Genomic DNA, 55,464 nt, shown 5'->3' with positions numbered 1-55,464 from the left:
GCCATTGATCAGGCGCTCCACGTACAACTCGCTGCTGTAGCTGTACAGCCCCTTGCCCACGATCAGCTTGTCGCCGCCATACCGCGTGAGCTTCAGCGCCTGGTTTGCAGCCACCACGGTCTGCACCGCCGACTGACCTTCGGCCAATCCCTCCACCTGTGCCATAACCCGGTACGTTCCCGCAACACTGGGCCGCTCGATGTAGCCCCACCCCGTGTCCCTGCGGTCCTTGCCGATCGCAAGCTGCGTGACCAGCACCCCTCCATCGGCTTCGGTGTAGATTCCACCGACCACTCCTGAAGGAGTCTGTTCCACCAGGCTTACCTGTACCGTCATCGGCTTGATCGCGTTCTGGTTGTCAGACCAGTACGCGCCAGGCACGCTCAGCACCACATAGAAGTTGTCCCGCAGGCTGGAGGTCGAACGCTGCCCGTCCAGGCTGACGACCCGCACTTGCGGCACGATGACTTGCACCGGCAAAGGCGTGGCCGCTGTGGCCCCCTCAGCCGTCGCCTCGATCTGCGTGGAACCCAAATCCAGGCCGCTCACACTGATGTATGCGTAGCTCTGCCCTGCAGGAATCGTCACCGTCGCAGGCGTCTCGCATATCTGCGCTGCCACGCAACGCAGATTCACCGTCACCGCATCGGCCCCGTTGCTGACCACGCCATTGATCAGGCGCTCCACGTACAACTCGCTGCTGTAGCTGTACAGCCCCTTGCCCACGATCAGCTTGTCGCCGCCATACCTCGTCAGCCTCAGTGCAAATTTCGCTCTCACATTCACCTTCAACGCCTTGGCAATCAGCCCCGCAGACGTTATGTCCAGCGCTGTCTCTCCCACGGCCAGCGCTTTCACGGTGATCGGCGTCGTCCCATAGATCTGCCCCTGCGGAATGAAAACCTCGGCGGGCGTCACGCTGGCCACCGCAGGATCTCTGCTGGCCACCGACACCGTGACACCTCCCTGCGGCGCCGCCTTGCTCAACTGCACACGCAAGACCCTGCTCAGCTCCTCATTCATCACCAGATCGGCGGAGGGATCGGTGTTGAGGCTGATGGCGTCCACGCGCAACGCGGCCTGCGCCGGCTGATAGCCGGCAGCTGTGGCTGTGATGCGGGTCGTGCCCAGGGTCTGGCCTGCCACCGTGAAGGCTGCCTTGCTCTGCCCTGCGGGAATCCGCACGGATGCCGGGACCTGGGCCAGCCCTGCCTGCTCCAGCACGAGGCTGACGGCCAGCCCTGCCGAGGGAGCGGGCTCCGTGGTTTCCAGTGTCACGGCAGCCTGCGCGCCCGGCGCCACGATGACGCTGGCCGGCAGCACCAGTGCCTTGCCACGCACGGAGACCGTGGCCAGGGCGCTGGCGTGACCTTCGGCCTGGGCCGTCAGCCAACTGCTGCCATCGGCAAGTCCCATGACTTCGAAGCTGGCGCCTTGTTGACCGGCCGGAACCAGCACGGACGATGGGACAGAGAGCACGTTGGCGTCGGAGTTGCCCAACTGCACGTTCACACCACCGACGGGTGCCGGCGCGGGCAACGACACGGTCATGGGATACGGCCGGTTGACACCGACCGTGGGGCTGCCGGGGACAAGGCCCAGCGAGGGCAGGTTGACGACTTCGATCTGCGTTTCGGCCAAGCCCAGCGTGGCGTGGCTTGCGGTGATGCGGGTGGCGCCCAGGGTGCTGGCCTGTACCTCCAGGTCCGCGCTGGTCTGCCCCGGGGCCACGGTGACCCGCGCAACGGCAGAGGCCACCGAAGGCACGCTGCTGGTGATGTCCACCACCACGCCCTGGGCAGGTGCAGGCGCGTTGAGGGAGACACGCAGCATGGCCACCACGCCCGGACTGAGCCGGAGCTTGGCTGGTTCGATGGACAAGGGCGCCTGACCTATCTGGATGAGGCCCTGTTGCACCAGGTAGGGAATGCCGACCATGCCCCAGATGACCTGAGAGCGAATGGTGCCCGAAGGGACTGCAATGGCATTCAGCGAGTTGCCCTTTGCCGAGTTTCCCTTGCCGGCCGGCGAGGACGCAAGATCAACGCCGATGGCCGGGCCGCTGTGGTGATTGAAGGCCGTGTTGTTGATGGAAGGGGCAGCGCTCTCGATGACCACGCCGCTGCCGTATTCGATGGTGACGTGGTCCAGCAGCGTCTGGGCGCTGCGCGTGCCGGCCGTCATGCGCCATTGCCGCCAATCCCCAGGCACAGGGGTTGTGGCGGCCGAGGTGATGAGGATGGGCTTGTCAGGTGTGCCAACAGCTTGCAGCGCTCCCTTTTTGAGCACGAAACTGGCGCCAGGAGCCATGCGCAGGGTCACACCCGGCTCGATGGTGAGCGTTGCATCGCCATCGAGCACCACGTCGCCCTGCATCAGGTAAGGCGACTGGCTGGCACGCAATATCGTTGGGCTGGAGATGGTGCCGCTCAACGTGGTCTGGGCCCAGGCGGGAGAGACCAGCAGCAATGCCAGCGCAAGACAGGCAGCCAGCCATGCCTTCCCCACGTCTGCCATGCGGGCCAGCGCAGTCACGGCCAGGACCTGCCAACGCACAGGATTCGCCCTTCTGCACACACCCACAGACCCATCCGTTCGCACGCTGTACTGCATCACCACTTCTCCCCCAATACTTGACTCGTTCAATCGTTGTGCTCGCTCAAAACCGCCCGCATGCCGCCTGAAGCCGGTGGCCTGCCGTTGTTCCGATGGCCTGCATGCTCGCCACCTGTGACTGATAGGCCTGCCACCCGCCCAGCAGCCAGTACACGGGCACTGCGTCAGGCCGCTCACCCAAAGAGGCCCGTTGCGCGGTCAATCGGGCACGCAGCTCAGACTCCGTCGAAGCGTCGGCTATGACCACCAAAGCCCGGGATGCGGGGCCTCCTGGCTGGTCGCTTCGTGCCTTGCCGCCGGCCATGGCGTTCAGTTGGATGGCCAGATCGTGCGAGGCGACCAGCCGATGCGTTTGTTGTTCGTCAACGGGTGACTGCACAGCCGGCGCCGCATCCAGGGCCTTGCTGAGGGAAAGCACCGTCCATTCAATGCCTTGTCCCAGGCTGGCGATCCAGTCGCTGGCGGACAGGTCCTGCAGCCTGGCCGATGCCGTGGAATGCAGGGCCACCGCCGCGCCGCCCAGCAAAGCCTTCACACGGCCAAAGCCCTGGCTGCGCAATTGCCGGCATGCCGCGTCAAGGTCCGCATGGTCCAGCCCGGTGCCCAGCAGGATGACTTCCTCCTGCATCAGAAAGCGCTTGCCTTGCAGCTGCGGCAAATCCATCTGCAGGGCCTGCGCGATGGGGGTAGCGCGCCTGTGCTGCGCCGGCCGAACGTCAACGAGCATGGCCGCCTGTGCGCCAGGGGAAACAAGGCGCTGCCGCCACTCGGCCGGACTCATCCAGCAGGAAGGGGTCAACGCCAGAGGCGGCACCTGACGGGGCCACGTCACAGGGGACTCGGCGGCCCTTGCGTCCCGTACGGCATGCGCGTCTGCCCGACAGGACTGCGGCTCGGTATCGGCCTGCGCCCGCAATGGTGCAGCCACCAGGACGGCTGCGCACACCGCCACTGCATGCGCCAGGCCAGCACCACAAAAACGACGCAGCCTCATGCATCCATCCCCGCGCCTGCACGTGCGGCGCGTCGGCGCCTGTGCTGCAGGCAGGCGCCCAAGGCCATGAGGGCGGACAACAGGGCCAGGCCCGCCGCCTCCAGGCCAGGCACCGCCGTCAACTGATCCTCAGGCAGCGGCCCGGACTGTATGACGGGGCCGCCCGGGTCCTTGATGACTCCATTGGCCTGCAGGTCGTCGTCGCCCAACTGGCCATCGGTGATGGTGTAGCTGATGCGGTTGCCGTTGATCGACAGGTTCCTGGGCGCGTACCAGATGCTGCGGCCCCGCGAATGGGGCACAGGCCCGTACTTCAGGTAGCTGCTGATGCCGAACAGGTTGGGCCACTCGGTGGTGACGGTGACCGTGCTTCCGACGTCGCAGCCGGTGAGTTCGTAGTCGAACACGCCATGCGGGAAGAGCAGCACGTTGAACAGCGGCAGCCAGCCCTCGGGCTTGCGCACGACCGTCTTGTCCGGGTTGAAGCGGCAGCTGGCGCCTCCGCCCGTCACCGAGGCTTTCAGCGTGCCGGAGCCGCTGGGTGTGGGCAGGGCCACATCCTTGCCGCCCACAGGCGCGGCCTGGTTTTGCAGGGATACGCGCAAGGCTTCACCCACACCGGCTGCCGTCACGCGCATCTCGAATGCGCCCGCCAGTCCATTGGCACGAAGCCCGGGCGAAGCGGCAACGCCGGCCGCATCGGTGACGGCCTGCGCTGCGAGCGTGCCACCATCAAACACGGCGCTCGCTCCGCTATCCGGCAGCGCAAAGACCACGGCGTGGCCGGCCACGGCGGCGCCCTGCGCATCGGTGACCTTGACACGTACAGGTGCCGCATAGGCCGTCCCCACGGTGGCCGTCTGCCCATCCCCTGTCAACTTGACAATGCGCAGCACGGGCGCCGTGCCATCCAGGTTGCCCAGCGTGAAGCGCACGCCGCCGGGCAAGGCCTCGACGCCGGCGGATACGGTGAAGCTGCCCGCAGCGCCAGTGGCTGTCATGACCGGGCTGCGTGCCAAGCCCTGTGCGTCGGTGAGCACGCGCGCCTGGCGGCTGCCGCCGGCAAAGCGTGCGGAGGCCCCGCTGGCGGGAGCGTCGAATGTGACTTCCTGCCCCGCCACCGGGTTGCCGTCAGCCGTCTGCAAGCGCACCTGCAGCGGCAGCGCAAACGGCTGCTCCAGCCTGGCGGACTGCAGGTCGCCGGACACGATGGAAAGCGTCCAATCCCGCGCGGCCTCCTCCTGCCACTGGGCGGCGACCAGGCCTATCCACTGCGCCAGCGATTGCAGAGCCACATTCCGGGTACCGTGGGATGGCAGCGTCCTCAACAGGGGCTGGGCCTGCACCAGGGCCGAGAGGGCCTGGGCCGGCTTTTGCTGCTCCATGGCGACCCGAGCCTGGCCCAGCAATGCCTCGACGGCCTGTCGCTGGTCTGCCGTGGCCTGCGCCAGCGCAGCCACTGCAGCCCGGGTGTTAGCGGCGGCTTGAGGTTCTGCGATGACGGTGACCGGCTGCGACCAGCTGTCCACCAGCGACTTGTCGCCGGCCTTGCGCAACTGCGTCTCGACCGTGGTGGCCAGCGAGGTGCCGGGCAGGTCCAGCCAGGCCTGAACCTGCAATTCGGCCTGGGAGGCGGGCTCCAGGGTCCACCTGACCCGATCACCGTCGACCACGGCCTGCGGCGAGGAGGAGCGCAGCTTCATGCCACTAGCCAGGATCATGGCCTGCTCCAGCGCAATGGCTTGCGTGCTGCGGTTGGCAATGCTGGTTCTGACGCGCACGGCAGATTGCGCCAGCATGGGCTCGGACACAGGCGGAACCAGGGCAGTGAAGCGCGTCTTGGTCCAGTCTTTCCACGAAGCCGCAACCGCGCCTTGCGCCAGGGCATCGAAGCCGATCACCAGCACCTGGCCCTTGCCATGGGCCACGCCCAACGCAGCGGTCTGCCCTGTGCCATAGCGGGCCAGTTCCGAGCCTGCACCCTCGTTATGCAACGCCCACGCCTGACCTTGCAGGGCCAGCGCCGCATCGCCCAAGCCTGCATCGCCCAGGTGCACAGAGACGCCCGCAGGCAGCGGCTGGCCTGAACGGCTGCCGCCCCAGACGTCGGCCAGGGTGTCCGGCAACGCGCCTGGTGCGCCATCGATGACCAGCGAGGCACCTCGGTAGACGGCGGCCCGCACTTCCTCCATCTGGGAAGCGGCCAGGTCGTCCACCGATCCATGGAGCCAGAGCGCGCTGAAGTCGCCGGCACGCAAGGCCTTGCGGAGCTCACCTGGCGTGACCGCCAACTGCACCGAGCCATCGGCCTGCGCCAGCAGATCCTGCAAGGCCTGGCGCTTGCCGTCCGTGCAAGCGGTATCGGCGCCGCATGCGGCATAGGCCAGCACACGCAGGCCCTGGTCCAGGGTCTGCGAAGCGGCCACGGAGGCCTCCTGCTCGCGCCTGAGCAGGGTACTGGCCGCGTTGTTGCCGGTGACGGGGTCGCGGGTGGCCGCGCCGATGCGCGCGGCCAGCAGGAATTCCCTGGCCGTGGAGCCTGCTGCAGGACGCACCTGCAGCACCAGGGTGGGGGCGGAGTCCTTGGCCATGTCGCCCAGGGTCCAGCGGCCCTGCGAATAGCTGCCCACCGATGCCGACTGGCTGGCGATCTCCAGCCCCTGGGGCAGGTCCACATGGACGACGGTGGCCGCTGCCATGGCCGGCCCGGCATTGCGTGCCGTGATGGTGACCGTGGAGCCACCGTCGCGCGCCATGGTGGCCGGTGCCGCCGTCACGCTGATGTCAGTGTCCGCTTCCGGTTCGGGATCTGGCCCGGTCGCCTTGGCGGAGCGCTTTGCAAACAGATAGCCCGCAGCCGCCGTACCGGTGGCCAGATCAATGCCCGATATGCGTCCCGGTGCGGACTGGCCGCCCGCCGTGCCCGCAAGCGCAGCGCCATCAACCAGCCCCTCGCTGACGGCAGCCGACAGCGCATAGCTGCCCTGCAGCAGTCCATCGAATCGGAATTGGCCCTGGGCATCGGTGTGGGCAGTGGCCAGCACCGACTCCCCGGTGCCTGCCCGCGTACCGGTGAGCTTGATTTCGAGCACGGGGATGGCGGGCTCGCCTGCATCGCGCAATCCGTTGGCATTGCGGTCCTCGAAGGCCGCGCCGGCAATGCTGGCCTGTGCCTCGCCAGCGACCAGGCCGATGGTGTAGCGGCCCGTGGTGTTCACGTCGAACAGGTTCAGGTAATAGCTCCAGCTCAGGTCCTCGTTGCGCTGCCTGGACAGCCAGACGTTTTCGCCAGGAACGACATAGCCGTCGGAGCGGACCACCTGCCGGGGAAGACGGGTGCCCCTGGAGGGATCGGGCACGCGCGCATAGGCCATGCCATTGGCCACGGGATTGAACTGCAGGCTGGCGGTGGCACCGGAGGGCACGAATTGCGCGGATCGGCTTTGATCGCTGACCTCGGTATCCACGCCATCGGATTCATAGACGCGGTAGACATCTCCATCCAGGGCCAGAAAATCGCGGACCTTGTCGCGTCCTGGAAGATCGACACGCACATCCTGGACCAATTGATGGGTATTGACGGTCTTGATCAGGGACGTCAGGGCACCGCCCAGCGAATCCGCATGGGTAAATCCGGCCGTGAATTCGACAAATTTGCCGGCCAGGCTGGACACCATGTTCCAACGCCCATGCAGGGACGATCCCGGCGTGATGTCGCCAAAGTCGAGCAGCAGGCTTTTGCCTGCTGGCGCATCGTTGACATAGCCGCTCAGAATCTGGAAATTGACAAGCAGCCCTTGCCGGTTTTCGACAATGCGGGGCTGGGCGGTATCGATCTTGGTCTTGTACGAAGTGCCGCCACCACTATTCTTGATGCGCACGCCCAGCGTGAAGGGGTCGGAAGGCTCGACCTCGGGTGTGAAGGCATCGTCACCCGGAACATCACGGGGCAGGAAGTAGTCAAGCACCAGTTCAGGCTGGGGCCGCACGACGATGGACTCTGGTGCCACCTCCACGGTGTCGGTCTTGCCATCCAGCGTGTAGGTGACCTTGGCGCCTATGTAGTAGACCGCACCCTGGGGATCGCGGCCGCCCGTGCCGGCTGCGGGAATGATCAGCCATCGGACATTGGCGACGGCCTTGGGAGCAATGGTGCCGCCCTGCAGGGAAGTGATGCCCTCGACCCCATCCGTGCGGTAGAAAAAGCGGGCTCCGGAGGCTGCGGGATCCGTGGTGGCGATCACCGTCTGGTTGTTCGCATCCAGGAACTGCAGCGTGATGCTGACGTTCTCCAGCTTTTGGTCCGCCAAGCCATTGGTGATCACCATCCTGGCGTCAAATGCCTGGCGCTCCAGCGAGAGTTTTTGCTCTATGACAATCTTGACTTCGGCACATACCGCATCGGCGGCCTGTGCAAAGGCAATGCCGATGGTTCCTGCAATGGCAAACACCGTGCCAATCAATAGCACCAGCCATCTGGCCGCAATCCTCCCCGAGTCTTTCCACTCCATAGCCCCTCCGTCCCCGCTCTATTCATTGGGCCGCGATTGTATTGAAATTCCTCATCCGTATCAAATCGTGACTTGGAAAAATAATTAGCAAGCCAATTTAAATAAGACTTGTCCCATTTCAAATGGCGCAACAAAAAAATTGACATGCCCTTCAGCGCTTCAGGAAAAGGCAAAAATCGGCACATCCCGATATAGCAATGTCGGTTGTCCGGTGATTCATCGATCACCCCAGCGCCCCAGCGAACGCGCCCACCACCGCCCTGTGTACGACATGCCTCACAATGAGGCCTTGTACTCCCGCACAGAACACCACACTTCATGAAACGCACCTGGCTGCTGTTTTCGCAGGCGGTCACCATCCTGGTGGCTGCCTACTTTGTCGTCGCCACCCTGCAGCCGGACTGGCTGCGCCGTGGAGCCGTGCGCAGCAATGCCGGCATCGCGTTGCTGGAGGCGCCGGCCACGCCCGTCGGAGAAGTCAGCCCCGGCAGCTTTGCACCTGCGGCCAAGAAGGCAGCGCCGGCCGTGGTGAGCATCAACACCAGCAAGGCGGTACGGCATCCGCGCAGCAACGATCCGTGGTTCCAGTTCTTCTTTGGCGACCAGGGCACGCAGGAGCAGGCAGGCCTGGGCAGCGGCGTGATCATCAGCACCGACGGCTACATCCTGACCAACAACCACGTGGTCGAGGGTGCGGACGACATCGAGGTCACGCTGACCGACAGCCGCCAGGCCAAGGCCCAGGTGATCGGCACCGATCCCGAGACCGACCTGGCCGTGCTCAAGATCGCCCTGGACAAGCTGCCCGTCATCGTTCTGGGCAATTCCGACCAGATCGACGTGGGCGACCGCGTGCTGGCCATCGGCAACCCCTTCGGCGTGGGCCAGACGGTGACCAGCGGCATCGTCAGTGCACTGGGCCGCAGTCAGCTGGGCATCAATACCTTCGAGAACTTCATCCAGACCGACGCCGCCATCAACCCCGGCAACTCGGGCGGCGCGCTGGTGGACGCCAGCGGCAATCTGCTGGGCATCAATACCGCCATTTATTCACGCTCGGGCGGCAGCATGGGCATCGGCTTTGCGATTCCCGTGTCCACGGCCAAGCTGGTGCTGGACGGCATCGTCAAGGACGGCCGCGTGGTGCGCGGCTGGATCGGCGTGGAACCCAATGAACTGTCGCCAGAGTTGGCAGAGACCTTTGGCGTGAAGGCCGACTCCGGCGTGATCATCACCGGCGTGCTGCAGGCAGGCCCCGCTGCCCAGGCCGGCATGCGCCCGGGCGATGTGATCGTGCAGGTGGGCGACAAGCCCATCCGCAATGTGTCCGAGCTGCTGACCGCCGTGGCCGCGCTCAAGCCCGGCGAGGCCGCGAAATTCGATGTGCGCCGGGGCGAAGGCCCCGTGGAGCTGCAGATCACCCCGGGCCTGCGCCCTGCGCAGTCGGCACAACGCATGCAGCGCCGCTGACCCGGCCCCCGCCCCAACGAAAAAAGCGCCTGTTCGCAGGCGCTTTTTCCATTGCAGGGCCGGCGCTGAACTACAGCTTGTGCAGGCGCTGCGCCGCGCGCCAATGCGCGCCGGGCGCCACATGCACGGGCGCATCGATGGCGGCGGCCTCCACGCACAGCATCTGCCGCCACCCTTGTGGCGGCATGTCGGCCAGGCGGGCACACAGCGCAGGACCGGGGTTCCAGACCACGGTCTCGCTCCAGGCAGCATCCTGCGAGATGCGCAAGCCTCCGGCAGGAGCGGCCAGTTCCATGGTCTTCCCGGGCCGGGGGTAGACGCGATCGAGCTCTTCGCCAAAGCGCACGTCGCCTTGCTGCGTGGGGTGGGTGTCTGCCACGGCATCCCAGTAGGGCAGGCCGTCAAGGCCTTGCAGCCGGCATTGCTCCACGTCCGCCACACGCAGGTAGCTGTGCAATGCGGCAGTGAAGGCCAAAGGCGTGTCTCCCCGGTTGTGCACCACCAGCTCCACGTCAAGCCGGCCGGGCAACAGCGTCACCTCCAGCCAGGTCTCGAAGTAGTGCGGCCAGACGGCGCGCGTCTGCGGCGTATCGGCAAGCTTGAGCCGCAGGAACAAGCCATCGCCGGCAAGAACCTCGGCCTGTGCTGCATCGGCCTGCCACGGCAGGGTGCGCGCAAAGCCGTGCTTGACCAGTGGGCCGCGTTGGTTGAATTGGGGAAAGCAGACCGGAATGCCGCCGCGTATGGGTGTGTGGCCGTCATGGGCGGCATGAGGGCTCAGGAACAGTTGCTCCTCGCCACCTGCCTGCCAGGACAGCAGCTGCGCCCCCTGCAAGGCCACCAGGGCGGTATCGCCGCAAGCCAGGCGCAGGCGGATGGCGGGCAGGCCCTGCCATGCATCAGCGCAGGCGCCGGGAGCTTGCGCGGCCGCAGGTAAAGCTGTTACTGCGGGAAAGGAAGATGTAACTTTCATGCTTGAATATAGCCTTTCCCCCGCTCAGCCCTCCTCTGTCATGCAACGCTCCCCCGCTCCCTCTTCTCTTGTCCTGCGACTCGGCATGCTCGCCCTGGCCGCCTCGGTGGCCTCCTGCGGCGGAGGCGGCGGTGGTGACAGCAACGCTGGCGGTGGCAATGGCGGTAATGGGGGTGACGGCGGCACCGGCCAGCCCGGAGTGACCTCGGTCACCGTGCAATGGACGGCCCCGGCCGCCAGGGATGTGGTGACTGCAGGCTCGGCACTGACCCTGCGCGCAGGTGTTCTGGCCGATGGCGTGAATGCCGCCGATGGAACCGTGGTGAGCTTCAACGCAGCCACAGGCGTCAGCACCTCGGCGCTGACCAGCTCCGGCGTGGCAACGGCTTCGCTGACCGGCGCCACGCCGGGCCGCCAGCAGGTACAGGCCAGCGCCACCGTGGCAGGCCGCACGGGCAGCGCTTCCCAGACCTTCTATCTGCGTCCTGCACCTGCACCGCTGCGGGTGCTGGTGCCCACGTATTTCTATCCCACCGGCTCGGGAGCCACGGCCTGGAATGCGCTGACGGCCAGCGCACAGGCGAATCCGACCGTGCAGATGACGGCCATCCTGAATCCGGCCAACGGCATTTTCAGTGGCCCGGACGCGAACATCACGCGCGCCGCCACCGCTTTTGCCAACGCGGGCGGGCAGCTGGTGGGCTATGTGAGCTCCAGCTATGGCACGGGCACGCGATCGCTGGCCAGCATCCAGGCCAATATCGACAACTATTTCACGCACTACGGCGCGGGCCTGGTCAAGGGTTTCTTCATTGACGAGATGGCGGCCACCGCCAACCGGCTGGACTTCTACCGCACCATCTACCAGTACATCAAGGCCAAGAATCCCAACCTGATCGTGATCGGCAACCCGGGCCTCGTGCCCGTGGCCGGTTATGCCGATGTGGCCGATGTGCTGACCACGTTCGAGGGCAAGGGCTCCACCTACGCCACCTACGATCCGCGCACGACGAGTTTTGACTGGCTGTACGGGCTGCCCAACAGCCACCAGGCCTCGCTGGTGCACAACGTGTCGGGCTGCGCGGCCATGCAGACGGCCGTGCAGTCGGCCGCCTCGGCCCGCTATCAGGCGGGATGGATCTATGTGACCCAGCTGGAGTTCGAGCCCAGCACCGGCGTGGGCAACCCCTGGGCCGGGCTGCCGAACTACTGGGATGCCTTTGTGCAGACCGTGCGCGCCGCCAATGCCGGGCAGGCCATGCCCGCCTGCTCGTAAAGAAAGCCTGAATCCCTGGTGCTGAATGCAGCGCAGGCGCCTGTGAAGCACAGGCGCCCGCGAATACAGGGAAGGCGCAGGCCGTTCAGGCCCTGAGCTCGTCGGCGCGGGCCTGCGCCGCGGCGAAGTCAAGGTCGCCCGAGTAGATGGCGCGGCCGCAGATCACGCCTTCGATGCCTTCGTCCTCGACCTTGCACAGCGCTTCGATGTCGGCCATGCCCGCCAGGCCGCCCGAGGCGATGACGGGAATCTTCAGCGATTGCGCGAGATTGACGGTGGCGTCGATGTTGATGCCCGTGAGCATGCCGTCGCGGCCGATGTCGGTGTAGATGATGGACTCCACGCCCCAGTCCTCGAAGCGCTTGGCCACCGAGTGCACGTCCTGGCCCGTGAGCTTGCTCCAGCCGTCGATGGCCACCTTGCCGTCCTTGGCGTCCAGGCCAACGATCACATGGCCGCCGAAGGCGCTGCAGGCGTCCTGCAGAAAGCCCGGGTTCTTCACGGCAGCGGTGCCGATGATCACGTAGCTGATGCCGGCGTCTATGTATTTCTCGATGGTGTCCAGGTCACGGATACCGCCGCCGAGCTGCACCGGAATCCGGCCGTCCACCTCTTTGAGGATGGCCTTGATGGCCACCAGGTTCTTGGGCTGGCCCGCAAACGCGCCATTGAGGTCCACCAGATGCAGGCGGCGTGCGCCGGCGTCGAGCCAGCGGCGGGCGATGATGGCCGGGTCTTCGCCGAACGTGGTCGACTGGTCCATATCACCCTGGATGAGGCGTACGCAGTGGCCGTCCTTGAGGTCGATGGCAGGAATGAGCAGCATGATGGTTTGCGAGCAATGAAGGCCTGGGATGCAGCGGCCGGTGCGGGGAAGGAAAGAGGGTTCAGGGCTTCCAGCCCAGAAAGTTGCGGAACAGGGCCAGGCCCTGGTCCGCGCTCTTTTCGGGGTGAAACTGGGTGGCGAAAATATTATCGCGTGCGATGGCGCAGGCAAAGCGCCCGCCGTAGTCGGCCTCTGCAGCGCAATGCTGGGGCTGCTGCACCACGGCGTAGAAACTGTGCACGAAGTAGTAGAAGCTGTCTTCGGGAATTCCACGCCACAGCGGGTGGGACTGCCCGGCATTGTGCTTGCGGTGCACGCGGTTCCAGCCCATTTGCGGCACCTTGAAGCGGCTGCCGTCGGCCTGGACGCGGCCCGCCAGATCGAACTTGCGCACATTGCCGGGGATCAGGCCCAGGCCAGGCACATCGCCCTCGTCGCTGTGGTCCAGCAACATCTGCATGCCCACGCAGACGCCGAACAGGGGCTTGTTGGCAGCGGCGTGCAGCACGGCGTCCTGCAGGCCGGATTCGCGCAGTTCGCGCATGCAGTCGGGCATGGCGCCCTGGCCCGGCAGCACGACCCGGTTGGCGGCCAGCACCACCTCGGGATCGGCGGTGACCACGACCTGCCAGCCGGAGTCGGCGGCGGCCGTGCGCACGGCCTGGGAAACCGAGCGCAGATTGCCCATGCCGTAATCGACGACGGCGACGGTGTTGTCAGTCAAACTCATAGCGTGTGGCGCGTGTTCGGTCGGATTTTCGGCTGGATTGCCCGGTCAGATCAAGCTCTGACCGGAGTCAATCGCTTCTCTTTACAGAGCGCCCTTGGTCGAGGGGATGACGCCCGCCATGCGCTCGTCATGCTCCAGCGCAAAGCGCAGGGCGCGTGCGAAGGCCTTGAAGATGGTCTCGCACTGGTGGTGGGCGTTGAAGCCCTTGAGATTGTCGATGTGCATGGTCACGCCCGCGTGGTTGACGAAGCCCTGGAAGAATTCGTAGACCAGTTGGGTGTCGAGCTGGCCGATGCTGCCGGCCGTGAATTTCACGTCCATGTGCAGGCCCGGGCGGCCAGAGAAATCGATGACCACGCGGCTCAGGGCCTCGTCCAGCGGCACATAGGCATGGCCGTAGCGGCGGATGCCCTTCTTGTCGCCCACGGCCTTGGCAAAGGCCTGGCCCAGGGTGATGCCGATGTCCTCCACCGTGTGGTGGCCGTCGATGTGCAGGTCGCCCTCGCAGTCGATATCGAGGTCGATCAGGCCATGGCGCGCGATCTGGTCGAGCATGTGGTCCAGAAAGCCGATGCCCGAGCGCAGGCTGGCCTTGCCCGTGCCGTCCAGGTTGATGGCGACCTTGATCCGGGTCTCGGCGGTATTGCGCTGCACTTCGGCGGTGCGTGCGGGAGCTGCATTGCTCATAGGGATTCCTTCAGGGCCGCCAGCATCTGGGCGTTTTCTTCGTGGGTGCCCACGGTCAGTCGCAGGCAGTTGGCCAGCAGCGGGTGCATGGCAGAGACATTCTTCACCAGCACGCCCCGGGCCTTCATCTCGGCCTGGGCGCGCGCGGCATCGCGCACGCGCAGCAAGACCATGTTGGCCTCGGACGGCCAGATCTTTTCCACACCCGGCAGCGTGGCCAGCGCATCGATCAGCGGCTGGCGCTCGGCGCGGATGGCCACGGCCTGCTGCGCATACAGCGCCTCGTGCTCCAGCGCGAAGATGGCCGTCTCGCAGTTGAGCACGCTGATGTTGTAGGGCGGGCGCACCTTGTCGATCTCGCCGACGATGGCGGCCGGGCCGATCAGGTAGCCCAGGCGCGCGCCAGCCAGGCCGAACTTGCTGAGCGTGCGCATCAGCAGCACATGGGCGTTGCGGGCCGGGTCGGCGCGCATGTTCTCTGCCCAGCTGCGGCGGGCGAAGGGCTGGTAGGCCTCGTCCATGACGACCAGGCCGCCGATGGCGCCGACCGCGTCGATCACGGCCTGCACATCGGCCTCGGCCCAGAGCGTGGCCGTGGGATTGTTGGGATAGGCGATATAGGTGATGGCGGGGCGGTGCTCGGCAATGGCGGCGCGCATGGCGGGCACGTCCAGCTCGAAGTCGGCCGTCAGGTTGACGCCCACAAAGTCCAGGCCCTGCAGCCTGGCGCTCATGGGGTACATGACGAAGCCCGGCATGGGCGCCAGCATGGTGGCGCGGCCCTCGGCGTGGGGCTGGGCACAGGCCAGGGCCAGCAGCGTGATGATCTCGTCCGAGCCGTTGCCCAGCAGCACGGCGCTGCCGGCCGGCGCCTGCGCGTAGCGGGCCAGCATGTCCTTGAGCACTTCCTGGCGCTCGCCAGGGTAGCGGTTGATCTCCAGCCGGCCCAGGCGCTCGCCCAGCGCGGCCTGCAATTCAGGGGGCAGGCGGAAGGGGTTCTCCATCGTGTCCATCTTGAGCAGGCCTTGCGAGGGCTGCACATGGTAGGCATGCATGGAGCGGACATCGGCGCGGATGCGCTCCAGGGCCAGGGCCTGAACCTGCGGAATGGAAGCTGTCATGGCATGCACACTTTCACGAGTCAGTGGGAGAAGAAATCCATCAGCGAAGCCGCTCAGGCCTGCTGCTGCGGCGGCGCCTGGTGCAGCGGGTGCACCATGGCGACGCCGCCAAACTGGGTGCCGTGCGGCAGGTGCAGGGTCAGCATCTGCTCACAGCCGCTGTGCTGGGCGCAGGCCACGGCCAGGCAGTCGCCAAAGGCCAGCTGGTGGCGCGATTGCACGGCCCAGGCGGTCTCCAGCGTGGCGGCATCGGTCTTCCAGGGCGTCCAGGTCTGGTAGCGGCGGATGGCGGCGCGCGCATCGCCCTGCGGCAAAGGCTGGGCGGCCGTGGTGACCTGTTCATAGAACTCGCACAGCGACTGGCTGCCGGTGCGCCCGCTGCGCGTGCGCCACAGCAGGTCCAGCCACTGCAGCACGGCGGCATGCAAGGCACCCTGCCCCGTGTCTTCGGCAGCGACCAGCACGGAGGTATCGACAAAGACGGTGTTCATGCCTGCCCCTCGCGGCGCAGCGCGGCACTGCGCTGGGCGGGCTGCGTGGATGACGGCTGGCCGCCGTCCCAGCCGCGTTCGTCGGTGCGCCAGGCCAGGTAGGCGCGCTCGTAGGCATCCTCTCGGCGCTGCATCTCTGCCATGAAGTCGCCCACCATGCGCGAGACGCTGGTGCCGCGGCGCGCGGCCTCGATGCGGGCCCATTCGAGCACGCTGTCTTCGACGGTGATGGTGAGGTTCTTCACAGGGCGCAAGTCTACACGAAATTCGTGCTCCACTGATTTCGTGTCAATTCTTGACACGCTTGCTCTGGCGTTCAGGCAGCAAAAAGCGCCGCCCCTTTCGGTGACGGCGCCTTCTTCCAGCAGGAAGCGAGCGTCTACTTCAAACGCATTTCGGCCGCACGCGCATGGCCTTGCAGGCCTTCGCCATGCGCAAGCACCGAGGCGATGCGGCCCAGGGTCTGGGCGCCCTGCTCGCTGACCTCGATGAGGCTGGATCGCTTCTGGAAGTCATAGACCCCCAGCGGCGAGGAAAAGCGCGCCGTGCCGCTGGTGGGCAGCACATGGTTGGGGCCGGCGCAGTAGTCGCCCAGGCTCTCGCTGGTGTAGGCCCCCAGGAAGATGGCGCCTGCGTGGCGCAGCAGCGGCTCCCACTGGTGGGGATCGTTGCTGGAGACTTCCAGGTGCTCGGGCGCGATGCGGTTGCTGATGGCGCAGGCCTCCTGCATGTCGCGCGTGAGGATGAGGGCACCCCGGTCGCTCAGGCTCTTGGCGATGATGGCGCGCCGCGGCATCTCGGGCAGCAGGCGGTCGATCTCGCGCTGGACGGCGGCGATGTAGTCGGCATCGGGGCACAGCAGGATGCTTTGCGCCAGCTCGTCATGCTCGGCCTGGCTGAACAGGTCCATGGCCACCCAGTCGGGCGGCGTGCTGCCGTCGGCCAGCACCAGGATTTCGCTGGGGCCGGCAATCATGTCGATGCCCACGGTGCCGAACACCCGCTTCTTGGCGCTGGCCACATAGGCGTTGCCGGGGCCGGTGATCTTGTCCACCTTCGGGATGGTGGCCGTGCCGTAAGCCAGGGCCGCCACGGCCTGGGCACCGCCGATGGTGAAGCCGCGCGTGACGCCCGCCACATAGGCGGCAGCCAGCACCAGGGCGTTCTTCTCGCCGCGTGGCGTGGGCACGACCATGATGATTTCCTGCACGCCAGCCACGTGGGCGGGAATGGCATTCATCAGCACGCTGGACGGATAGGCGGCCTTGCCACCGGGCACATAGATGCCCACGCGATCCAGCGGCGTGACCTTCTGGCCCAGCAGGGTGCCATCGGCGTCGCGGTAGCTCCAGCTCTCGCCGCTGGCGCGCTTTTGTGCCTCGTGGTAGGTGCGCACACGCTGGGCGGCTGCCGTCAGCGCATCGCGCTGCTCGTCGCCCAGGCTGTCGAAGGCGGCTTTGAGCTCGGCCTGCGTCAGCTCCAGCGCTGCCATGCCGTCCACCTGCAATCCGTCAAAACGCGCCGTGTACTCCAGCACGGCCGCATCGCCACGCTTTTGCACATCGGCCAGGATGTCGGCCACGCGCTGCTCAATGGCCGCGTCCGTGTCTGCCGACCAATGCAGGCGCTGCGCAAAATCGTGTTCGAAGTTGGCGTCCGCAGTCGACAGGCGGGCAGGGGCAGCTACATATTCCATTGTGGTTTCCTTGGGGTCTAGCAGGCCGTCTCGCAGCCGTGCTTCAGTATCAAGAACAGGCGCGCGCCGTAGTAGCCGTCGCGCAGGGGCCAGTCCTGGTCGCGCAGCAGGGCCTCAGCGCTGGGCCACTTCTGATTGTCCTTGAGCGCTTCAATGGTGAAATCACCATTGTTCTGCCCGACAAAGAAGCGAAACCAGTGCAGGTCCTCGTCCTTGTCCAGCGCCTCGGCCTCGATCAAGGCGCGCAGGCGCTCAGTGATGCCTTCGGGCAGCGGGGCATCGTTGCGAAGATGCCAGGGGCCCGGATAGGCCTGCCATTGTCGGCCATGGGCCTGCCAGGCCTCGGCTGGCACGGCATCCTCATCGCGCGCCGTCCACAGGGCGGAGAGCATCACATGCAGGTCGCTGACAGCGAAGTGGCCGAATGCGTCGTGCATTCCCTGCAGGCCTTCACCCAGGCCCGTGAAATTCTCGATGATCTCGTGCCCGTCCGGCAGGCGGACCACCACGGCCAGGGAACCGACCAGGGGATGACCGAGGTAGGCACCGCGCCAATCAGCCAGCACGCCCGGTGCCTGGCCGCCAGGCAGCAGCCAGCCGTTGTATTCCTCGCAGGGCAGGCCATGCGCGGCGAAACACAGCGCAAGCGCCTCCTTCGCCGGATCGCCGGGCTCAGCCCCTGGGGCCATTTACCGCCTCGGCGAAGGCATCGATGATGTGGCGCAGCGGCTCGCGCTTGAGCTTGAGCGCCGCCTGGTTGACCACCAGGCGCGAGCTGATCTCCATGATGGGCTCGACCTCGACCAGGTCATTGGCCTTGAGCGTGTTGCCGGTGGACACCAGGTCGACGATGGCGTCGGCCATGCCGGTCAGCGGGGCCAGCTCCATGGAGCCGTAGAGCTTGACCATGTCCACGTGCACGCCCTTGGTGGCAAAGAAGTTGCGCGCGATCTCGGGGTACTTGGTGGCGATGCGCAGGCGGGCGCCCTGCTTGACGGCCAGCGCATAGTCGAAGCCGTTGCGCACGGCCACGCTGACGCGGCAGCGCGCGATCTTCAGGTCCAGGGGCTGGTACAGGCCCTGGGCGCCATGCTCGATCAGCGAGTCCAGGCCGGCCACACCGAGATCGGCGCCGCCGTACTGCACATACACCGGCACGTCGGAGGCGCGCACCAGCACCACGCGCACGTCGCTCTTGTTGGTCTCGAAGATCAGCTTGCGCGACTTTTCAATGTCTTCGCTGACCGAGATGCCGGCAGCGGCCAGCAGCGGCACGGTTTCGTCGTAGATACGGCCCTTGGACAGGGCAATCGTGATGGTCATTGGGAAACTCTTTCGATGTCGGCACCCAGGCCGCGCAGCTTGTCTTCCATGCGATCGTAGCCGCGGTCCAGATGATAGATGCGATCGACCAGGGTCTCGCCCTTGGCCACGAGGCCGGCGATGACCAGGCTGGCCGAAGCGCGCAGGTCGGTAGCCATGACGGCCGCGCCCGACAGCGACTGGCTGCCGGTGATGGTGGCAACGCGCCCGTCGGTGGTGATCTGCGCGCCCAGGCGCAGCATTTCATCCACGTGCATGAAGCGGTTCTCGAAGATGGTCTCGGTGACCATGCTGCAGCCTTCGGCCACCAGGTTCAGCGCCATGAACTGCGCCTGCATGTCGGTGGGAAAGCCCGGGTATTCGGTGGTGCGAAAACTCTGGGCCTTGAGCTTGCCGGCCGCGCGCACGCGGATGCCACCGTCCTCGGCGGACACCTCGGCGCCCGCATCCTTGAGCTTGTCGATGACGGCGCCCAGATGGTCGGCGCGGCCATTGCGCAGCAGCGCATTGCCGCCCGTGGCGGCCACGGCGCACAGAAAGGTGCCGGCCTCGATGCGGTCGGCCACCACCTGGTGCTCGCAGCCGCTCAGGCGCTCCACGCCCTGGATGACGATGCGGCCGGTGCCATGGCCTTCGATTCTCGCGCCCATCTTGATGAGCATTTCGGCCAGGTCGCCGATCTCGGGCTCCATGGCGGCGTTTTCCAGCACGGTCTCGCCTTCGGCCAGCACGGCGGCCATCAGGAAGTTCTCGGTGCCCGTGACGGTCACCATGTCGGTGGTGATGCGGGCGCCCTGCAGGCGCTTGAGATGCCCGGGCAGGCACGCGTTCATGTAGCCGTTCTCGACCACGATCTCGGCGCCCATGGCCTGCAGGCCCTTGATGTGCTGGTCCACGGGGCGCGAGCCGATGGCGCAGCCGCCGGGCAGCGACACGCGGGCCTGGCCGAATCGGGCCAGCAGCGGGCCCAGGGCCAGGACCGAGGCGCGCATGGTCTTGACCAGTTCGTAGGGTGCCTCGGGGTTGGACAGAGAACCGGCGTTGATGCGCACGGTGCCGCCGTCATCGTGCTCGGCGCTGACACCCATGTTGCGGATGAGCTTGAGCATGGTGGCCACGTCCTGCAGGCGCGGCACGTTGCGCAGGGTGACGGGCTCGGACGACAGCAGCGCGGCGCACAGCTCGGGCAAGGCGGCATTCTTGGCGCCGGAGACCGTCACCTCGCCATGCAGCGCTCGGCCACCGCGAATCAGGAGTTTGTCCATGGCTGACAGCCTTGAATCTGGAAATCGGGGAAAAGAAGATGCCGCACGGGCCGTGGCGACCGGTGCAGCAGGAGTCTGAAGTGCCTGACCGCCGGCTCAGGCCTGGCCGGCCTGGGCAGCCCACTCGGCGGGCGTATAGGTCTTCATGGACAGGGCATGGACCTCGTCGGTGTGCATGCGCTGGCCCAGCGTGGCGTAGACCAGGCGCTGGCGCTGCAGCAGTCGCTGGCCCTCGAATTGGGCCGAGACGATGGTGGCAAACCAGTGCCGTCCATCACCTTCCAGCGCAATATGTTCGCAAGGCAGGCCGGTGGCGATCAGTTCCTTGAGTTGGTCTGCAGTCATGGGGGAAGCTTTCCTGCCATGCATCGTGGCATGGCCTTGGTTGGCGGCGGCGCCGGGCGCCGGCCGCCTGTTCATGGGTGGATTCAACAATGCGGGCACAGCGCCCGCCGCAGCCTGTGGAAAAACCTCAGCCGCGGATCTTGTAGCCGATGCGCAGCAGGTGCACGGCCAGGGCGCTCACCGCCAGCCAGGCCGAGCCGACGATGGCCAGGCTGACCCAGGGCGACACGTCGCTCTGGCCGAAGAAGCCGTAGCGGAAGCCGTCGATCATGTAGAAAAACGGGTTCAGATGGCTGACTTTTTGCCAAAAAGGTGGCAGCGACTGGATGGAATAGAACACGCCCGACAGGAACGTCATGGGCATGATCAGGAAGTTCTGGAAGGCCGCCATCTGGTCGAACTTGTCCGCCCACAGGCCGGCAATCACGCCCAGCGTGCCCAGCAGCGCCGCGCCCAGCAGGCCGAAGACCAGAATCCACAGCGGCGCCGTGAATTCGGGAATGGCGAAGTACAGCGTGACGATGAAAACGCCCACGCCCACCAGCAGCCCGCGCAGCACCGAAGCGCCCACGTAGGCGCCAAACCACGCCCAGTGCGACAGCGGCGTGAGCAGCACGAAGACCATGGAGCCCATGATCTTGCTCTGCACCAGGCTCGATGAGCTGTTGGCGAAGGCGTTCTGCAGCACGCTCATCATCACCAGGCCGGGGATCAGGAAGGCCGTGTAGCTGATGCGGTCGTAGACCAGCACCCGGCCTTCGAGCACATGGCCGAAGATCAGCAGATAGAGCACGGCCGTGAGCACGGGTGCGGCCACGGTCTGGAAGCTGACCTTCCAGAAACGCAGCACTTCCTTCTTGAGCAGGGTCTGCCAGCCGTTCATGCCGAGGCTCCCTGCGAGGTCTGGCCTTGCTCGTTCATCACGTGGATGAAGACATCCTCCAGATCGGCACGGCGGATTTCCACGTCCTCGGGGACGACGGAGCCCTCGCGCAGCGCGGCGAGCAGGCGCTCGACGTCGCTGGCGTCGTTGGCGGGTATCTGCACGATGCGGCCAGTCACCCGTGCCCGCGCGGCCAGGGCCGGCGGCAAGGCGGTATCGGTCTTGAACTGCAGCACGTTGGAGGAGGCGGACTTGAGCAGATCCGACATGGTCGAGAGCTTGACGATGTTGCCCTGCTTGAGCATGGCCACGCGGCTGCACAGCGCCTCGGCCTCTTCCAGGTAATGGGTGGTGAGCAGCACGGTATGGCCTTCGCGGTTCAGGCGCGCGATGAAATGCCACAGCGTCTGGCGCAGCTCCACGTCCACGCCGGCCGTGGGCTCGTCCAGCACGATGATGGGCGGCTTGTGCACCAGGGCCTGGGCCACCAGCACGCGGCGCTTCATGCCGCCGGACAGCTGGCGCATGTTGGAGTTGGCCTTGTCGGTCAGCCCCAGGCTGTGCAGCAGCTCGTCGATCCAGTCGTCATTGTTCCTGACGCCGAAATAGCCGGACTGAAAGCGCAGCGCCTCGCGCACGTTGAAGAAGGGATCGAAGACCAGCTCCTGCGGCACGATGCCCAGCTTGCGCCGGGCAGCCGAGTAGTCGGCATGCACGTCGCTGCCCTGGACCAGCACGCGGCCGCTGGTGGCGCGCGACAGGCCGGCCAGGATGCTGATCATCGTGGTCTTGCCAGCGCCATTGGGACCGAGCAGGCCGAAGAACTCGCCCTCCTCGATGTCCAGACTCACGTGGTTGAGCGCCTGGAAGGCCCCCTTGGGGGTCTGGTAGGTCTTGGAGATGGATTGGAATGAGACGGCAGACATGCGAGGCGCGATTCTAGGCCCTTGCAGCCAAACCTGCCTTGCAGGGCTCTTTGCAGCGGCGCGCTGCGCCGGCTCAGGAGGGGGAGGATGCGTCTGTCAGCAGCCCGTCGACGCCGTACAGCGCCGCCATGGACTGCAGGCCCTGCGGCAGGCCCACGACCACCAATTGCTTGTCAGCCGCCTTCGCGGTGCGGCGGCAGGCCAGCAGCACGGCCAGGGCGGCCGAGTCGAAGACCTCGACGCCGCTGGCATCGACGCGCACCTGGGCGCCATCGAAGGCCTGCACCTGGGGCCGCAGCTGCACAAGGCAGCTGCGCGCCTGGCGGTAGGTCAGTTCACGGGGGAGCTGCAACATGGCGCGTGCGTCAGCGGCTGTCAGCCCTTGGAGGGCGGCGTGGCCGGCATCTTGCTACGCGTGGCCAGGGTCTCGATCAGGCCGTCGATGCCGCGGGCATTGATTTCCTGGCTGAACTGGTTGCGGTAGGTTTCCACCAGCCACACGCCCAGCACATTCAGGTTGTAGATCTTCCAGCCGTCGCCGGACTTCTCGAGCCGGTAGTCCAACTGCACGGGCTCGCCGCGGCCCAGCACTTCGGTGCGTACCAGCACATCGATGTCGCCGGGCGCAGCACGCACCGGCTTGACATTGATGGTCTGGTTGCTGACCTGGGTCAGCGCGCCCGAATAGGTGCGGATCAGCAGGGCCTTGAACTCGGTCTCCAGCTTCTCGCGCTGTGCAGGCGTGGCCTGGCGCCAGGCCGGGCCCACCGAAGCCGAGGTCATGCGGCGGAAATTCACATAGGGCATGACCTTGTCATTGACCAGCGCATTGACCTTGGAGACATCGCCCTCGCGCAGCGAGGGGTCCTTCTTGATGGTTTCCAGCACGTCGGTGGAGACACGCTTGATCAGCGCATCAGGGGTTTCGTCGGCCGCGTGGACGGGCAGCGCAGCGCCCCAGGTTCCCATGGCCAGCACGGCTGCCGCGGCAGCGCTCCAGGCACGTCGATTGATCATCACTCTTCCTTTCCCAGCAGGGCCTCAATGCCCCGGACCGGGTTGATATTGCACATTTTTCCGGCCGCGCCGTGTCAGGCGCTGACCGTTTTTCATCTCGGGATGTTACGAACTGCTTACTTTGCGCCGTCTTCGGGCGGCAGTTTGCCGGCATCTTCGTCGTAGTCCTCGATGCGGCCGTCATCACCGGACTTGCCACGCCGCAGGTTCAGGTAGACGTCACGCGTCAGGCTGTAGCGGTCAAGGGCGACGGAGTCCAGCGTGTCGGAGGCATTGAGCAGGCGTGCACGCGTATCCACCAGTCGCAGCACATACAGGCTGTTGCGCACGGGGATGTCGTTGATCGCCGTCAGGGGGTTGCCCCAGGCATCCACAGGCAGAGCCGCCGTGTCACGCACCGTGGACGGGCCGAGCAGCGGCAGCACCAGGTACGGCCCCGTGGGCACGCCCCAGCGGCCCAGCGTCTGGCCGAAGTCCTGCTTTTGGCGCTCGATGCCGGCCTCGCTGGCGATGTCGAGCAGTCCGCCCAGACCGAAGACCGTGTTCACCGAGAAGCGCACCATGGAGTTGTAGGCGCCCTCGGCCTGGCCCTGCAGCGCGTTGTTCACGAACGACCAGGCATCGCTCAGGTTGGAGAAGAAGTTGCTCACCCCATCGCGCGCCAGGCGCGGCGTGACATCGCGGTAGGCCGTGGCCACCGGCTTCAGGACGGCGCGGTCCAGCCCGTCATTGAACGAGTACATGCTGCGGTTGAACGGCTCGAACGGATCCTGGGGGTTGCGTGCCTCGCCCGGGGCGGTGGCGCAGCCGGCGAGCAGCGAAGCGGCGGCCAGCGTGCCGAGCATGGCGGCGCGCTGCCAGGAGGCTGCCTGGGCGGCAGGGCGACCCGCGGTCGCCTGTTCATGGTGGTTGGTTGTCATTCTTTGCCTCCTGCACCGGAGCTGCCACCCTGCTCGGCCTTGCCGTAGAGGAACTGTCCGATCAGATTTTCCAGCACAACGGCCGACTGGGTTGCGACGACGCGGTCGCCATCCTTGAGATTGTGGTCATCTGCACCGGCTTCGATGCCGATGTACTGGTCGCCGAGCAGGCCGCTGGTCAGGATCTTCAGGGAGCTGTCCTTGGGAAAGGCGTAGCGGTTTTCCAGGGCCATGGTCACGCTGGCCTGAAAGACCTTGTCGTCGAAGGTGATGGATTCCACGCGACCGACGACAACGCCCGCACTGCGCACGGCTGCCTTGGGCTTGAGTCCGCCGATGTTGTCGAAGCGCGCGGTCAGCGTATAGGTCTTCTGGAAGTTCAGGCTCAGCAGGTTGGCCGACTGCAGCGCCAGGAACACCAGCGCCGCAGCGCCGATCAGCACGAACAGTCCGACCCAGACATCACTCTTGGATTGCTGCATGGTTTGTTTTTCCTTGATTTGCGAGAGGTGGCACCGGTGCCGGGTCAAAGGCTGAACATCGTGGCCGTGAGCAGGAAGTCCAGCCCCAGCACGGCCAGCGAGGCCATCACCACCGTGCGCGTGGTCGCGCGGGACACGCCTTCGGGCGTGGGCTTGGCTGCATAGCCCTGCAGCAGCGCGATGAAGGTCACCGCCACGCCGAACACCAGGCTCTTGAGAACACCGTTGCCCAGGTCATACCACCAGTCCACGCCGTTTTGCATCTGGCCCCAGAAGGCGCCGCCATCGACGCCGATCATGACCACGCCCACCAGCCAGCCGCCGATCACGCCGACGGCACTGAAAACGGCCGCCAGCAGCGGCATGGCGACCAGGCCCGCCACGAAGCGCGGCGCCAGGATGCGGCGCACCGGGTCCACGGCCATCATCTCCATGGCCGACAACTGCTCGCCGGCCTTCATCAGGCCGATCTCGGCCGTCAGCGCCGTGCCGGCACGGCCGGCAAACAGCAGCGCCGTGACGACGGGGCCGAGTTCGCGCACCAGCGACAGCGCCACCAGAAGGCCCAGCGCCTCGGCCGAGCCATAGCGCTGCAGCGTGTAGTAGCCCTGCAGGCCCAGCACGAAACCGACGAACAGGCCGGACACGCCAATGATGGCCAGCGAATAGTTGCCCAGGAAATGGATCTGGTCGCCGATCAGCCGCGGGCGGCCCAGCGCAGGCCCCATGAGGGCGAGCAGGCGGCCGAACAGGCGCGTACCCATGCCCAGCTGCGTCAGCTGTTGGCGTACCGCCGCGCCAATGCGTGCGGGATGCAGCCGGTTCATGCGTGCCTCCTGCCGTTGCTCTTGCCGGAGCTTGCGGGGTTGCCGAAATCTTCCTCGGCGCTCACGCCGGGGTAGTGGAAAGGCACGGGACCGGTGGCCCGTGCGTGGATGAACTGCTGCACCAGCGGGTCGGGATTGGCCCGCACCTCATCTGGCGAGCCCTGGGCGGCGACGCCGCCGTTGCCCAGGATGACCACATGGTCGGCCACGTGGAAGGTTTCCTCCACGTCATGGGACACCAGGATGGAAGTCAGGCCCATGGCGTCGTTGAGTTCGCGGATCAGCTGGGCGGCCGTGCCCAGGGAGATGGGGTCCAGCCCGGCGAAGGGCTCGTCGTACATGATCAGTTCGGGGTCCAGCGCAATGGCCCGCGCCAGCGCCACGCGGCGGGCCATGCCGCCAGAGATCTCGCTGGGCATGAGGTCGCGCGCACCGCGCAGGCCCACGGCATGCAGCTTCATGAGCACGATGTCGCGGACCAGTTCGTCGGGGAGATCGGTGTGCTCGCGCAGCGGGAAGGCCACGTTGTCGAACACGCTCATGTCGGTGAACAGCGCGCCGAACTGGAACAGCATGCCCATGCGCCGGCGCGCGGCGTACAGGCCTGCGGCGTCCATGGTGGTGACGTCCTTGCCATCGAACAATACCTGCCCCTGCTGGGCATGCTGCTGGCCGCCGATCAGGCGAAGCACCGTGGTCTTGCCGCCGCCCGATGCCCCCATCAGGGCCGTGACCTTGCCGCGCGGCACCTGCAGCGACAGGTCGCGCAGGATCACACGTTCGCCATAGCCGAAGGTGACGTTGCGCAACTCCACGAAAGAGGCGGTTGGGATCATGCTGTGGTGCGGTCGATAAATGTTCGCAGGCAAGCCCGCTATTGTGCAGACAGGTGCCGATGCCTGCTCATCACCCCCTGAGATAAACATACATCCGTGTATGTTTCTCAAAAAGTCATGGCAGAAAACGCCATAAAAAAAAGAGCATGCTTCGCTTGCTACACAAGCGTTGCACGCTCTCTGGACCTGGGGAAAGTACGGACTGGACAGATGTTTTTTTACAACATGTTCTGCAGAAATGCCTGGGTCCGGGCGTGCTGCGGCGCTGCAAAAAAGGCTTCCGCCGGGCCTTGCTCGACGATCTCGCCCTTGTCCATGAAGATCACGCGATTGGCCACCTCGCGGGCAAAGCCCATCTCGTGGGTCACGACCAGCATGGTCATGTGCTCCTGGGCCAGCTCGCGCATGGTGCGCAGCACTTCGCCGGTCAGCTCCGGGTCCAACGCGGAGGTGGGCTCGTCGAACAGCAGGATGTCCGGCTCCATGGCCAGTGCCCGGGCGATGGCCACGCGCTGCTTTTGCCCGCCCGACAGGCGGTTGGGATAGGCATCGCGCTTTTCCAGCAGGCCCACCTTGTGGAGCAGCGCCTCGGCCTTGGGCACGATCTGCTCGCGCTTGAGGCCCTTGACGACGATCGGCGCCTCGATGATGTTCTCCAGCACCGTGAGGTGCGGGAACAGGTTGAAGGACTGGAACACCATGCCCATCTTGCGGCCGATCTGGCGGATCTGCGCCTCGGGCACGTAGTGGGCGCGGCCGTCCGCGCCGCTGTCCACCAGCACTTCGCCTTCAACGGCGACACGGCCGCTGTCAATGGTCTCCAGGTGGTTGAGGCAGCGCAAAAAGGTGCTCTTGCCCGATCCCGAGGGACCGATGATGGCCACCACCTCGCCACGCGCCAGCTCCAGCGAAACGCCGCGCAGCACCGGCACGCCGCCAAAGCCCTTGCAGATGTTCTGCGCCGAGATCATGGTCTCAGGCGCGCTATCACGCGTCGTATTTGGCATGGCGTTTTTCTAGGTATTGAAAGATCCAGGTCAACACGAGAGTCATGACCAGATAGAAGCCTGCGGCCACCACGAAGGGCGTGATGGTGAAATCGCGCTGCACGATGCCGCGCGCGGCGCGCAGCAGGTCGTTCAGGGCCAGCACGTAGATGAGCGAGGTGTCCTTGACCAGGGTGATGGTCTCGTTGCTCACAGGCGGGATGATGCGCGCCCACATCTGCGGCAGGATGATGCGGCGCATGGTCTGGCCGTAGCTCATGCCCAGCACCTTGGCACCCTCGTACTGGCCGCGGTCCACGGACTGGATGCCCGCGCGGAAGATTTCGGCGAAGTAGGCGGCGTAGTTCAGCGCGAAGGCGACGACGGCGGCAGGGAAATCGGGCAGGCGCACGCCGATCACGGGCACGAAGGGCAGCGCGAAGTAGATGAACAGCATCTGCAGCATCAGCGGCGTGCCGCGCATCAGCCAGATGTAGCCGCCTACCAGCCGGCTCAGCGCGGGAAAGCGGGAGATGCGCATCAGCGCCAGCGACAGTCCCAGGGGAATGGACAGCGCCAGGGTGATGACGAAGAGCTTGAGGGTGACCAGGGCGCCGGCGGACAGCGGCCCCATGAGCGAGATTACATATTCCATCGAATGGCCTCAGTGCGGTGCGCGGCCCCGCCGGCATCGGCAGGATCCGGGCAGCCACGGGCGCGTGCGTCCCAGAACGCAAAAGACCGGCAATGCCAGGCTGGCCTTGCCGGTCGCATGGTGTGCCGGATTTACTTGATGATGTCCTTGCCGAACCACTTGGAGGCGATTTCGGCGGCCTTGCCGTCCTTCTTCATCTCGGCCAGCGCGGCTTCGAGCTTGCCCAGAACTTCGGTGTCTTCCTTGCGCAGGCCCACGCCGTAGTCCTCGGTGCCGAAGTTGTCCTCGAGCACCAGGTACTCGCCAGCCTTCTTGGCCACGTGGAAGCGCCCCACGACCTCGTCGACCACGACGGCGTCCAGGCGGCCGGCCGACAGGTCCATCAGCGCGGTGATGTTGTCGCCGAAGGTCTTCAGGTCCTTGAAGCTGGCGGCCACGGCGGCGTCCTTCTTGATGGCGTCCACGGCCGAGCTGCCATCCTGCGCGCCCACGACCTTGCCTGCCAGGCCGGCCTTGTCCTTGATGTCGGAGTTGGCGCGCACGATGATGATCTGGTGGTTCTCCATGTAGGGCGCGGTGAAGGCGATGTTCTTCTTGCGCTCTTCGGTGATGGTCAGGCCGTTCCACAGCGCGTCGACGCGCTTGCCGACCAGCTCGGCCTCCTTGGCGCTCCAGTCGATGGGCTTGAAGTCCACTTCCACGTTCATGCGCTTGGCGGCTTCACGCGCCATGTCGATGTCGAAGCCGACGATCTCGTTCTTGTCGTCACGAAAGCCCATGGGCGGGAAGTTGTCGTCCAGGCCGATCACCAACTTGGTCATGGCTGCCGGCACGGGGGCGGCAACCGGCGCGGCGGCGGTCGATGCGGACTCGTTCTTGCCGCAGGCTGCCAGCAGTGCAGACAGGGCCACCATGGCCAAGAGGGTGCGTTTTTTCATGGCTTAAAGCTTTGGAGTGGAAAAAGCGAAAGGCGGCGGCCGCTGCACGCAAGGTGCGCAATCGTTGTAATGAATGGTTCCTTGGCGGAACCTTTGTCTCGGTTGGGTGCCGGCGCCGAATCCCGTATTGTCGCGCAGACCGGCGCCCCCCGCCAACACGCTGGATCAAGACCGTGCAAATCGGCAAATGGCGAGAGATGCCTGCCGGTCACTGCAGCATGAAGGTCTTGTATTCGAGCCGGTTGAGCTCGCGCGAGAGCAGGTACAGCCCCACGCACAGCGTCACCAGCATGGCCAGGCAAAAGCCGTAGCCATAGAACGCGGCGCCCAGCGCCAGCGAGATGCCCGTGAAGGCGATGTTCAGCGCCACCAGCAGCAGGCAGAGCATGAACACGATGCGCCGCTCGTCCAGGTAGAAGAACACGTTGAGCACGGCCATCACACCCACCTGCAAGCCGGCGCCCACCACCTGCACGTGCAGCAGCGGCAGGTACAGCTGGGAGATGCCCAGCAACTGCAGGATGGCCGGCCCGGCCACCAGGGTGACGAGGACGGCCAGCGTCTGCACCTTGGCGATCTCGCCCAGGCCCGCCTGGATGGCGTAGACCATCTCGTTGCGCATGGACTCGATGTATTCCAGCGATCCGCCGCCGCGCACGGCGTCGAAGAACTTGTCGTAGTACTCGACGAAGTCGGTCTCGATGCGCACCAGGAAGACCGCCATGCCCGGAATGATGGACAGGTACGACAGGAACACCGGCAGGTCGTAGATCAGCGAGGCCCTGAGCCCGCCGATGATCTGCTGCGAGGTCGGCGGGTAGTACCAGAACATGAACTTGTCGATCCAGATGCCCAGGTTGTAGAGCACGCCGATGCCGATCAGCGCCGGAAAGATCAGCGAGCGCTGCGTGAAGTCAAAGGCGATCCAGCGCTGCTGCAGCGGAAAGCTGCGCAGCACGATCATCCACATGCCGGCCAGCAGCAGCACGTGGCCGATCACGAAGCTGGCCAGCAACCCTTCCAGCCCCCAGTAGCGCAGCGGCAGCGCCAGCAGCACGATGAGCAGGTAGGTGGCGCCGAACAGCCCGGCAATGGCCCGGTAGTGCTTGAGGCCCGACAGCAGCACGGTCATGACCCAGACCACGCACATCAGCGTGAAGCCGGCCAGCATCAGCACGCGGTACAGCAGGCCCTGGCCCGGCAGCACCACGAACAGCGCCAGCGTGCCCAGCGCGCTGGCCGTGGCCACGACCACCAGCAGCAGGCCATGCAGGTTGGGCAGGATGCTCTCGTCCTTCTTGAGGAACAGCTGGTCCGACACAAAGCGCGTAAAGGCCAGCTGCGCCGCCCCGGTCAGGATCAGGCTGCTGGCCACCAGATAGGTCACCGAGGTCTGGAACTGCGTGACCAGCAGCGGCGGCGCCACCACGCTGACGCTGAACACCCCCACCAGCAGGATGCCGATAATGGAGAACACCCACGGCCCCGAGCCGATGACGCCCGCATAGGCGTAGGCCTGGAGCACGCTGGTCAGCGTGTTCTTGCGCAGCAGGTGGCGCAGTTCGAATCCAATGCCGGCCATCAGTGTTTTTCCTCGGACTGTTGCAGCGCCCTGTCGTAGACCTGCCTGTAGCGCTCGAACAGCAGCCGGTCGGAGTAGTAGCGCTCCACGCGCGCAATCCCGGCCGCGCTGGCGGCCTGCCACTGCGCGGGCGAGCTCAGCAGCTCCAGGCAGGCGTCGGCCAGCGCCTCGGGGTTGGCAATGCCGACCACGCGCCCGCACGAGCCCAGGGCCTGGTCTTGCGGCTCCAGCCCGTCGATGAGCTGGCGGCAGGAACCCACGTCGGTGCTGACCACGGGCACGCCTGCGGCCTGGGCTTCGAGAATCACCAGGGGCAACGCTTCGCTGATGGAAGACAGCACGACCACGCCCACCTTGGGCAGCAGCTCCTCCACCTTCTGCATGCCCAGAAAGCGGATGTTGGCCTGCAGGCCCAGGCTGTCCACGAGGTTCTGGCATTCCTCGGCATAGGCCGGGTCCTCGGCCGTGGGGCCGGCCACCCAGGCCTGGGCCTGGGGCATCCGGTTGACCACGCGGCGCATGGCGCGGATGAAGGTCTTGATGTCCTTGATGGGCACCACGCGGCCGATCAGGCACAGCACGGGCGGCACCTCGGCCGGCCGCTGGGTGCGCAGCGGCGCAAAGCGTTCTATGCGGATGCCGTTGGGGATGCTGACCGTGCGCTCGGCGGCCGCGCCATCGGCCACCTGGCGCAGGCGGTTGTTCTCGTACAGCGCAATGATGGGATCGGCCGCACCATAGCAAAAGCGCCCCATCCAGTCGAAAAACCGTATCCACATCTGCCGGAAGAACGACACTTCCATGGGGTCGCGCTGAAAGATGTTGCGGTTGTCGCGGATCCAGGAGCTTTGCAGCAGGTCGATCTGGCGCTCTTTCGTGTAGATGCCATGCTCGGACAGCACCAGCGGCAGGCCGCGCGCATGGTGCAGCAGTCCGCCCAGAAATCCCGCATAGCCGGTCGAGACGGTATGCAGCACGCGCACCGGGATCAGCCCGTGGGCGATGCGCGCCATCAGCCACAGCGGCTGCAGCATGATGCGCACGGTCCAGAAGAAGTCCACGAACGACGGGTCGGTGCAGTGGCGCCGGTAGCTGTCGCGGATCAGGTCCCAGGCGAATTCGCTGTGCAGGAAATCCTCCAGCGGCAGGCTGCCGCCGGGCTGCAGCTCCAGCGCAATGGAACGCATGGCCGCCAGCACCTTGGCCCGGCTTTCGGCACTGCCGTCGTGCGCCTCCAGCGCGCCCAGGAATTCCCGGGCCTTGGCCAGGGCTTCGGGATGGCCGCGCGAAGGGGCGGGCTGGATATTGGAGTGCAGCGCGTCAAACAGGTAGTGCTGCTCGAAGTGCACCACGTTGGGAGGCAGTGCGTAGCGGAAATCGCCATAGTCCTCGCGCCGGCTGCCCAGGAAGACGATGGCAAAGCGGTGCTCGGGATAGGCCTGCAGGATCTGGTTGACCCAGCTGGACACACCACCGCTGACATAGGGGAAAGTGCCTTCCAGCAGCAGCGCGATGTCCGCATCGGCCGCCGTGGGGAACTGGCTCGCACGGCTCATGAGGCACTCCAGTAGCGGATGCTGGGCTTCAGGCGCGGCAGGGCTTGCTCGATGTCCAGCGAACGCATCAGGGCCTGCGCCTTGGCGAATTCGCGCCGATCGAACAGCAGCTCGGCCTGGTATGGCACGACGCGTGCCGGCTCCATGCCCAGCGCCAGCGAGCGCTCATAGCAGGCCAGCGACTCCACCGCCCTGCCCTGCATGTGCAGCAGCCGGCCACGGCGCAGCAGCAGCAAGGCGTTGTCGGGCCGCTGAGCGAGCACCAGATCGCAGTAGTGCAGGGATTGCTTGATGGCGTGGTCGCGCACATCGCCCTGCGCCACGCCCTGGTAGACCAGCTCCGCGTACAGGTCGGTCAGCGCCCGCGCCGCCTGCAGGCCGCGCGGCCCGTAGGGCGCATCGCCCTCGGACTGGCGGGCATGCTCGAACAGCTGCAGCTCCTGGTGGATGGTCTTGCTGATCTCGCGCTCCTTGGCGTCCAGCATGCTGTAGGCCAGCAGGCGCAGGTCTTCGCTGGAATCGCCCAGCGCCGTGCGCAGCATGGGCGAGGCAATGCGCCCCGGCACGCTGCCCAGCGCCACCATCGCCCGCATGCGCGAGGCGACCGGCACATTGGGATTGGCCAGGAAGGACTGCAGGCCCGCCTGGCGGCGGCTGGTGCTGGCCTGCTGGTGCGGGTCGAAATCAGGCAGCGGCATCACCGGGAAACGCGGGCCGCCACGCGGGCCGCGCTGGGTGTGCAGCGCAATGGTGGCGACCACGGCGCCCAAAATGCCGGCCACCGGCACGGCATAGGCAAACAGCCCCATCAGCGCCACCAGGGCCAGGCGCTGGCGCACCGACTTGGCCGAGGTGGCCAGGAAGGGCGCTAGGCACAGCGCCAGCAGGCCGCTGGCCAGCCCGTGGGCCATGAGATAGCCCAGCAGGGCCGCGTCCGACTGGCTGCGCAGCAGCCACAGGCTGCTCCAGGAGGCGATTTCCGCGGCCAGCGCGCCCAGGGCCAGCTTGAGGTTAAGCATGGCCCTGCCCCATCTGATGGAGCCGTTCCAGCACGCTGCTGGCCGAGCAGCGGTCCAGCAAGATGGTGCGCGGGAAGATGCCCGCATCGGCCAGCGAAGCCACGCCGCGCTGGGCCAGCCAGCCCTCGATGCGGTTCAGGTAGCCCTCGGCCGTGGCGTTGGTGCCCAGTGGCATGAAGATGGCCAGCAGCTGCCGGCCATCGCTTTCCTGCAGCCAGGAGCGGTCCAGCATGCGCTCCAGCCGCATGATCTGCTGGGCCATCTGGGCCTGCACAGCCGAGGGCGACAGCTCCAGCGCCACCACCACGCTGCTCAGGCGCGCGCTGCGGTTCACATGCTCCATGCGCTGCAGCTCGAACGCGAAATGCGGCGGGCAATCGGGATAGGCCTTCAGCAGCGGCGCAGCCAGGCTGTTGGCGGCCACGCTGTCCGTGTAGTAGCCCAGCAGCAGGTTGATGGTCTGCAGCGCCTCTTCCTGCAATGCGAAGAAAGGCATTTCCTCGACCAGCAGCAGGCCGTAGATCTCGCCTTCCAGGTCCAGCATGGGCGCCACGACGATGTACTGCGTCTGCTGGCCCTCCGCCATGCTTTGCGAGACATGGCACAGCACATGGCTGTCCAGCGCCTGGCGCACCAGCGGATCGTGGACATGGATGGGCCGCTCGCCCCCCAGCTGGGCAATGGGCGTGGGGTCCAGCACCTCATTGCGCACGGGCACCAGGCTGGCCACGCTGATCTGGCTGAAGCGCGACAGCAGGTTGAGCAGGCTTTGCGCATCGCCCTCGGCGCCACTGAGGCCGCTGAGCACGTTGATGGCATCGCGCATGGACACGGGGCGGCCTATGAGTTCCTGCTCCAGCCGGTCATGCGACAGGCGCAGCAGGTAATGCTGGCGGATCAGCTGCTCGGTGCGCTGGTCCATGTAGTTCTGCGCCGTGCGCGCGCGGCGTATGCGTGCGCGCCAGAGGCTGGAGATCTCGCCCACGACCATGACCAGGATCAGGCCGCCCAGAAAGTACTGTTCCGGGAACAGCGACAGATCGCGCTGGTTGACGCCCAGCCAGGCCAGCAGCAGCACGCCGGCCGCCGACAGGCCGGCCACCGGCCCGTAGCGCAGGGCCACCACCACGGGCGCCAGCCAGGCCCAGGGGAACTCGGACTCCACCCACAGGGGGTTGTCCGGGTTGGCCCACATGCCGATCAAAACGGCCAGCACCGGCAGCAGCAGCGTCTCGCCCACCACCACCCAGGGCTTGGCGCTCGTCTGCACGAGCAGGCCCAGCGGCGAGCCTCTGAATTCCGCGGCAATGCCGGCGCGGCGCGGTGCAGCGGAATGCGGTGCCGCCTTGGGCGTGCTGGCTTGGTCTGGCATGAAGAGTCGTTCCCTGGATTCGCTTATCGGGCGTTGGCCAGGCCTGTGCCCAGCAGGTTGCGGATCAGCTTCTGGCCCACGGCGGCCAGGGCCTCGCGGCTCCAGCCGCTTTGCGCGCCCGCGCCGCTCCACACGGTGGCGCCGGTGCCCACGTCCACGATCTCCAAGGTCACGCCCACGGCCGGCTCGCCATCCACGCCCACCTTGTAGCGCCATTCGTCCACCGCGCCCGTCAGCGCATAGCGCACGCCTTCGCCGCGCGCCCAGGCCAGGGCGTCGTCGCGGCGCTTGGCCTCGCGGCCGTCGAACAGGGTTTCCTGCAGTGCATCGCCCGTGTAGCGCTTGACCTGGCCCACGCCACGCGCATTGATCAGCGCCGTGGCAATGGCGGCGGCGCGGTTGCCGGCCATGGGCGTTTCGGTGTGGTTCTCGAAGGGCAGCACCGCCCAGCTGGCATTCGTCTCCAGCGCGGGCGCCGTGCCCCGGTCGATGGTCGAGCAGGCAGACAGCAGGCCGACAAGGGCAATACCCGTGAGCACGCGAAGGCGGGAGGCGAAAGTGGTGCGGTGTGTCATGGAGAGGCTCCTTGAAGTCTTCGGATCAGTAGTGGAGGCGGTAGGTCAGCAACAGCTCGCGGGTATTGCCCACGGTGTTGATGCCCGACTTGGACAGATTCAGGCCCAGCGCGAGGTGGTCCGCGCCGAACAGGCTGGTGGCCAGGCCCATGCCCAGCTCGTAGCCCGCGCCGTTGACGCTGTGGTGCGTCAGGGCCAGGCTGGCGTAGGGCCGCAGCGCGCGCGTGTACTGCTGCTCGTAGCCCGTGTTGAACATCATCTGCAGGCCCGAGAAGCGGAAACTGCGCGGCAGCAGATAGTCGATGGTGGGATCGTTGAACGGCGGCAGGTAACCCAGGATGGCCGCATCCCGGCCCTGCAGCAGCGCCGGGTCGTTGCGGCTGTAGCGGTGCCAGGAGGTGAAGGCACCGAACTGCAGGGTGGGCGCCTCGCTGCGGTAGGTGTGCAGGTATTGCAGCGTCGCATGGTTGCCGGAGCCCACGCGTGCGCCGCTTTGCACGCGGTAGCGCTCCGATGCCAGCTCCAGCGTGATCTGGTCCAGGCGCGAGAGCTGGTAGCTGCTGCCCAGCGACACGCGGTCCTTCATGCCGCCCATGCGCATGGCCAGCGTTTCCTGCGTGGCCAGATGCCGGCCCAGTGATGCCTGCAGGCTCCAGCGGCTGTCCACGTTGTAGGTCTGCGTGAACTGCATGGGCGTGTAGCTCTCCAGGCTTTCGCGCCGGCCCAGCATGAATTCGCTGGAGGCCGACTGCGTCTTGCGCGTCAGGCGCAGGCCGATGCCCCGCTCCTGCGAGGGGCCGCGCACCAGGGTATTTTTGTTGACCGTGCGGCGCACGTCCTCGGCATCCAGGTCCAGCGCCCAGCGGGGGTTCAGGCCCACATGCCAGCGCAGCCGGGAGACCTGCTCGTCGATGGCGTCCATGCGGCGGTTGCGCAGTTGCAGGCCGCCGTAGTCGCTGAAGGCCAGCAGCTGCTCGGTCAGCGCCAGGTGCAGGGGATCGTCGTCGGGCTGGTCGGCCATGTTCTCGAAAGCCGCCGTCTGCGCCAGCCGCACATCGCCGACCATGGCTGCCGCGTTGATGCGGTCATAGCGGGGCAGCGCCTCGTCATGGCGCTGCAGCAGCTCCCCGGCCTGGGCCACATCCTTTTCCGCCAGGGCCACCGTGATCTCGGCCCACAGCGGCGAGCTGGTGCTCTTGCTGCGGCTGCGCGCGTACTGCTGCCACAGGTAGCCACGCTCGGCCTGGTACTCGCCGCGCTCCTGCAGCCAGGCAATGGCCAGCTCGGCCGCAGCGGCGGAATGCTCGCGGCGCCCGCCTTCCAGGTCCATGCGCAGCAGCTCGCGCATCAGGGCGAATTCGGCATCGCCCTGGGTATGAAAGAGCATGAGCCGGCTGCGGGCCTGGCGCTGAACCTCGTCCAGCCCCTCGGCCGTCAGCCATTTGCGGGCGGCCAGGGCCGCTGCGCCGTCCTGGGCGCGTGCCCGCACCTTCTCGCGCGTCCACAGCTGCTGCCTCAGGCTCCAGGCCCGATCGGCCTGCTGGTTCTGCTCCAGCGCGTCGGCGTACTGCATCATCCACAGGAAGTCGTCGGCATGCTCGGCGCGGTGCGGCTTCAGATAGCGCTCCAGCGCAACGGCCGGGCGCGACAGCGTCATGTAGGCCGCCGCCAGGGCGCCGTGCATGTCGGCATCGCGCGCCCAGACAGGCTCGGCCGCCGCCAGCAGCAGCTTGAGGGCCGCCGCATTCTGCGTGTCGATCAGCAGCCACATCAGGCCCTGGCGCAGCGGCGTGGAGCCGGGGTCCAGCGCCAGGCCCTTCTCGAAGGCCTCCATGGCCTTTTTCGATTGCGCCGTGCGCTGGTAGTAGGCGCCCAGTATCTGGAAGAAGGTGGGCTGGCCCTGCAGGCGCTTGACCAGGGCCGGGTCGGCCAAGATGCGTTCGACCTGGCTGCCGATCTGGGTCCAGTCCTCAAGATCCTCCAGCAGGTAGAAGGCCTGCGTCAGATGGCGCACGTCATGGAACTGCTCCCAGGCGTGCAGGGACATCCGGGCCGCCTCGCGCCGGTCGGCGCGCTGCAGCAGGCGTATCACCTCGTCGTAGTCGCTGATGCCGGCGTGCGGCGTCTGCAGCAGGCGGCGGTAGGCCTTCAGCGTCAGTGCTTCCTGGCGCTGGTCCTGGGCCAGGTCGCCCAGCAGGCGCCAGTACTCGCCCTCGTCCTGCATGCCGGCGGGAATGCGCGTCTGCGCATCCTCCAGCCAGCGCAGGCCCAGGGCCGGCTCGCCCTGCAGCAGCGCGAGCACGGCGGCGGGCATGACATGGGCCGGCGTGCGCTGCTCGGGATCGCTGAGCACGCGTTTCCATGCCTGCAGCGCCAGCGGCGAACGGCCTGCGCGCTCGGCCAGCTGGGCCAGCAGAATCTGCGACTGCGGCGTGCTGCCGTGCTTTTGCAGATAGTCGATGGCCTCGCCGGGCTCGGCCTGGCGCTCGTAGGCCTGGACCAGCGCCTGCTGCAGCGCGGCATCCTGGGGACGGCGGCTCAACTGGTGGCGCAGGCCGGCAATCAGGGCGCGGTCGTCGAACAGGCCCGGCGCCAGGCGCATCACCGTCTTCCAGGCATCCTCGCGCCCCGTGTTCTGCGCAATGACCAGCCAACTGTCCAGGGCCTGCTGCTGCTGTCCCATCCATTCGGACACCTGGGCCAGGCGTTCGCGCCAGGCCATGTCCTGCGGCGCCTGGCGCACGGCGGCCGTGGCCACGCGCCAGGCATCTTCCAGGTTGCGGTTTTCGAGGAATACCTCGTAGCCCAGCAGGTAGGTCTTGTCGTCAAAGGGCAGGCCCGGCGGCGGCTTGCGCACGGGATCGGCCGTGCGCAGCATGCGCCAGCCCGGCGCGGTCCAGCCCACGGGCTGCAGCGCCCAGGCGCCGTCGTCGGCAACCGGGTCCGGACCGGCGCCCGAAGCCCCGGCCACCTGCGTTTGCCACTGCTGCAGCAGCGACAGCTGCAGCAGCCGCTTGGCATAGCGCTCGGCCTCGGCCCGGTTGCCGGCCGCACGCGCCAGGCCGATGAGCTTTCGCAGCGTCTCGGGGTCGCTGACCAGCAGTTCTTCCTGCTGGCGCGCCAGTGCCAGCGCTTCGTTGGCACGGTTGCCGGACTGCAGCACCTGCAGGGCCTGCCAGAGATAGGCCCGCGACTGCTGGACGTCCTCGGTCGTGGCGCTGGCCTGGCGCAGCAGCCGGGCCGATTCCTCGTACAGGGACATGCCCAGCGCCTGCCGCGCTGCGGATTCATAGACCTGCGCCTTGCGCGCGGGATCGGCCTGGCGGCCTGCCACGTCGTCGTAGATGCCCAGGGCCAGCGGTGCGTCCTTGAGCACCAGCGCCGACGAGGCCAGGTACAGCGCCTGCTCCTGGGTCAGCCCCTGCAGCGGCACGTCCTTCAACGCCTGCATCACCTGCGGCGCCAGCACCTCGGCCTGGCCGCCCGCGCGGTGGTCCTGCTTTTGCGCCTCCAGATAGCCCTGGTAGGCGGCCTGCCAGTGGTCCCAGGCCTGGACGGCTGCGCTGGGCAGTGCCTGCTTGGCCGCCTCTTCCCGCGCCAGCTTGATGGCCTGCAGGCGCTCTTCCTTGGCCTTGAGCAGGGCGCGCAGGTTCTCGTTGCCGGGATCGCTCTTGAGCAGGTTGCTCAGGTAGTTGTAGGACAGCTCGGAGTCATCTCCGGTGACAGAGAGCCGGCGCTCCAGATCCTGCTTGGGAAACAGCATCCACAGGGCGCCACCGATCAGTACCGCCAGCAGCGCGATCAGCCAGAAGGGAACCGTGATGGGGCGCTCAGAGCCCCCGGCATTGCGCTTGGAGTTCGACACTGTTTTGGGTACTTCTGAAGGAACGAAGGTTGGCGTTGCCGGTATCGGCACCCGCCACGGCAAGGAGGGGCGTGGCGGCGTTCGAGGAACTCAGCGAACAGCCGGCAGGCAGGTACATGCGCAGCTCCAGCGGCACATGGCCCTGCAGGGCGAAGCGCACACCGCCGTCGGCCTGGGGCTGCCATTGCGTGAGCCGGGCATTGGCATCCACCAGATAGGGGCGCGCCGCGTGGGCGGCCGCGCCTGCAGCGTCCTGTTGCGTCTGTTGCGTCTGTTGCACCAGGTATCCGGCGCTGCCGGCCAGGTGCAGGTAGCTGCCGTCTGCCCCCTTGGCATAGCCGGCAATGCCGCTGCTGGCAGCCATGGAAGGCAGGGCCATGCCGGGCGGCATGCGCAGTGTGCGCAGCTGGCCCGGACCCCGCAGGCGCCAGCCCTGCGCGTCGCGGCCAATGGCGAATTCGTAGAAATCCTGCACCTTGCGGATGTACTCGGAGCTGTAGACCGGGTTCAGCCGCTGCGCCAGCGCCCACTGGTAGATCCTGTGCAACGCCTTGATGCTGGCCTGCTTGCTGGCGGAGTAGGAGTGGTAGTAGATGTCCACGGCCTTCAGGCGCCGGGGAGCCTCGGTCATCTCGAAGGTCTCGATGACCCGCTCGAAGCCGTAGAACGGCCCGTGCCAGAGGTTGGTGTAGATGTTCTCGTTGGTGACGGGCGCATAGATCTGCAGGTGGCCGCCCTTGCGCAGACCCCAGCTGCGCACCTCGGTGAGCGAGGGATTGCTGCGCGTGATGGCCGTGTCGCCACCATTCATGTTGAGCAGGCCGGCGGCATCGGAGATGGCCAGGGCCTCGGCGCTGGGCGCCGTGTTGCCGGTCCACAGGAACACGTCCACCGGCTTGCCGGGCGGCGCCAGGCGCTTGCGGATGTAGTCGACCGAGCCATTGATCTCCCGGTTCATGTCCATCTGGTAGCCGGGGATGTGGAGGTTGAGGTTCACCTCCTTGCTGTCATCCCCGTCGGGCGCTGCCCCGGGCTCCCAGAAGAAGGGATGGGAATAGGAATGGCTGGCGATCTCGACATGGGGCATGGCGAAGATGCGCTTGGCAATGCCCTCCAGCTGGTCGGCCCACTGCGGATACAGGCCCTGCGGCGAGACTTCGGCCTCGATGACCGAGATGGTGTGCGGAATCCTGTAGCGCTCCAGAATCTCGCGGCGCAGCACTTCGCCCGCGAAGGGCGTGCCCGGCAACTCGGCCTTGGAGGGAAAGCCGTCCCCGTCCACATGGGCCAGCAGCAGGCGGCGGCCGTTCTCGGTGGTGACGTCGGGCGCCGGAAAGTCCTGGAGGCGCAGCGCCTCGCGCAACAGCGCGAAGGGGTCGATCACCCAGCGCGACTGGTCGGTGCCCGGCATGCCCACCACCACATAGGGCATGAGAGCAAAGCCGCCCCAGGGCGTGATGGCGGCTGACACGAAGCGGCGCCCCCGCTTGTCGTCGAAGGACAGCAGCTCGCGGCTGCCCTTGGCCATCTGCGGTGTGAACTCCCAGCCCTCGTAGTCATGCGCGGGCTCGGCCGGCTGTATCTCGAAACCCATGAGCGGCGCCTGCTCGGCGCGCCGCAGCGGGAACACGGGTGCTGCTTCCGTGCTGCGCGTGCCCAGAGCGGCCGACATGGTGCGGTCCTGGGACAGGCCCAGCGTATTGAGCACCAGCAGCGGCATGCCCTGCTGCACCTGGTTGGCCAGCCACTGCCGCACGCTTTTGGCCCGCATATCGGGCACCGCGCCGCCGAACCAGCTCACCACACCGGCATAGCGGTCACGTGCCACGCCTTCGGGCAGGGGCTCGCGCACATCGGCGTAGTCGGCAACGTAGCCCATGTAGTTGATGGGCATTTCCAGAAAGCGGTGCGCCGATGCGCCGTTGATGGACGGATAGTCGGCACCGTTGTAGAGGATCAACACCCTGCGTGCCACCGCCTCCACCTGGCCTATGCCCAGGGTCTGCAGGCCTGCATCCGACACCCAGGGGATGATGCCCAGCTGCGCAATGCGGCGGGCCGTCTCGCGCGTGGCGTCGCGGTCATGCGGGGCCACGTAGTCGATGGACAGCACCGGCAGGCGGTCACGCTCGCGGATGGTCTGCAGTTGCTGCAGCAGCCATTCACGGTCTTTCTCGGGCACGTTCACATAGCGTTTGAGGCTGGCATCCCAGCCCCGCAACAGCGACTCCGCCGCCACCATCTGCACCTTGTCGCGCACGCGCGGCACGATCTCGAAGCCCCGATTCAGGATCAGGCGGATGCCGGGGTAGCGCTGGTGCAGCGTCTCGATGACGCGCACCAGGCCGTCCTGCTGGGCCTTTTCGTCGAAATTCGCGGCCAGGCGGTAGGAGTCCAGCGTGTCCAGGAAGAAGCCGCGAAAGCCCTGCTTCCACAGCGGTGCGATCACCTCGTCGGCAAAGAAAGCGGGCCACTGGGCAGGCGTCTGGTCCAGGACGATGGACTGCCAGGCGCCATTGCGCGCCATCTTCCAAGCCTCGGGAATCTTGCCGAAGTAGGCGCGCTCGGGCAGCACCTCGGCCACGGAAGCGTAGGCATACAGTTCGCTGCCCGGGGCCTGCTTGCGGAACCGGACCGGGTCATAGCCATGGCCCGGCTCCACGACGGCAATGTCGTAGAGGCTCAATTCACTGAGCGATGCCTTGTTCCCGTAATAGACAGCCACCGCGGGTTCGGCAGCCTGCACCACCCAGCCGCACAGCAACCCCCAGCAGACAAGGCAGCTTCGCAGGAAACCGTTCACGGCCTTCTCCTCGGGGCGTGGTGATGCCCCATCAATTCATAGTTTTTATGCATCAAATTTCCTAGCAATTTGATGAAAGCTATCGTCAATTCGACGAAATGCGGGCCGAGCATAACGTTGTTTGTCTACAAACGTGTTTTCTTCCTACTTTTGTGCTCAGCGCACTTGAACCCGGGGAGAAGCTGGGTTATTGCGATACTAGGCACGCCAAAAAATCACCAATGAGAGGTATTCATGATCCTGGTCACAGGCGGCGCCGGCTTCATCGGCTCCCACACCTGCGTGGAGCTGGCCGCCGCAGGCGAGCCCTACCTGATCTACGACAACTTCAGCAACAGCAGCGCCGACGTGCTCGACCGCATGGAACGCATCACGGGCCGGCGCCCGCTGTGCGTCGAGGGTGACGTGCGCGACCGCGCCGCGCTGGACCGGCTGTTTGCCGAGCACTCCATCCGCGAAGTGATCCACTTCGCCGCGCTCAAGGCCGTGGGCGAGTCCGTGGCCCAGCCGCTGCGCTACTACGAACACAACGTGGGCGGCACGGTGGCCCTGCTGCAGGCCATGCGGACGGCGGGCGTGCGCAGCCTGGTGTTCTCCTCCTCGGCCACGGTCTACGGCGATCCGGCCAGCCTGCCGATCCGCGAAGACTTTCCGCTGTCCGCCACCAACCCCTACGGCCGCAGCAAGCTGTGGATCGAGGAAATGCTGGCCGACCTGGACCGGGCCGAGCCCGGCCAGTGGAGCCTGGCAAGGCTGCGCTACTTCAACCCCGTGGGCGCCCATGAAAGCGGCCTGATCGGCGAGGACCCGCGCGACATCCCCAACAACCTCATGCCCTATGTGTCGCAGGTCGCCATCGGCCAGCGCCAGCAGCTCAGTGTCTATGGCGATGACTATGCGACGCCGGACGGCACGGGCGTGCGCGACTACATCCACGTCACCGACCTGGCGCGCGGCCACCTGGCGGCGCTGCGCTATCTGCGCGAGCAGCAGGGCCTGCTGACCGTGAACCTGGGCACGGGGCGCCCGGTCTCGGTGCTTGAGATGGTCAAGGCCTTCGAGCGCGCCAGCGGCCGCCCCGTGCCCTACCAGATCGTGGCGCGCCGCCCCGGCGACGTGGCCCAGTGCTGGGCCGACCCCGCCGAGGCCGAGCGGCTGCTGGGCTGGAAGGCCATGCTGGACCTGGACCGCATGTGCGAGGACGCATGGCGTTGGCAAAGCCAGGCCGCAGGCCTCAAGCGCTGAACCCCGCAGCGCCTGCGGGCGCCGAGGGCGTGGTATCTTTTCGCCCTTGTTTCACGCCCTAGCCACGAGTCTGCCCATGCTTGCCAAACGCATCATCCCCTGTCTTGACGTCACGGGAGGGCGCGTCGTCAAAGGCGTGAACTTCGTGGAGCTGCGCGATGCGGGCGACCCGGTGGAGATCGCCGCGCGCTACAACGCCCAGGGCGCGGACGAGCTGACCTTCCTGGACATCACGGCCACCAGCGACGGGCGCGACCTGATCCTGCCCATCATCGAGTCCGTGGCCAGCCAGGTCTTCATTCCCCTGACCGTCGGCGGCGGTGTGCGCACCGTCGAGGACGTGCGCCGCCTGCTCAACGCGGGCGCCGACAAGACCAGCTTCAACTCGGCCGCCATCGCCAACCCCGACGTGATCAATGCGGCCTCCGACAAGTACGGCGCGCAATGCATCGTCGTGGCCATCGACGCCAAGCGCCGCACCGCCGAGGACGAGCAGCGCATCGGCGCCGATGGCCGCGCTGCCGGCCCCGGCTGGGATGTCTACAGCCACGGCGGACGCAAGAACACCGGCCTGGATGCCGTGCAGTGGGCCGTCGAGATGGCGCGCCGCGGCGCGGGCGAGATCCTGCTGACCAGCATGGACCGCGACGGCACCAAGTCCGGGTTCGACCTGAAGCTCACGCGCGCCGTCAGCTACGCCGTGCCCGTGCCCGTGATCGCCTCGGGCGGCGTAGGCTCGCTGGACGACCTGGCCGATGGCGTGACCCTGGGCGGCGCCGACGCGGTGCTGGCCGCCAGCATCTTCCACTACGGCGAATTCACCGTGGGCCAGGCCAAGCAGCGCATGGCCGAGCGCGGCGTGCCCGTGCGCCTCTGATACGGCGCGTCGGCGGACTCCTTCATTTCAGTTTTCCATGGCGCCCGCGCCGCCCACAACCCATGAAACCGGCGAGGCCCAAGGGACCAGGGACAGCGAGCAAGGGCCGCCCCGCAGCAAGGCTGTCGTCTCCCTCCCGCGCAGCGAGAGAGGGGGAAGGCGCGAAGCGACTCAGGGGGTGTATTTTCAATCCAGGCAATTCCTGACAATCCTGTCACAGGGATGCCCACCCAGGATATTCACAATGCAGGCAATGAACTGGCTAGATCAAGTCAAATGGGATGCGCAGGGCCTGGTGCCCGTGATCGCGCAGGAAAAGGACACGGGCGACGTGATGATGTTCGCCTGGATGAACCGCGAGGCCCTGGCCAAGACGGCCGAGCTGGGCCGCGCCGTCTACTTCAGCCGCTCGCGCAACAAGCTGTGGTTCAAGGGCGAGGAATCGGGCCACGTGCAGACCGTGCACGAGGTGCGCATCGACTGCGACAACGACGTGGTTCTGCTCAAGATCACCCAGACCGGCCACGAGCCCGGCATTGCCTGCCACACGGGGCGCCACAGCTGCTTTTACAGCGTGCTGCAGAACGGCCAGTGGCAGGCCGTCGATCCGGTCTTGAAAGACCCCGAATCGATCTACAAATGAATTCCACGAACATGAACGACACCGCAAGCACTTCCTCGCTGGACGCCCTGGCGCGCCTGGCCGCCGTCATCGAAAGCCGCAAGCCCGCCAACGGCGGCGACCCCGACAAGAGCTACGTCGCCCGCCTGCTGCACAAGGGCCCGGATGCCTTTTTGAAGAAGATCGGCGAAGAGGCCACCGAAGTGGTCATGGCCGCCAAGGACGCAGACCATGGCGGAGACGCCAGCAAAATCCTCTACGAAGTGGCCGATCTGTGGTTCCATAGCATGATCGCCCTGGCCCACTATGGCCTGACGCCCGCCCAGGTCGTTGCCGAACTGGAACGCCGCGAAGGCACCAGCGGCATCGAGGAAAAGGCGCTGCGCAAGGCCCAGGAACGTGATGTGAACGAGAAAGGACCGCTGCCATGAATGACGATTACATCGAAGTCCGTGCCCTGGACCAGTCCCGCATCGAAGGCCTCAAGGCCTGGGGCTGGGTCAGCTACCTGCTGCATCTGGTGGTGGCCGTGGCCGCCGTCGTGCCGGGCGCACAGCCCAGCATTGCGCTGCTGGTGATCGCCCTGATCATCGATCTGGTCAAGCGCGGCGACGCCGAAGGCAGCTGGATGGCCAACCACTTCTCGTGGCGCATCCGCAGCGTGATCTGGGCCGGCATCCTGTACCTGGTCACGGCGCCGCTGTGGCTGCTGTTCTTCGTGCCCGGCTGGATCGCCTGGACCGTCATCTCCATCTGGTTCCTCTACCGCATCGTGCGCGGCATGGTCGCCATGAACCGCAACCAGGCCGTGGACCGCTGAAGGTCCCGGGCAAACCGCCATGACTCCGACCCCGACCTGCAAGATCAACCTCGCCCTGCAGGGCGGGGGCTCGCACGGTGCCCTGACCTGGGGCGTGCTGGATGCGCTGCTGGAAGACGGCAGCCTTGTCTTCGACGGCATCAGCGGCACCAGCGCCGGTGCCATGAATGCAGTGGCCCTGGCCCAGGGCTTTGCCAAGGCTGCACGCCAGGAAAGCGATCCGGTGGCCGCCCAGGCGCTGGGGGCCGAGCTGGCCCGCGCCACGCTGACCGAACTCTGGGAAGGCGTGGGCACCATGGGCAGCCTGATGTGGGGCGCGCCCCTGCCGGGCAGCCCCTTCATGGGCGTGCTCAACCAGTTCTTCTCGCCCTACCAGACCAACCCGCTGGACATCAACCCGCTGCGCAAGCTGCTCGAACGGGTCGTGGATTTCGAGGCGCTGACGCATCCGCCCGTGGAGGGCGTGGTGCCCAAGGTCTTTGTCTGCGCCACCAATGTGCGCACGGGCCGGGGCTGCATCTTTTCGGGCAGAAAACTCAGTGCCGACGCGGTCATGGCCTCGGCCTGCCTGCCCCAGCTGTTCAAGGCCGTGGAAATCGATGGCGAGCCTTACTGGGACGGCGGCTTCTCGGGCAATCCCGCCCTGTATCCCCTGATCTACGGCACCGCGTCCAGCGACATCCTGCTGGTGCAGATCAATCCCATCGAGCACACCGACCTGCCCAATACGGCGGCCGACATCATGGACCGCATGAACGAGGTCACCTTCAACGCCGGCCTGCTGTCCGAGCTGCGCGCCATCGAGTTCGTCAAGCGCCTGCTCGAGCAGGGCAAGCTGGACCCGACACGCTACAAAAAGGTGCTGCTGCACCGCGTGGACGGCGGCTCCGTGCTCAAGGGCTATGGCGCCTCGACCAAGACGCGCTCCGACATGCGCTTCGTGCGCGAGCTGTTCGAGCTCGGACGCGAGCAGGGCCAGCAGTGGCTCCAGCAGCACCGCAGCGACATCGGCGTGCGCCAGACGCTGCGCATCAACGACAATCCGGCCTGATTTCCAACCTACCGCCAGCCTCCCAGGATTCCTGTAGCGCCATGCACGACCACGACCCGAACTGCCTGTTTTGCCGCATCACCAAAGGCGAGATCCCTTCCCGCAAGGTCTATGAGGACGAGGACGTCTTCGCCTTCCACGACATCCATCCCGGCGCGCCCATCCACTTCCTGATGGTGCCCAAGAAGCACATCCCCTCCATGGCCCAGGTCCAGGCCGAGGACGCCCCGCTGCTGGGCCGCCTGATGGCACTGGCGCCCCGCCTGGCTGCCGAGCAGGGCTGCAACCCGTATCCCGACGGCGGCTTTCGCCTGGTGGTCAACACGGGCACCGAAGGCGGCCAGGAAGTCCACCACCTGCATATCCACGTCATGGGCGGCCCCCGCCCCTGGCTCAAGGGCTGAAACTCAAGGGCTGAAAACGCCGCAGCGGCCACGCTACCTGCAGCAGACGGCTGCCGCCCGGCACAAGGTGGCCCGTCTCTTGCTTGAGGCACCCCCTGTTTCTTGCGTCGGCCGAACGGCTTTTGTGGGGCCTTGCGAACTGCCGCCATGGCCCGGCGTCTAAAATGATCTGCAATTCTTAGGAGAGATTCTCATGGGCTCGTTTTCCATCTGGCATTGGCTGATCGTCCTGGCCATCGTGGTTCTGGTGTTCGGCACCAAGAAGCTGAAGAACATCGGTTCCGACCTCGGCGGCGCCGTCAAGGGCTTCAAGGACGGCGTGAAGGACGGTTCGACCTCCACCGACACTCCCGCAGCCGCTCCCGGCCAGGTCGCCGGCCAGACGGCTGCCGACAAGACCACCATCGACGTCGAAGCCAAGCAAAAGAGCTGATGGCCCGCACGCCAAGCTTCCATGTTTGATATTGGCCTTTCCAAGATGGCGCTCATCGGTGCCGTGGCCCTCGTGGTCATCGGTCCCGAGAAGCTGCCGCGCGTGGCGCGTACCGTCGGCACCCTGCTGGGCAAGGCCCAGCGCTATGTCTCCGATGTGAAGGCCGAGGTCAACCGTTCGATGGAACTCGACGAGTTGCGCAAGATGAAGGACACCGTGGAGGGCGCGGCGCGAGACGTCGAGCAATCCATCCACACTTCGGCCGCCAACTTCGAGAAGGACTGGAACGAGTCCACGGCATCGCTCAACGGCACGTCTTCCTCGTACGACTCCTCTTCCTACGGCTCCGACAGCGATACGTACAGCGCCGTGGCGCCGGCCTACCGCCACCCGGGCAAGAACTGGCGCCTCAAGCGTGCCGCCGTGCCCCAGTGGTACAAGGCCCGCGCCGGCGTGCGCACCAAGGCGCAGTCGGGCGCGGCGCGCGTGGCGCGCTTTCGCCCCCAGAAGTCCCGCTGAAGATGCCGGCGCGCCGCGGGCCACGAGGCAACCAGCCCAGCCTCTGCCACCCGGGCACCCGCCATTGCCGAATCCTGCCCGATCCGTCGGGCTTTCTGCTTTTCACCCCAGGTCCGTGGATGCCCTTGCGGCCCGCCGCGGTTTCGCACCATGTCCGACATTCCACCTAAAGACGACGAGCTGGCAGGCACCGAGCAGCCTTTCGTCCAGCACCTGATGGAGCTGCGCGACCGCCTGCTCTATTGCATCTACGGCATCGGTCTGGCGATCGCCGTGCTGGCCGTGTGGCCCGGCCCCAACGGGCTGATCGACTTCATCGCCCACCCGATCAAGGCCCACATGCCGCCCGATGCCAAGCTCATCGCGGTGGGCGTGTTCACGCCCTTCTTCGTGCCGCTCAAGGTGCTGATGATGGTGGGCGTGCTGGCCGTGCTGCCCTGGATCATGTACCAGATGTGGGCCTTCGTGGCGCCCGGCCTGTACAGCCATGAAAAGCGCTTTGCGCTGCCGCTGATCATCTTCGGCAGCCTGCTGGCCTATATCGGCATCGCCTTCGTGCAGTTCTTCGTGCTCGACAAGATGTTCGCCTTCATCCAGGGCTTCACCCCGGACAGCGTGGCGGCCACGCCAGACATCGCCTCGTATGTGGAGGCCATCCTGTCCCTGTACCTGGCCTTTGGCCTGGCCTTCCAGGTGCCCATCGTGGTCATGCTGCTGGTGCGCTTCGGCCTGGTGGACATCGCCAAGCTCAAGTCCTTCCGTGGCTACTTCATCGTGGTGGCCTTCATCATCGCCGCCGTGGTCACGCCGCCCGACGTGATCTCCCAACTGGCCCTGGCCGTGCCCATGTGCATTCTTTACGAGATCGGCATACTGGGCGCCGGCTGGTTCAGCCGCGTCTCTAAGGCGCCGGAAGAAGAAGCCGAACCCGGCACCGCAGTGGACAAGCCCGCAGAGGATAAACCCTCCCCCTGAGTCGCTTCGCGCCTTCCCCCAGAGGGGGACGACACCCTCGGTGCGGGGCGGCGCGGCCGGCCCAGGCCCTTCCTCGGTGTCCCTCGCTTTAGGGCGCGCCAGTTTCAAGGGCCTACGCTGAAACACGAGGAATCTGTAATAAAAAGCCCTTGGTTCATCACCAAGGGCTTTTTCTTTGTCTATGGCCAAGCCCCTTCCGGGGTTGGCATCTCACCGAGGCAGGTCGGACGTGCCCATGAGGAATTCGTCGATGGAGCGAGCGGCCTGGCGGCCTTCGCGGATGGCCCAGACGACCAGGGACTGGCCGCGGCGCACGTCGCCGGCGGCGAAGAGCTTGGGCACGCTGGTGGCGTAGCCGCCTGTGAAGTCGGTGGTGGCCTTGGCGTTGCCGCGTGCGTCCTTGTCCACGCCAAAGGCGTCGAGCACGGCCTGCACGGGGCTGACGAAGCCCATGGCCAGCAGCACCAGATCGGCCTTGAGCACCTGCTCGCTGCCGGGCACCTCGACCATCTTGCCGTCCTTCATTTCGATGCGCACGGTCTTGACGGCCGTGACCTGGCCCTTCTCGCCGATGAACTCCTTGGTGGCGATGGCGAACTCGCGCTCGCAGCCTTCCTCGTGGCTGGAGCTGGTGCGCAGCTTGATCGGCCAGTAGGGCCAGACCAGGGGCTTGTTCTCCTGCTCGGGCGGCATGGGCATCAGCTCGAACTGGGTCACGCTGACGGCGCCGTGGCGGTTGCTGGTGCCCACGCAGTCGGAGCCGGTGTCGCCGCCACCGATGACGATGACATGCTTGCCATCGGCCCGCAGTTGGCCCTTGAGCTTGTCGCCCGCGTTGACCTTGTTTTGCTGCGGCAGGAACTCCATGGCGAAATGAATGCCCTTGAGTTCACGCCCCGGCACGGGCAGGTCGCGCGACTGCTCGGCACCACCGGTCAGCAGCACGGCATCGAACTCGGCCATGAGCTGCTCGGGGCTGACGGTTTCCTTGGCCCAGTTGGTGACCTTGGAGTCTTCGCCCAGGCCGTCCTTGCCCGCCACCAGCACGCCGGTACGGATCTTGACGCCTTCGGCCACGAGCTGCTCCACGCGGCGGTCGATGTGCGACTTCTCCATCTTGAAGTCGGGGATGCCGTAGCGCAGCAGGCCGCCCACGCGGTCGTTCTTCTCGAACAGCGTGACATCGTGGCCGGCGCGCGCCAGTTGCTGCGATGCGGCCAGGCCTGCGGGGCCTGCGCCGACCACGGCGACCTTCTTGCCGGTCTTGCGGCTGCTGGGCAGGGGCTTGACCCAGCCTTCGGCCCAGGCACGGTCGATGATGGCGTGCTCGATGGACTTGATGCCCACGGCGTCGTCGTTGATGTTCAGCGTGCAGGCGGCCTCGCAGGGCGCGGGGCAGATGCGGCCGGTGAACTCCGGGAAGTTGTTGGTGCTGTGCAGCACGGCGCTGGCGCTCTTCCAGCCGCCGTGGAAGACCAGGTCGTTGAAGTCCGGAATGATGTTGTTGACCGGGCAGCCGCTGTTGCAGAACGGCGTGCCGCAGTCCATGCAGCGCGCGCCCTGGATCTTGGCCTGGCTGTCATCGAGGCCGATGACGAATTCCTTGTAGTGCTTCACGCGCTCGACGACGGGCGCGTAGCCCTCCTCAAGGCGCTCATATTCCATGAAGCCGGTGGTCTTTCCCATGATTCGTTGTCCTGATGTGTGGGGTGCAGGGATGGATGCGGGCCGCTGCCCGCATCCTTCGCTTCCTTGTTATTTGGCGGCCACGGCTTCCTTGGCGTGTTCCTCGACCTCGGGCGTGGCGGGCTCTTCCATCACCTGGCGCTCGTACATCTCGGACAGGGCACGCTTGTACTCGCTGGGGAAGACCTTGACGAACTTGGAGCGGGCCGCCGCCCAGTTGTCCAGCAGGTCGCGGGCGCGCTTGGAGCCGGTCCAGCGGCTGTGCGCCTCGATCAGTGCGCGCAGCTGGCGTTCGTCGGTTTCGCGACGATGCCAGACGGCGGGCGAGACCTGGGCCAGGTGCTCGTCGTGGGGCAGCACCTGGTCCAGCGAGACGGACGCCTTGTTGCAGCGCTCGGCGAAGCGGCCATCCTCGTCATACACATAGGCCACGCCGCCGCTCATGCCGGCCGCGAAGTTGCGGCCCGTCTTGCCCAGCACCACCACGGTGCCGCCGGTCATGTATTCGCAGCCGTGGTCGCCCACGCCTTCGACCACGGCCGTGGCGCCCGACAGGCGCACCGCGAAACGCTCGCCGGCCACGCCGCCGAAGAAGGCCTCGCCGCTGGTGGCGCCGAACATCACGGTGTTGCCGACGATGGTGTTGGTCGTCGTGTCGCCACGGAATTCATGGCTGGCATGCACCACCACGCGGCCGCCGGACAGGCCCTTGCCCGTGTAGTCGTTGGCATCGCCGCGCAGGTTCAGCGTGATGCCGTTGCACAGGAAGGCGCCGAAGGACTGGCCGCCGGTTCCCTCGAAGTGGATGCGGATGGTGTCATCCGGCAGGCCTTCGGGATGCACGCGCGTCACGGCACCGGAGAGCATGGCGCCCACGGAGCGGTTCACGTTGCGCGCCACTTCCATGATGCGCACGCGCTCGCCGTTCTCGATGGCGGGCTTGCAGCGCTCGATGAGCTTCACGTCCAGCGCCTTGTCCAGCAGGTGGTCCTGCTTTTCGACATGGAAGCGCGCCACGTCGGCGGGCACTTCGGGCTGGGCGAACAGGCGCGAGAAGTCCAGGCCCTGGGCCTTCCAGTGCTGCAGGCCCTTGCGGGTGTCCAGCAGGTCGGCACGGCCGATCAGGTCGTCGAACTTGGCCACGCCCAACTGGGCCATGATCTGGCGCACTTCTTCGGCGATGAAGAAGAAGTAGTTCACCACATGCTCGGGCTTGCCCGAGAACTTGGCGCGCAGCACCGGGTCCTGCGTGGCCACGCCCACGGGGCAGGTGTTCAGGTGGCACTTGCGCATCATGATGCAGCCCTCGACGACCAGGGGCGCCGTGGCGAAGCCGAACTCGTCGGCACCCAGCAGCGCGCCGATGACGACGTCACGGCCGGTCTTCATCTGGCCGTCGGCCTGCACGCGGATGCGGCCGCGCAGGCGGTTGAGTACCAGGGTCTGCTGGGTCTCGGCCAGGCCGATTTCCCAGGGCGAGCCCGCATGCTTGATGGACGACCAGGGCGATGCGCCCGTGCCGCCGTCATGGCCTGCGATGACCACGTGGTCGCTCTTGCACTTGGCCACGCCGGCCGCGATGGTGCCCACGCCCACTTCGGACACGAGCTTGACCGAGATGTCGGCGTGCGGCGCCACGTTCTTCAGGTCGTGGATCAGCTGGGCCAGATCCTCGATGGAGTAGATGTCGTGGTGGGGCGGAGGCGAGATCAGGCCGACGCCGGGCACGGAGTGGCGCAGCTTGCCGATGTAGTCGGACACCTTGCCGCCGGGCAGCTGGCCACCTTCGCCGGGCTTGGCGCCCTGGGCCATCTTGATCTGCACCTGGTCCGAGGACGACAGGTACTCGGCCGTGACGCCGAAGCGGCCCGATGCCACCTGCTTGATCCTGGAGCGCAGCGAGTCGCCGTCCTGCAGCTCGATGTCGGCCTCGACCTTGTCGGCGCCGATGATGGAGCCCAGGGTCTCGCCCTTCTTGATCGGGATGCCCTTGAGCTCGTTGCGGTAGCGCTGAGGATCTTCCCCGCCTTCGCCGGTGTTGCTCTTGCCGCCGATGCGGTTCATGGCCACGGCCAGCGTGGCATGGGCCTCGGTGCTGATCGAGCCCAGCGACATGGCGCCCGTGGCAAAGCGCTTGACGATGTCCTTGGCCGACTCGACCTGGTCCAGCGCAATGGCCTTGGCCGGGTCGAACTTGAACTCGAACAGGCCGCGCAGCGTCATGTGGCGCTTGCTCTGGTCGTTGATCAGCTGGGCGTATTCCTTGTACGTGCTCCAGTTGTTGGAGCGCGTGGAATGCTGCAGCTTGGCGATGGCGTCGGGCGACCACATGTGCTCTTCGCCACGGGCGCGCCAGGCGTATTCGCCGCCGGCGTCCAGCATGGTCTCCAGCACGGGATCGTCACCGAAGGCCGCGCGGTGGTTGCGGATGGTTTCCTCGGCGATCTCGAAGACGCCGATGCCCTCGACGCGGCTGGCCGTGCCGGTGAAGTACTTGTCCACGGTGTCGCTATTCAGGCCGATCACCTCGAACAGCTGGGCGCCGCAATAGGACATGTAGGTGGACACGCCCATCTTGGACATGATCTTGGACAGGCCCTTGCCGATGGCCTTGACGTAGTTGTAGATGGCCTTGTCGGCCGACAGGTCGCCGCCCAGCTCCTTGTGCATGTCGGCCAGGGTTTCCATGGCCAGGTAGGGATGCACGGCCTCGGCGCCGTAGCCCGCCAGCACGGCGAAGTGGTGCACTTCGCGCGCCGTGCCCGTTTCCACGACCAGGCCGGCCGTGGTGCGCAGGCCCTCGCGCACCAGGTGCTGGTGGATGGCCGACAGCGCCAGCAGCGCGGGGATGGCCACCTGGGTGGCGCTCACATGGCGGTCGCTGATGATCAGGATGTTGGCGCCGCCCTTGATGGCATCCACGGCCTGCGCGCACAGCGATGCCAGCTTGGCTTCCACGCCCTGCTTGCCCCAGGACAGCGGGTAGGTGATGTCGATCGTTGCGCTCTTGAACTTGCCCTGCGTGTGGCGTTCGATGTCGCGCAGCTTGGCCATGTCGGCGAAGTCCAGCACGGGCTGGTGCACTTCGAGACGCATGGGCGGGTTGACCTGGTTGATGTCCAGCAGGTTGGGCTTGGGTCCGATGAAGGACACCAGCGACATCACGATGGCTTCGCGGATGGGGTCGATCGGCGGGTTGGTCACCTGCGCGAACATCTGGCGGAAGTAGTTGTACAGCGGCTTGTTCTTGTCCGACAGCACGGCCAGCGGGCTGTCGTTGCCCATGGAGCCGATGCCTTCCTCGCCGTTCTTGGCCATGGGGGCCAGCAGGAACTTGATGTCTTCCTGCGTGAAGCCGAAGGCCTGCTGGCGCTCGAGCAGCGGCAGGCTGGCGGCCTCGGGGCCGGCATGCGTGTCACCGCCCACGCTGCCCAGCTTGATGCGCAGGTTCTCGATCCACTGCTTGTAGGGCTTGGTGTTGACGATGTTGGCCTTGAGCTCGTCGTCCTCGATCAGGCGGCCCTGCTCCAGGTCGATCAGCAGCATCTTGCCGGGCTGCAGGCGCCACTTGCGCACGATGGAGCTGTCGGGCACGGGCAGCACGCCGGCCTCGGAAGCCAGGATGACCAGGTCGTCATCGGTGATCACGTAGCGCGAGGGGCGCAGGCCGTTGCGGTCCAGCGTGGCGCCGATCTGGCGGCCGTCGGTGAACACGATGGAGGCCGGGCCGTCCCAGGGCTCCATCATGGCGGCGTGGTATTCATAGAAGGCGCGGCGGCGCTCGTCCATGGACTCGTGCTGCTCCCAGGGCTCGGGAATCATCATCATCACGGCCTGGCTGATGGGGTAGCCGGCCATGGTCAGCAGTTCCAGGCAGTTGTCGAACGTTGCCGTGTCGGACTGGCCTGCGAAGCTGATGGGATAGAGCTTCTTGAGGTCCTCGGCCAGCACGGGCGAGGCCATCACGCCCTCGCGCGCCAGCATCCAGTTGTAGTTGCCGCGCACGGTGTTGATTTCACCGTTGTGGGCCACGTAGCGGTAGGGGTGGGCCAGCGGCCACTCGGGGAAGGTGTTGGTCGAGAAGCGCTGGTGCACCAGGCCGATGGCCGAGACGCAGCGCTCGTCGGACAGGTCGTTGTAGTACACGCCCACCTGGTCGGCCAGCAGCAGGCCCTTGTAGACCACGGTGCGGCTGCTCATGCTGGGAACGTAGTATTCCTTGCTGTGCTTGAGCTTGAGGTTCTGGATGGCGGCGCTGGCCGTCTTGCGGATCACGTACAGCTTGCGCTCGAGCGCGTCCTGCACGATCACGTCGGCGCCGCGGCCGATGAAGACCTGGCGCAGGATGGGTTCCTTTTCCTGGACCGTGGGCGACATGGGCATGTCGCGGTTCACGGGCACATCGCGCCAGCCCAGCAGGACCTGGCCTTCGGCCTTGATGGCGCGTTCCATCTCCTGCTCGCAGGCCAGGCGCGAGGCGTGTTCCTTGGGCAGGAAGATCATGCCCACACCGTACTCGCCCGCCGGCGGCAGGGCCACGCCCTGCTTTGCCATCTCTTCGCGGTAGAGCTGGTCGGGAATCTGGATCAGAATGCCCGCGCCATCGCCCATGAGCTTGTCGGCGCCCACGGCGCCGCGATGGTCGATGTTTTCGAGGATCTTGAGCGCGCCGGTGACGATGTCATGGCGCTTGACGCCCTTGATATGTGCAACAAAGCCGAGGCCGCAGGCGTCGTGCTCGTTGCTCTTGGAGTACAGACCGTGGTCTTGGAGATGCTTGATCTCGGCAGCCGTCGTCATGGCGGAATCCTCAAATTTTTCGCAGGGAACGCAAGATTAAGGCAAGGCATCACCTCATGCAATAAATTTATATAAGGGTCAGATCCCAATTAATTCCAGAACAAAAAAATCGGAAATTAATAAGGGACATATTTATTTCACAAAGGCCTGCAGTGAGGAATCAAGCACTTGCAAGCTATCAGTGGGTACTAACGCACTGTTGTGGTGCGCTCATTGGTCCGTCCGGGCGGACGACCGGCACGTTGGCGGGTCACACGGCGCTCGGTGCGCTGTTGTAAATCGGCAATGAATTGCTCATCGCCCAGCGCCCAGCCCCGCAGTGCCGACTGGCTGATGCGTTCGGCGTCGTCGGCGCCAACCCCCTCTTCCACGGCTTCCACATAGGCCGCATCCCGCGCAAACGGGGTGTTGCCCAGCGCCCAAAACACGGCATGCGGCTGGATCAGCGCGTCGCTGCGCAGGCCGG

The 55,464-nt window shown here is 66.3% G+C and carries 48 protein-coding genes (1 of these 48 cut by a window edge); 12 read left to right on the top strand and 36 right to left on the bottom strand.

What is annotated here, in order from left to right:
* The 3 genes from IB269_RS23790 to IB269_RS23780 form a co-directional block, all read right to left on the bottom strand.
* The coding region (locus tag IB269_RS23790; protein ID WP_192368483.1) for a hypothetical protein at positions 1-2,556 on the bottom strand (2,556 nt) is incomplete at its 3' end.
* A gap of 103 nt (positions 2,557-2,659) precedes the next feature.
* A complete protein-coding gene (locus IB269_RS23785; RefSeq protein ID WP_192368482.1) occupies positions 2,660-3,610 on the bottom strand; it encodes a rhodanese-like domain-containing protein in 951 nt (316 codons plus the stop codon).
* Positions 3,607-8,121, bottom strand: coding sequence for an IPTL-CTERM sorting domain-containing protein (locus IB269_RS23780; protein WP_192368481.1), 4,515 nt, complete (start codon positions 8,119-8,121; stop codon positions 3,607-3,609). The genes IB269_RS23785 and IB269_RS23780 overlap by 4 nt, the downstream gene beginning before the upstream one ends.
* Before the next feature lie 318 nt (positions 8,122-8,439).
* Here IB269_RS23780 and IB269_RS23775 point away from each other — a divergent pair, with 318 nt between their 5' ends.
* The gene (locus IB269_RS23775; RefSeq protein ID WP_012207313.1) at positions 8,440-9,591 is read left to right on the top strand and encodes a S1C family serine protease; all 1,152 of its coding nucleotides are present in this window, start codon (positions 8,440-8,442) and stop codon (positions 9,589-9,591) included.
* A 70-nt stretch (positions 9,592-9,661) separates the two neighbouring features.
* Here IB269_RS23775 and IB269_RS23770 read toward each other — a convergent pair whose 3' ends face one another.
* The gene (locus IB269_RS23770) at positions 9,662-10,564 is read right to left on the bottom strand and encodes a D-hexose-6-phosphate mutarotase (protein ID WP_192368480.1); all 903 of its coding nucleotides are present in this window, start codon (positions 10,562-10,564) and stop codon (positions 9,662-9,664) included.
* A gap of 85 nt (positions 10,565-10,649) precedes the next feature.
* Between IB269_RS23770 and IB269_RS23765 the strand changes: the two genes are divergently transcribed.
* On the top strand, positions 10,650-11,840 hold the full coding sequence (locus IB269_RS23765; protein ID WP_192368479.1) for a spherulation-specific family 4 protein: 1,191 nt from the start codon (positions 10,650-10,652) through the stop codon (positions 11,838-11,840).
* Positions 11,841-11,925: 85 nt separating this feature from the next.
* Here IB269_RS23765 and hisA read toward each other — a convergent pair whose 3' ends face one another.
* From hisA to IB269_RS23620, 29 genes are all read right to left on the bottom strand, one after another.
* Positions 11,926-12,666 carry a 1-(5-phosphoribosyl)-5-[(5-phosphoribosylamino)methylideneamino]imidazole-4-carboxamide isomerase gene (gene hisA / locus IB269_RS23760; protein ID WP_012207316.1) on the bottom strand — a complete coding sequence of 247 codons (741 nt, stop codon included), beginning with the start codon at positions 12,664-12,666 and terminating at the stop codon, positions 11,926-11,928.
* 61 nt (positions 12,667-12,727) lie between these two features.
* Entirely contained in the window at positions 12,728-13,396 is a 669-nt protein-coding gene (hisH, locus tag IB269_RS23755; protein ID WP_013800802.1) for an imidazole glycerol phosphate synthase subunit HisH, read from the bottom strand.
* An 81-nt stretch (positions 13,397-13,477) separates the two neighbouring features.
* Complete coding sequence (hisB, locus tag IB269_RS23750; protein ID WP_012207318.1) at positions 13,478-14,083, bottom strand: imidazoleglycerol-phosphate dehydratase HisB; 606 nt, start codon at positions 14,081-14,083, stop codon at positions 13,478-13,480.
* Positions 14,080-15,204, bottom strand: coding sequence for a histidinol-phosphate transaminase (gene hisC, locus IB269_RS23745; protein ID WP_043822285.1), 1,125 nt, complete (start codon positions 15,202-15,204; stop codon positions 14,080-14,082). Before hisC ends, hisB begins: the two co-directional genes overlap by 4 nt.
* Positions 15,205-15,257: 53 nt before the next feature.
* Positions 15,258-15,695 (bottom strand): PIN domain-containing protein, encoded by a 438-nt coding sequence (locus IB269_RS23740; RefSeq protein WP_012207320.1) that lies wholly within the window; start codon positions 15,693-15,695, stop codon positions 15,258-15,260.
* Positions 15,692-15,940 carry a DUF6364 family protein gene (locus IB269_RS23735; RefSeq protein ID WP_017405472.1) on the bottom strand — a complete coding sequence of 83 codons (249 nt, stop codon included), beginning with the start codon at positions 15,938-15,940 and terminating at the stop codon, positions 15,692-15,694. Before IB269_RS23735 ends, IB269_RS23740 begins: the two co-directional genes overlap by 4 nt.
* A gap of 134 nt (positions 15,941-16,074) precedes the next feature.
* Entirely contained in the window at positions 16,075-17,391 is a 1,317-nt protein-coding gene (hisD, locus tag IB269_RS23730) for a histidinol dehydrogenase (RefSeq protein WP_013800800.1), read from the bottom strand.
* A gap of 17 nt (positions 17,392-17,408) precedes the next feature.
* On the bottom strand, positions 17,409-18,080 hold the full coding sequence (locus tag IB269_RS23725; RefSeq protein WP_071956740.1) for a DUF6348 family protein: 672 nt from the start codon (positions 18,078-18,080) through the stop codon (positions 17,409-17,411).
* Positions 18,064-18,714: an ATP phosphoribosyltransferase gene (hisG, locus tag IB269_RS23720; RefSeq protein WP_012207324.1), complete on the bottom strand. Its 651-nt coding sequence runs from the start codon at positions 18,712-18,714 to the stop codon at positions 18,064-18,066. Before hisG ends, IB269_RS23725 begins: the two co-directional genes overlap by 17 nt.
* Positions 18,711-19,979, bottom strand: coding sequence for a UDP-N-acetylglucosamine 1-carboxyvinyltransferase (murA, locus tag IB269_RS23715; RefSeq protein ID WP_192368478.1), 1,269 nt, complete (start codon positions 19,977-19,979; stop codon positions 18,711-18,713). The genes hisG and murA overlap by 4 nt, the downstream gene beginning before the upstream one ends.
* A 96-nt stretch (positions 19,980-20,075) precedes the next feature.
* The gene (locus tag IB269_RS23710; protein ID WP_012207326.1) at positions 20,076-20,324 is read right to left on the bottom strand and encodes a BolA family protein; all 249 of its coding nucleotides are present in this window, start codon (positions 20,322-20,324) and stop codon (positions 20,076-20,078) included.
* A gap of 127 nt (positions 20,325-20,451) precedes the next feature.
* Positions 20,452-21,207 carry an ABC transporter permease gene (locus tag IB269_RS23705; RefSeq protein WP_012207327.1) on the bottom strand — a complete coding sequence of 252 codons (756 nt, stop codon included), beginning with the start codon at positions 21,205-21,207 and terminating at the stop codon, positions 20,452-20,454.
* Entirely contained in the window at positions 21,204-22,133 is a 930-nt protein-coding gene (locus tag IB269_RS23700) for an ABC transporter ATP-binding protein (RefSeq protein ID WP_013800798.1), read from the bottom strand. The genes IB269_RS23705 and IB269_RS23700 overlap by 4 nt, the downstream gene beginning before the upstream one ends.
* A 73-nt stretch (positions 22,134-22,206) precedes the next feature.
* Positions 22,207-22,488, bottom strand: a complete 282-nt coding sequence (locus tag IB269_RS23695) for a lipid asymmetry maintenance protein MlaB (protein ID WP_012207329.1) — start codon at positions 22,486-22,488, stop codon at positions 22,207-22,209.
* A gap of 20 nt (positions 22,489-22,508) precedes the next feature.
* Positions 22,509-23,150 carry a phospholipid-binding protein MlaC gene (locus IB269_RS23690; protein WP_065345575.1) on the bottom strand — a complete coding sequence of 214 codons (642 nt, stop codon included), beginning with the start codon at positions 23,148-23,150 and terminating at the stop codon, positions 22,509-22,511.
* A 116-nt stretch (positions 23,151-23,266) separates the two neighbouring features.
* Complete coding sequence (locus IB269_RS23685; protein WP_013800795.1) at positions 23,267-24,070, bottom strand: VacJ family lipoprotein; 804 nt, start codon at positions 24,068-24,070, stop codon at positions 23,267-23,269.
* Positions 24,067-24,552: an outer membrane lipid asymmetry maintenance protein MlaD gene (gene mlaD / locus IB269_RS23680; protein WP_012207332.1), complete on the bottom strand. Its 486-nt coding sequence runs from the start codon at positions 24,550-24,552 to the stop codon at positions 24,067-24,069. Before mlaD ends, IB269_RS23685 begins: the two co-directional genes overlap by 4 nt.
* A 44-nt stretch (positions 24,553-24,596) precedes the next feature.
* On the bottom strand, positions 24,597-25,379 hold the full coding sequence (mlaE, locus tag IB269_RS23675; protein ID WP_180318872.1) for a lipid asymmetry maintenance ABC transporter permease subunit MlaE: 783 nt from the start codon (positions 25,377-25,379) through the stop codon (positions 24,597-24,599).
* Positions 25,376-26,215, bottom strand: a complete 840-nt coding sequence (locus tag IB269_RS23670) for an ABC transporter ATP-binding protein (RefSeq protein WP_013800794.1) — start codon at positions 26,213-26,215, stop codon at positions 25,376-25,378. Before IB269_RS23670 ends, mlaE begins: the two co-directional genes overlap by 4 nt.
* Positions 26,216-26,433: 218 nt before the next feature.
* Positions 26,434-27,222 (bottom strand): amino acid ABC transporter ATP-binding protein, encoded by a 789-nt coding sequence (locus IB269_RS23665; protein WP_318652181.1) that lies wholly within the window; start codon positions 27,220-27,222, stop codon positions 26,434-26,436.
* Positions 27,203-27,856, bottom strand: a complete 654-nt coding sequence (locus tag IB269_RS23660) for an amino acid ABC transporter permease (protein WP_012207336.1) — start codon at positions 27,854-27,856, stop codon at positions 27,203-27,205. Before IB269_RS23660 ends, IB269_RS23665 begins: the two co-directional genes overlap by 20 nt.
* 131 nt (positions 27,857-27,987) lie before the next feature.
* On the bottom strand, positions 27,988-28,794 hold the full coding sequence (locus IB269_RS23655) for an amino acid ABC transporter substrate-binding protein (protein ID WP_012207337.1): 807 nt from the start codon (positions 28,792-28,794) through the stop codon (positions 27,988-27,990).
* A 208-nt stretch (positions 28,795-29,002) separates the two neighbouring features.
* A complete protein-coding gene (gene pelG, locus IB269_RS23650; protein ID WP_012207338.1) occupies positions 29,003-30,376 on the bottom strand; it encodes an exopolysaccharide Pel transporter PelG in 1,374 nt (457 codons plus the stop codon).
* Positions 30,376-31,932 (bottom strand): GT4 family glycosyltransferase PelF, encoded by a 1,557-nt coding sequence (gene pelF, locus IB269_RS23645; protein WP_192368477.1) that lies wholly within the window; start codon positions 31,930-31,932, stop codon positions 30,376-30,378. Before pelF ends, pelG begins: the two co-directional genes overlap by 1 nt.
* A complete protein-coding gene (locus tag IB269_RS23640) occupies positions 31,929-32,951 on the bottom strand; it encodes a hypothetical protein (protein WP_192368476.1) in 1,023 nt (340 codons plus the stop codon). The genes pelF and IB269_RS23640 overlap by 4 nt, the downstream gene beginning before the upstream one ends.
* Positions 32,944-34,323 (bottom strand): PelD GGDEF domain-containing protein, encoded by a 1,380-nt coding sequence (locus IB269_RS23635; protein ID WP_065345570.1) that lies wholly within the window; start codon positions 34,321-34,323, stop codon positions 32,944-32,946. Before IB269_RS23635 ends, IB269_RS23640 begins: the two co-directional genes overlap by 8 nt.
* Before the next feature lie 23 nt (positions 34,324-34,346).
* Positions 34,347-34,898: a transporter gene (locus IB269_RS23630; RefSeq protein WP_043822266.1), complete on the bottom strand. Its 552-nt coding sequence runs from the start codon at positions 34,896-34,898 to the stop codon at positions 34,347-34,349.
* Positions 34,899-34,923: 25 nt separating this feature from the next.
* Positions 34,924-38,763: a tetratricopeptide repeat protein gene (locus IB269_RS23625; RefSeq protein WP_192368475.1), complete on the bottom strand. Its 3,840-nt coding sequence runs from the start codon at positions 38,761-38,763 to the stop codon at positions 34,924-34,926.
* Positions 38,729-41,566 (bottom strand): bifunctional glycoside hydrolase 114/ polysaccharide deacetylase family protein, encoded by a 2,838-nt coding sequence (locus IB269_RS23620; protein ID WP_192368474.1) that lies wholly within the window; start codon positions 41,564-41,566, stop codon positions 38,729-38,731. The genes IB269_RS23625 and IB269_RS23620 overlap by 35 nt, the downstream gene beginning before the upstream one ends.
* Positions 41,567-41,800: 234 nt before the next feature.
* Between IB269_RS23620 and galE the strand changes: the two genes are divergently transcribed.
* The 10 genes from galE (at position 41,801) to tatC (ending at position 48,512) form a co-directional block, all read left to right on the top strand.
* Positions 41,801-42,811 carry a UDP-glucose 4-epimerase GalE gene (gene galE / locus IB269_RS23615; RefSeq protein ID WP_192368473.1) on the top strand — a complete coding sequence of 337 codons (1,011 nt, stop codon included), beginning with the start codon at positions 41,801-41,803 and terminating at the stop codon, positions 42,809-42,811.
* Between the two features lie 76 nt (positions 42,812-42,887).
* Positions 42,888-43,688, top strand: coding sequence for an imidazole glycerol phosphate synthase subunit HisF (gene hisF / locus IB269_RS23610; RefSeq protein ID WP_192368472.1), 801 nt, complete (start codon positions 42,888-42,890; stop codon positions 43,686-43,688).
* Positions 43,689-43,932: 244 nt separating this feature from the next.
* A complete protein-coding gene (gene hisI / locus IB269_RS23605; RefSeq protein WP_013800785.1) occupies positions 43,933-44,331 on the top strand; it encodes a phosphoribosyl-AMP cyclohydrolase in 399 nt (132 codons plus the stop codon).
* Positions 44,328-44,741, top strand: a complete 414-nt coding sequence (locus tag IB269_RS23600) for a phosphoribosyl-ATP diphosphatase (protein ID WP_192368471.1) — start codon at positions 44,328-44,330, stop codon at positions 44,739-44,741. The genes hisI and IB269_RS23600 overlap by 4 nt, the downstream gene beginning before the upstream one ends.
* Positions 44,738-45,130 (top strand): DUF4870 family protein, encoded by a 393-nt coding sequence (locus IB269_RS23595; protein WP_013800783.1) that lies wholly within the window; start codon positions 44,738-44,740, stop codon positions 45,128-45,130. Before IB269_RS23600 ends, IB269_RS23595 begins: the two co-directional genes overlap by 4 nt.
* Positions 45,131-45,149: 19 nt before the next feature.
* Positions 45,150-46,181 (top strand): patatin-like phospholipase family protein, encoded by a 1,032-nt coding sequence (locus IB269_RS23590; protein ID WP_088163820.1) that lies wholly within the window; start codon positions 45,150-45,152, stop codon positions 46,179-46,181.
* A gap of 41 nt (positions 46,182-46,222) precedes the next feature.
* Positions 46,223-46,585 (top strand): histidine triad nucleotide-binding protein, encoded by a 363-nt coding sequence (locus tag IB269_RS23585; protein WP_012207351.1) that lies wholly within the window; start codon positions 46,223-46,225, stop codon positions 46,583-46,585.
* A 193-nt stretch (positions 46,586-46,778) separates the two neighbouring features.
* Entirely contained in the window at positions 46,779-47,018 is a 240-nt protein-coding gene (gene tatA, locus IB269_RS23580) for a Sec-independent protein translocase subunit TatA (protein WP_013800780.1), read from the top strand.
* 21 nt (positions 47,019-47,039) lie between these two features.
* The gene (gene tatB / locus IB269_RS23575) at positions 47,040-47,537 is read left to right on the top strand and encodes a Sec-independent protein translocase protein TatB (protein ID WP_012207353.1); all 498 of its coding nucleotides are present in this window, start codon (positions 47,040-47,042) and stop codon (positions 47,535-47,537) included.
* 150 nt (positions 47,538-47,687) lie between these two features.
* Entirely contained in the window at positions 47,688-48,512 is an 825-nt protein-coding gene (gene tatC / locus IB269_RS23570) for a twin-arginine translocase subunit TatC (protein ID WP_012207354.1), read from the top strand.
* Positions 48,513-48,722: 210 nt separating this feature from the next.
* Here tatC and IB269_RS23565 read toward each other — a convergent pair whose 3' ends face one another.
* From IB269_RS23565 to IB269_RS23555, 3 genes are all read right to left on the bottom strand, one after another.
* On the bottom strand, positions 48,723-50,198 hold the full coding sequence (locus tag IB269_RS23565; protein ID WP_013800778.1) for a glutamate synthase subunit beta: 1,476 nt from the start codon (positions 50,196-50,198) through the stop codon (positions 48,723-48,725).
* A gap of 69 nt (positions 50,199-50,267) precedes the next feature.
* Entirely contained in the window at positions 50,268-54,998 is a 4,731-nt protein-coding gene (locus IB269_RS23560) for a glutamate synthase-related protein (protein ID WP_013800777.1), read from the bottom strand.
* Between the two features lie 188 nt (positions 54,999-55,186).
* Positions 55,187-55,464, bottom strand: the final stretch of a protein-coding gene (locus IB269_RS23555; RefSeq protein ID WP_192368470.1) for a transposase. It continues 433 nt past the right edge of the window; 278 of the gene's 711 nt are visible here — the last part of the coding sequence; its start codon lies off the right edge, out of view — the gene reads right to left on this strand; its stop codon occupies positions 55,187-55,189.

Origin of the sequence: Delftia sp. DLF01, assembly GCF_014852125.1 — a bacterium.
In the GTDB taxonomy this organism is placed as follows: domain Bacteria; phylum Pseudomonadota; class Gammaproteobacteria; order Burkholderiales; family Burkholderiaceae_C; genus Comamonas; species Comamonas acidovorans.
Note: the sequence above shows the minus strand (reverse complement) of the source record. Positions and strands in the feature narration are given on the sequence as shown.

What these genes read in the sequence shown, in the direction of transcription:
- IB269_RS23785 (WP_192368482.1), bottom strand. Translation starts at nt 3,610, where the DNA reads ATGAGGCTGCGTCGTTTTTGTGGTGCTGGCCTGGCGCATGCAGTGGCG.
- IB269_RS23780 (WP_192368481.1), bottom strand. Translation starts at nt 8,121, where the DNA reads ATGGAGTGGAAAGACTCGGGGAGGATTGCGGCCAGATGGCTGGTGCTA.
- IB269_RS23775 (WP_012207313.1), top strand. Translation starts at nt 8,440, where the DNA reads ATGAAACGCACCTGGCTGCTGTTTTCGCAGGCGGTCACCATCCTGGTG.
- IB269_RS23770 (WP_192368480.1), bottom strand. Translation starts at nt 10,564, where the DNA reads ATGAAAGTTACATCTTCCTTTCCCGCAGTAACAGCTTTACCTGCGGCC.
- IB269_RS23765 (WP_192368479.1), top strand. Translation starts at nt 10,650, where the DNA reads ATGCTCGCCCTGGCCGCCTCGGTGGCCTCCTGCGGCGGAGGCGGCGGT.
- hisA (WP_012207316.1), bottom strand. Translation starts at nt 12,666, where the DNA reads ATGCTGCTCATTCCTGCCATCGACCTCAAGGACGGCCACTGCGTACGC.
- hisH (WP_013800802.1), bottom strand. Translation starts at nt 13,396, where the DNA reads ATGAGTTTGACTGACAACACCGTCGCCGTCGTCGATTACGGCATGGGC.
- hisB (WP_012207318.1), bottom strand. Translation starts at nt 14,083, where the DNA reads ATGAGCAATGCAGCTCCCGCACGCACCGCCGAAGTGCAGCGCAATACC.
- hisC (WP_043822285.1), bottom strand. Translation starts at nt 15,204, where the DNA reads ATGACAGCTTCCATTCCGCAGGTTCAGGCCCTGGCCCTGGAGCGCATC.
- IB269_RS23740 (WP_012207320.1), bottom strand. Translation starts at nt 15,695, where the DNA reads ATGAACACCGTCTTTGTCGATACCTCCGTGCTGGTCGCTGCCGAAGAC.
- hisD (WP_013800800.1), bottom strand. Translation starts at nt 17,391, where the DNA reads ATGGAATATGTAGCTGCCCCTGCCCGCCTGTCGACTGCGGACGCCAAC.
- IB269_RS23725 (WP_071956740.1), bottom strand. Translation starts at nt 18,080, where the DNA reads ATGGCCCCAGGGGCTGAGCCCGGCGATCCGGCGAAGGAGGCGCTTGCG.
- hisG (WP_012207324.1), bottom strand. Translation starts at nt 18,714, where the DNA reads ATGACCATCACGATTGCCCTGTCCAAGGGCCGTATCTACGACGAAACC.
- murA (WP_192368478.1), bottom strand. Translation starts at nt 19,979, where the DNA reads ATGGACAAACTCCTGATTCGCGGTGGCCGAGCGCTGCATGGCGAGGTG.
- IB269_RS23710 (WP_012207326.1), bottom strand. Translation starts at nt 20,324, where the DNA reads ATGACTGCAGACCAACTCAAGGAACTGATCGCCACCGGCCTGCCTTGC.
- IB269_RS23705 (WP_012207327.1), bottom strand. Translation starts at nt 21,207, where the DNA reads ATGAACGGCTGGCAGACCCTGCTCAAGAAGGAAGTGCTGCGTTTCTGG.
- IB269_RS23700 (WP_013800798.1), bottom strand. Translation starts at nt 22,133, where the DNA reads ATGTCTGCCGTCTCATTCCAATCCATCTCCAAGACCTACCAGACCCCC.
- IB269_RS23695 (WP_012207329.1), bottom strand. Translation starts at nt 22,488, where the DNA reads ATGTTGCAGCTCCCCCGTGAACTGACCTACCGCCAGGCGCGCAGCTGC.
- IB269_RS23690 (WP_065345575.1), bottom strand. Translation starts at nt 23,150, where the DNA reads ATGATCAATCGACGTGCCTGGAGCGCTGCCGCGGCAGCCGTGCTGGCC.
- IB269_RS23685 (WP_013800795.1), bottom strand. Translation starts at nt 24,070, where the DNA reads ATGACAACCAACCACCATGAACAGGCGACCGCGGGTCGCCCTGCCGCC.
- mlaD (WP_012207332.1), bottom strand. Translation starts at nt 24,552, where the DNA reads ATGCAGCAATCCAAGAGTGATGTCTGGGTCGGACTGTTCGTGCTGATC.
- mlaE (WP_180318872.1), bottom strand. Translation starts at nt 25,379, where the DNA reads ATGAACCGGCTGCATCCCGCACGCATTGGCGCGGCGGTACGCCAACAG.
- IB269_RS23670 (WP_013800794.1), bottom strand. Translation starts at nt 26,215, where the DNA reads ATGATCCCAACCGCCTCTTTCGTGGAGTTGCGCAACGTCACCTTCGGC.
- IB269_RS23665 (WP_318652181.1), bottom strand. Translation starts at nt 27,222, where the DNA reads ATGCCAAATACGACGCGTGATAGCGCGCCTGAGACCATGATCTCGGCG.
- IB269_RS23660 (WP_012207336.1), bottom strand. Translation starts at nt 27,856, where the DNA reads ATGGAATATGTAATCTCGCTCATGGGGCCGCTGTCCGCCGGCGCCCTG.
- IB269_RS23655 (WP_012207337.1), bottom strand. Translation starts at nt 28,794, where the DNA reads ATGAAAAAACGCACCCTCTTGGCCATGGTGGCCCTGTCTGCACTGCTG.
- pelG (WP_012207338.1), bottom strand. Translation starts at nt 30,376, where the DNA reads ATGGCCGGCATTGGATTCGAACTGCGCCACCTGCTGCGCAAGAACACG.
- pelF (WP_192368477.1), bottom strand. Translation starts at nt 31,932, where the DNA reads ATGAGCCGTGCGAGCCAGTTCCCCACGGCGGCCGATGCGGACATCGCG.
- IB269_RS23640 (WP_192368476.1), bottom strand. Translation starts at nt 32,951, where the DNA reads ATGCTTAACCTCAAGCTGGCCCTGGGCGCGCTGGCCGCGGAAATCGCC.
- IB269_RS23635 (WP_065345570.1), bottom strand. Translation starts at nt 34,323, where the DNA reads ATGCCAGACCAAGCCAGCACGCCCAAGGCGGCACCGCATTCCGCTGCA.
- IB269_RS23630 (WP_043822266.1), bottom strand. Translation starts at nt 34,898, where the DNA reads ATGACACACCGCACCACTTTCGCCTCCCGCCTTCGCGTGCTCACGGGT.
- galE (WP_192368473.1), top strand. Translation starts at nt 41,801, where the DNA reads ATGATCCTGGTCACAGGCGGCGCCGGCTTCATCGGCTCCCACACCTGC.
- hisF (WP_192368472.1), top strand. Translation starts at nt 42,888, where the DNA reads ATGCTTGCCAAACGCATCATCCCCTGTCTTGACGTCACGGGAGGGCGC.
- hisI (WP_013800785.1), top strand. Translation starts at nt 43,933, where the DNA reads ATGCAGGCAATGAACTGGCTAGATCAAGTCAAATGGGATGCGCAGGGC.
- IB269_RS23600 (WP_192368471.1), top strand. Translation starts at nt 44,328, where the DNA reads ATGAATTCCACGAACATGAACGACACCGCAAGCACTTCCTCGCTGGAC.
- IB269_RS23595 (WP_013800783.1), top strand. Translation starts at nt 44,738, where the DNA reads ATGAATGACGATTACATCGAAGTCCGTGCCCTGGACCAGTCCCGCATC.
- IB269_RS23590 (WP_088163820.1), top strand. Translation starts at nt 45,150, where the DNA reads ATGACTCCGACCCCGACCTGCAAGATCAACCTCGCCCTGCAGGGCGGG.
- IB269_RS23585 (WP_012207351.1), top strand. Translation starts at nt 46,223, where the DNA reads ATGCACGACCACGACCCGAACTGCCTGTTTTGCCGCATCACCAAAGGC.
- tatA (WP_013800780.1), top strand. Translation starts at nt 46,779, where the DNA reads ATGGGCTCGTTTTCCATCTGGCATTGGCTGATCGTCCTGGCCATCGTG.
- tatB (WP_012207353.1), top strand. Translation starts at nt 47,040, where the DNA reads ATGTTTGATATTGGCCTTTCCAAGATGGCGCTCATCGGTGCCGTGGCC.
- tatC (WP_012207354.1), top strand. Translation starts at nt 47,688, where the DNA reads ATGTCCGACATTCCACCTAAAGACGACGAGCTGGCAGGCACCGAGCAG.
- IB269_RS23565 (WP_013800778.1), bottom strand. Translation starts at nt 50,198, where the DNA reads ATGGGAAAGACCACCGGCTTCATGGAATATGAGCGCCTTGAGGAGGGC.
- IB269_RS23560 (WP_013800777.1), bottom strand. Translation starts at nt 54,998, where the DNA reads ATGACGACGGCTGCCGAGATCAAGCATCTCCAAGACCACGGTCTGTAC.